General features: G+C 69.8%; 51 protein-coding genes and 4 pseudogenes. 22 read left to right on the forward strand and 33 right to left on the reverse strand.

Going from position 1 to position 53,046, the window contains the following annotated elements; genetic code table 11:
• The first annotated feature begins 242 nt into the window (after positions 1–242).
• The 4 genes from ACWCQ6_RS06135 to ACWCQ6_RS06150 all read left to right on the forward strand — a co-directional run bounded on the left by ACWCQ6_RS06135 (position 243) and on the right by ACWCQ6_RS06150 (position 3,855).
• Entirely contained in the window at positions 243–557 is a 315-nt protein-coding gene (locus ACWCQ6_RS06135) for a hypothetical protein (RefSeq protein WP_451085918.1), read from the forward strand.
• Positions 558–757: 200 nt separating this feature from the next.
• Positions 758–2,758, forward strand: coding sequence for a hypothetical protein (locus ACWCQ6_RS06140; RefSeq protein ID WP_451085920.1), 2,001 nt, complete (start codon positions 758–760; stop codon positions 2,756–2,758).
• A gap of 45 nt (positions 2,759–2,803) precedes the next feature.
• Positions 2,804–3,385, forward strand: coding sequence for a hypothetical protein (locus tag ACWCQ6_RS06145; protein ID WP_451085922.1), 582 nt, complete (start codon positions 2,804–2,806; stop codon positions 3,383–3,385).
• A 20-nt stretch (positions 3,386–3,405) separates the two neighbouring features.
• On the forward strand, positions 3,406–3,855 hold the full coding sequence (locus ACWCQ6_RS06150; protein WP_451085924.1) for a DUF3592 domain-containing protein: 450 nt from the start codon (positions 3,406–3,408) through the stop codon (positions 3,853–3,855).
• A gap of 61 nt (positions 3,856–3,916) precedes the next feature.
• Here ACWCQ6_RS06150 and ACWCQ6_RS06155 read toward each other — a convergent pair whose 3' ends face one another.
• From ACWCQ6_RS06155 to ACWCQ6_RS06165, 3 genes are all read right to left on the reverse strand, one after another.
• Entirely contained in the window at positions 3,917–4,660 is a 744-nt protein-coding gene (locus ACWCQ6_RS06155) for an Imm52 family immunity protein (RefSeq protein ID WP_451085926.1), read from the reverse strand.
• Positions 4,661–4,703: 43 nt separating this feature from the next.
• Positions 4,704–7,040 (reverse strand): Tox-REase-5 domain-containing protein, encoded by a 2,337-nt coding sequence (locus tag ACWCQ6_RS06160; RefSeq protein WP_451085928.1) that lies wholly within the window; start codon positions 7,038–7,040, stop codon positions 4,704–4,706.
• A 272-nt stretch (positions 7,041–7,312) separates the two neighbouring features.
• The gene (locus ACWCQ6_RS06165) at positions 7,313–7,906 is read right to left on the reverse strand and encodes a hypothetical protein (protein WP_451085930.1); all 594 of its coding nucleotides are present in this window, start codon (positions 7,904–7,906) and stop codon (positions 7,313–7,315) included.
• Positions 7,907–8,127: 221 nt separating this feature from the next.
• Here ACWCQ6_RS06165 and ACWCQ6_RS06170 point away from each other — a divergent pair, with 221 nt between their 5' ends.
• Positions 8,128–8,631, forward strand: coding sequence for a DinB family protein (locus ACWCQ6_RS06170; RefSeq protein ID WP_451085932.1), 504 nt, complete (start codon positions 8,128–8,130; stop codon positions 8,629–8,631).
• A gap of 189 nt (positions 8,632–8,820) precedes the next feature.
• Here ACWCQ6_RS06170 and ACWCQ6_RS06175 read toward each other — a convergent pair whose 3' ends face one another.
• Complete coding sequence (locus ACWCQ6_RS06175; protein WP_451085934.1) at positions 8,821–9,690, reverse strand: LLM class F420-dependent oxidoreductase; 870 nt, start codon at positions 9,688–9,690, stop codon at positions 8,821–8,823.
• A 276-nt stretch (positions 9,691–9,966) separates the two neighbouring features.
• Positions 9,967–11,298 carry a DUF3533 domain-containing protein gene (locus ACWCQ6_RS06180; RefSeq protein WP_451085936.1) on the reverse strand — a complete coding sequence of 444 codons (1,332 nt, stop codon included), beginning with the start codon at positions 11,296–11,298 and terminating at the stop codon, positions 9,967–9,969.
• Between the two features lie 196 nt (positions 11,299–11,494).
• Here ACWCQ6_RS06180 and ACWCQ6_RS06185 point away from each other — a divergent pair, with 196 nt between their 5' ends.
• On the forward strand, positions 11,495–12,196 hold the full coding sequence (locus ACWCQ6_RS06185; protein WP_451085938.1) for a MerR family transcriptional regulator: 702 nt from the start codon (positions 11,495–11,497) through the stop codon (positions 12,194–12,196).
• Between the two features lie 62 nt (positions 12,197–12,258).
• Here the strand turns inward: ACWCQ6_RS06185 and ACWCQ6_RS06190 are convergent, their stop codons facing one another.
• Positions 12,259–12,630 (reverse strand): hypothetical protein, encoded by a 372-nt coding sequence (locus ACWCQ6_RS06190; protein ID WP_451085940.1) that lies wholly within the window; start codon positions 12,628–12,630, stop codon positions 12,259–12,261.
• A gap of 108 nt (positions 12,631–12,738) precedes the next feature.
• Between ACWCQ6_RS06190 and ACWCQ6_RS06195 the strand changes: the two genes are divergently transcribed.
• From ACWCQ6_RS06195 to ACWCQ6_RS06210, 4 genes are all read left to right on the forward strand, one after another.
• The gene (locus ACWCQ6_RS06195; RefSeq protein ID WP_451085942.1) at positions 12,739–15,336 is read left to right on the forward strand and encodes an MDR family MFS transporter; all 2,598 of its coding nucleotides are present in this window, start codon (positions 12,739–12,741) and stop codon (positions 15,334–15,336) included.
• 105 nt (positions 15,337–15,441) lie between these two features.
• Positions 15,442–16,701 (forward strand): serine hydrolase domain-containing protein, encoded by a 1,260-nt coding sequence (locus tag ACWCQ6_RS06200; RefSeq protein ID WP_451085944.1) that lies wholly within the window; start codon positions 15,442–15,444, stop codon positions 16,699–16,701.
• Between the two features lie 61 nt (positions 16,702–16,762).
• Entirely contained in the window at positions 16,763–17,155 is a 393-nt protein-coding gene (locus ACWCQ6_RS06205; protein ID WP_451085946.1) for a helix-turn-helix domain-containing protein, read from the forward strand.
• Positions 17,156–17,203: 48 nt separating this feature from the next.
• Entirely contained in the window at positions 17,204–17,614 is a 411-nt protein-coding gene (locus ACWCQ6_RS06210) for a VOC family protein (protein WP_451085948.1), read from the forward strand.
• Between the two features lie 191 nt (positions 17,615–17,805).
• On the opposite strand, the gene ACWCQ6_RS06215 is transcribed toward ACWCQ6_RS06210, so the two are convergent.
• A complete protein-coding gene (locus ACWCQ6_RS06215; protein WP_451085950.1) occupies positions 17,806–18,264 on the reverse strand; it encodes an ATP-binding protein in 459 nt (152 codons plus the stop codon).
• 416 nt (positions 18,265–18,680) lie between these two features.
• Between ACWCQ6_RS06215 and ACWCQ6_RS06220 the strand changes: the two genes are divergently transcribed.
• A complete protein-coding gene (locus tag ACWCQ6_RS06220) occupies positions 18,681–19,532 on the forward strand; it encodes a helix-turn-helix domain-containing protein (protein WP_451085952.1) in 852 nt (283 codons plus the stop codon).
• 11 nt (positions 19,533–19,543) lie between these two features.
• Complete coding sequence (locus tag ACWCQ6_RS06225; protein ID WP_451085954.1) at positions 19,544–19,735, forward strand: hypothetical protein; 192 nt, start codon at positions 19,544–19,546, stop codon at positions 19,733–19,735.
• A gap of 60 nt (positions 19,736–19,795) precedes the next feature.
• Here the strand turns inward: ACWCQ6_RS06225 and ACWCQ6_RS06230 are convergent, their stop codons facing one another.
• From ACWCQ6_RS06230 to ACWCQ6_RS06295, 14 genes are all read right to left on the reverse strand, one after another.
• Positions 19,796–20,401, reverse strand: a complete 606-nt coding sequence (locus tag ACWCQ6_RS06230) for an OmpA family protein (RefSeq protein ID WP_451085956.1) — start codon at positions 20,399–20,401, stop codon at positions 19,796–19,798.
• Positions 20,402–20,454: 53 nt separating this feature from the next.
• Entirely contained in the window at positions 20,455–21,069 is a 615-nt protein-coding gene (locus ACWCQ6_RS06235; protein WP_451085958.1) for a hypothetical protein, read from the reverse strand.
• A gap of 31 nt (positions 21,070–21,100) precedes the next feature.
• A complete protein-coding gene (locus ACWCQ6_RS06240; RefSeq protein ID WP_451085960.1) occupies positions 21,101–21,718 on the reverse strand; it encodes a pilus assembly protein TadG-related protein in 618 nt (205 codons plus the stop codon).
• Positions 21,718–21,948, reverse strand: a complete 231-nt coding sequence (locus ACWCQ6_RS06245; protein WP_451085962.1) for a Flp family type IVb pilin — start codon at positions 21,946–21,948, stop codon at positions 21,718–21,720. Before ACWCQ6_RS06245 ends, ACWCQ6_RS06240 begins: the two co-directional genes overlap by 1 nt.
• A 245-nt stretch (positions 21,949–22,193) precedes the next feature.
• Positions 22,194–23,291, reverse strand: a complete 1,098-nt coding sequence (locus ACWCQ6_RS06250; RefSeq protein ID WP_451085964.1) for a response regulator — start codon at positions 23,289–23,291, stop codon at positions 22,194–22,196.
• 54 nt (positions 23,292–23,345) lie between these two features.
• Entirely contained in the window at positions 23,346–24,662 is a 1,317-nt protein-coding gene (locus ACWCQ6_RS06255; protein WP_451085966.1) for a sensor histidine kinase, read from the reverse strand.
• A gap of 51 nt (positions 24,663–24,713) precedes the next feature.
• Positions 24,714–25,601, reverse strand: coding sequence for a DUF5936 domain-containing protein (locus ACWCQ6_RS06260; RefSeq protein ID WP_451085968.1), 888 nt, complete (start codon positions 25,599–25,601; stop codon positions 24,714–24,716).
• A 14-nt stretch (positions 25,602–25,615) separates the two neighbouring features.
• On the reverse strand, positions 25,616–26,554 hold the full coding sequence (locus ACWCQ6_RS06265; protein WP_451085970.1) for a type II secretion system F family protein: 939 nt from the start codon (positions 26,552–26,554) through the stop codon (positions 25,616–25,618).
• Positions 26,555–26,564: 10 nt separating this feature from the next.
• Positions 26,565–27,902 (reverse strand): CpaF family protein, encoded by a 1,338-nt coding sequence (locus ACWCQ6_RS06270; protein WP_451085972.1) that lies wholly within the window; start codon positions 27,900–27,902, stop codon positions 26,565–26,567.
• A gap of 59 nt (positions 27,903–27,961) precedes the next feature.
• A complete protein-coding gene (locus tag ACWCQ6_RS06275; protein ID WP_451085974.1) occupies positions 27,962–28,360 on the reverse strand; it encodes a TadE/TadG family type IV pilus assembly protein in 399 nt (132 codons plus the stop codon).
• Positions 28,357–28,824, reverse strand: a complete 468-nt coding sequence (locus tag ACWCQ6_RS06280; RefSeq protein WP_451085976.1) for a TadE/TadG family type IV pilus assembly protein — start codon at positions 28,822–28,824, stop codon at positions 28,357–28,359. Before ACWCQ6_RS06280 ends, ACWCQ6_RS06275 begins: the two co-directional genes overlap by 4 nt.
• A gap of 15 nt (positions 28,825–28,839) precedes the next feature.
• The gene (locus ACWCQ6_RS06285; RefSeq protein WP_451085978.1) at positions 28,840–30,123 is read right to left on the reverse strand and encodes an AAA family ATPase; all 1,284 of its coding nucleotides are present in this window, start codon (positions 30,121–30,123) and stop codon (positions 28,840–28,842) included.
• A 7-nt stretch (positions 30,124–30,130) separates the two neighbouring features.
• On the reverse strand, positions 30,131–30,838 hold the full coding sequence (cpaB, locus tag ACWCQ6_RS06290; protein WP_451085980.1) for a Flp pilus assembly protein CpaB: 708 nt from the start codon (positions 30,836–30,838) through the stop codon (positions 30,131–30,133).
• Positions 30,839–30,913: 75 nt separating this feature from the next.
• Entirely contained in the window at positions 30,914–31,780 is an 867-nt protein-coding gene (locus ACWCQ6_RS06295; RefSeq protein WP_451085982.1) for a hypothetical protein, read from the reverse strand.
• A gap of 779 nt (positions 31,781–32,559) precedes the next feature.
• On the opposite strand from ACWCQ6_RS06295, the gene ACWCQ6_RS06300 reads away from it, so the two are divergent.
• The 3 genes and pseudogenes from ACWCQ6_RS06300 (at position 32,560) to ACWCQ6_RS06310 (ending at position 35,644) form a co-directional block, all read left to right on the forward strand.
• Positions 32,560–32,919, forward strand: a complete 360-nt coding sequence (locus tag ACWCQ6_RS06300; RefSeq protein ID WP_451086224.1) for a carbohydrate binding domain-containing protein — start codon at positions 32,560–32,562, stop codon at positions 32,917–32,919.
• Positions 32,817–33,086: pseudogene (locus ACWCQ6_RS06305) on the forward strand (chitinase); the annotation flags it as partial. The gene ACWCQ6_RS06300 and the pseudogene ACWCQ6_RS06305, both read left to right, overlap by 103 nt.
• A gap of 275 nt (positions 33,087–33,361) precedes the next feature.
• Positions 33,362–35,644 carry a serine/threonine-protein kinase gene (locus tag ACWCQ6_RS06310; RefSeq protein ID WP_451085984.1) on the forward strand — a complete coding sequence of 761 codons (2,283 nt, stop codon included), beginning with the start codon at positions 33,362–33,364 and terminating at the stop codon, positions 35,642–35,644.
• A gap of 29 nt (positions 35,645–35,673) precedes the next feature.
• On the opposite strand, the pseudogene ACWCQ6_RS06315 reads toward ACWCQ6_RS06310, so the two are convergent.
• The 3 genes and pseudogenes from ACWCQ6_RS06315 to ACWCQ6_RS06325 all read right to left on the reverse strand — a co-directional run.
• Positions 35,674–35,736 (reverse strand): annotated as a pseudogene (locus tag ACWCQ6_RS06315) (RidA family protein); the annotation flags it as partial.
• Positions 35,737–35,742: 6 nt separating this feature from the next.
• Complete coding sequence (locus tag ACWCQ6_RS06320) at positions 35,743–36,501, reverse strand: IclR family transcriptional regulator (RefSeq protein ID WP_451085986.1); 759 nt, start codon at positions 36,499–36,501, stop codon at positions 35,743–35,745.
• Entirely contained in the window at positions 36,498–37,541 is a 1,044-nt protein-coding gene (locus ACWCQ6_RS06325; protein ID WP_451085988.1) for a sugar kinase, read from the reverse strand. The genes ACWCQ6_RS06320 and ACWCQ6_RS06325 overlap by 4 nt, the downstream gene beginning before the upstream one ends.
• A 153-nt stretch (positions 37,542–37,694) precedes the next feature.
• Between ACWCQ6_RS06325 and ACWCQ6_RS06330 the strand changes: the two genes are divergently transcribed.
• Entirely contained in the window at positions 37,695–38,975 is a 1,281-nt protein-coding gene (locus tag ACWCQ6_RS06330) for an alanine racemase (RefSeq protein WP_451085990.1), read from the forward strand.
• Positions 38,976–39,220: 245 nt separating this feature from the next.
• A pseudogene (locus ACWCQ6_RS06335) lies at positions 39,221–39,610 on the forward strand (amidohydrolase family protein); the annotation flags it as partial.
• A 14-nt stretch (positions 39,611–39,624) separates the two neighbouring features.
• Here the strand turns inward: ACWCQ6_RS06335 and ACWCQ6_RS06340 are convergent.
• Positions 39,625–40,461 carry a siderophore-interacting protein gene (locus ACWCQ6_RS06340; RefSeq protein ID WP_451085992.1) on the reverse strand — a complete coding sequence of 279 codons (837 nt, stop codon included), beginning with the start codon at positions 40,459–40,461 and terminating at the stop codon, positions 39,625–39,627.
• A gap of 84 nt (positions 40,462–40,545) precedes the next feature.
• Between ACWCQ6_RS06340 and ACWCQ6_RS06345 the strand changes: the two genes are divergently transcribed.
• Positions 40,546–41,379, forward strand: a complete 834-nt coding sequence (locus ACWCQ6_RS06345) for a TetR/AcrR family transcriptional regulator (RefSeq protein WP_451085994.1) — start codon at positions 40,546–40,548, stop codon at positions 41,377–41,379.
• Positions 41,380–41,554: 175 nt separating this feature from the next.
• Here the strand turns inward: ACWCQ6_RS06345 and ACWCQ6_RS06350 are convergent, their stop codons facing one another.
• The 6 genes and pseudogenes from ACWCQ6_RS06350 to ACWCQ6_RS06375 all read right to left on the reverse strand — a co-directional run bounded on the left by ACWCQ6_RS06350 (position 41,555) and on the right by ACWCQ6_RS06375 (position 45,302).
• Complete coding sequence (locus ACWCQ6_RS06350) at positions 41,555–42,418, reverse strand: S1 family peptidase (protein ID WP_451085996.1); 864 nt, start codon at positions 42,416–42,418, stop codon at positions 41,555–41,557.
• Between the two features lie 144 nt (positions 42,419–42,562).
• Positions 42,563–42,826, reverse strand: a pseudogene (locus ACWCQ6_RS06355) (GyrI-like domain-containing protein); the annotation flags it as partial.
• Between the two features lie 7 nt (positions 42,827–42,833).
• On the reverse strand, positions 42,834–43,745 hold the full coding sequence (locus tag ACWCQ6_RS06360; protein ID WP_451085998.1) for a DUF3626 domain-containing protein: 912 nt from the start codon (positions 43,743–43,745) through the stop codon (positions 42,834–42,836).
• Positions 43,745–44,416 (reverse strand): class I SAM-dependent methyltransferase family protein, encoded by a 672-nt coding sequence (locus ACWCQ6_RS06365; RefSeq protein WP_451086000.1) that lies wholly within the window; start codon positions 44,414–44,416, stop codon positions 43,745–43,747. Before ACWCQ6_RS06365 ends, ACWCQ6_RS06360 begins: the two co-directional genes overlap by 1 nt.
• Before the next feature lie 212 nt (positions 44,417–44,628).
• Complete coding sequence (locus tag ACWCQ6_RS06370) at positions 44,629–44,937, reverse strand: helix-turn-helix domain-containing protein (RefSeq protein WP_451086002.1); 309 nt, start codon at positions 44,935–44,937, stop codon at positions 44,629–44,631.
• On the reverse strand, positions 44,937–45,302 hold the full coding sequence (locus ACWCQ6_RS06375) for a type II toxin-antitoxin system RelE/ParE family toxin (protein ID WP_451086004.1): 366 nt from the start codon (positions 45,300–45,302) through the stop codon (positions 44,937–44,939). The genes ACWCQ6_RS06370 and ACWCQ6_RS06375 overlap by 1 nt, the downstream gene beginning before the upstream one ends.
• Before the next feature lie 260 nt (positions 45,303–45,562).
• On the opposite strand from ACWCQ6_RS06375, the gene ACWCQ6_RS06380 reads away from it, so the two are divergent.
• Entirely contained in the window at positions 45,563–46,774 is a 1,212-nt protein-coding gene (locus tag ACWCQ6_RS06380; RefSeq protein ID WP_451086006.1) for a pyridoxal phosphate-dependent aminotransferase, read from the forward strand.
• Positions 46,775–46,876: 102 nt separating this feature from the next.
• Entirely contained in the window at positions 46,877–47,275 is a 399-nt protein-coding gene (locus ACWCQ6_RS06385; RefSeq protein ID WP_451086008.1) for an SCO4983 family protein, read from the forward strand.
• 233 nt (positions 47,276–47,508) lie between these two features.
• On the opposite strand, the gene ACWCQ6_RS06390 is transcribed toward ACWCQ6_RS06385, so the two are convergent.
• Positions 47,509–49,248 carry an Ig-like domain repeat protein gene (locus tag ACWCQ6_RS06390; RefSeq protein WP_451086010.1) on the reverse strand — a complete coding sequence of 580 codons (1,740 nt, stop codon included), beginning with the start codon at positions 49,246–49,248 and terminating at the stop codon, positions 47,509–47,511.
• 306 nt (positions 49,249–49,554) lie between these two features.
• The gene (locus ACWCQ6_RS06395; RefSeq protein WP_451086012.1) at positions 49,555–51,378 is read right to left on the reverse strand and encodes a phosphoenolpyruvate carboxykinase (GTP); all 1,824 of its coding nucleotides are present in this window, start codon (positions 51,376–51,378) and stop codon (positions 49,555–49,557) included.
• 289 nt (positions 51,379–51,667) lie between these two features.
• On the opposite strand from ACWCQ6_RS06395, the gene trhA reads away from it, so the two are divergent.
• Both trhA and ACWCQ6_RS06405 read left to right on the forward strand, forming a co-directional pair.
• The gene (gene trhA, locus ACWCQ6_RS06400) at positions 51,668–52,366 is read left to right on the forward strand and encodes a PAQR family membrane homeostasis protein TrhA (protein WP_451086014.1); all 699 of its coding nucleotides are present in this window, start codon (positions 51,668–51,670) and stop codon (positions 52,364–52,366) included.
• Between the two features lie 52 nt (positions 52,367–52,418).
• Positions 52,419–53,046 (forward strand): TetR/AcrR family transcriptional regulator (locus tag ACWCQ6_RS06405; RefSeq protein ID WP_451086017.1); only part of this gene is annotated, 628 nt, incomplete at its 3' end.

Below are 53,046 nucleotides of genomic sequence, written 5' to 3' on the forward strand. Positions count from 1 at the left end.
CGGAAGTGGCGTCGTCCGCCCGGAGGGCGGGGTCGGGGGCGTCCGGTGCGTGCGCTCGCAAGGCGGAGGGCGGAGAGCGCGGCGGGCTGCGCCGACGGCCGACGACGCGGCGAGCGACAGGGTCTCCCTGCTCGAGCGAAGCCGAGAGCTCGGGGAAGTGCCGGACGCCCCCGGCCAGGCGGGACTTTCGAAACCCGCCCTACGGCCTGAGCTTCGTGCGGGACAGCGGCAGGGCCGGGGCGATGGACCGGAGCACCTCGGCCTCGTCCTCGCCGGGGTTGTCCCAGGCCCTGGTGTGTCTGGCCGCGCCGCTGTTCGTCCGCCGGATCGGGGCCCGCGGTCTGCTCGTCACCTGGGGCCTGGGGCTGATCGGTGCCGCCGCGATGATCTACGTCTTCTACCGCAACCTGTGGCCGGTCCCGGTCTGGCCGCTGAACGTGCTGCCGTACGTGTTCGTCGGCGCTCTGGTCGTCGGTGTCGTCGGCTTCGCCGTGCTGCGGGTCCGCAGACCGGAGGTGGCCGAACGCGCGGGAACGTTCGCGGACGACCTGGACTGACCCGGCCGTATCCCTCTCCCCTCTCCCCTCCCCGACGCCCCGTCCCTCCGCTTCTCGCGGCGGGGCGGGGCATCGCCGTTGGGCCCGACTTTGGGGCCAAGGGCCCAGGTCACACGGCTCGTACACCCGTACGCTCACGACGACCCGAATGCAGAACTACGGGCACAGGCATGGCAAGTGAGCGTCGGAGAGGAAGAACCGTGACGGGTGGCGGGGGCTGGGGAAGCGGAGGCGCGGGCCACATACCACCGCGGAACGGGGGTGGTGGCTCCGGCGCGAGCAGTGGCGTGTTCTTCGCACTGACCCGCAGCTGGGCCGCCGGCGCCCTGGTGTACATCGCCGCCGGGTACCTGGTGTCGCGCGGACTGCTCGAACTGCTGGCCTCCGACGAGCGGCTGACGAGTTTCGGCTGGCGTCTGGCCCTGATCCACGTGCCCAACGTCATCACGACCGTCCTCACGGTCCTGGCCTCCGCCCGGCTCCTGCCCGACGAGTACCGCGAGTCGCGTCTGCTGACCCTCGCCGCCGCCCTCACCGTCCCGCTGGCCGCGTTCGTCTACGGACTGGCCGTGTCCTGGCATCTCGTGGACACCGAGGGCACGTTGATGCCGGTCGTCTCGCTGGCGACCGGTGCGGCGGCGGGGCTGGCCGTCGACCGGCTCCTGGACGACCGCGCGGACGAGCCGGAGCCCGCTCCGTACCAGCCGTACTCCTGGCGGGACGGCGGCGCCACCGCCATGGAGTACCTCGGGGTGGTCGTCCTCGTCGTCACACTGATCGGCGCGATGTCCATGGCGGGTGTCGGCGGCCAGATCGGCGAGCGCATCCGCTGCGCCATCAGCTCGCTGGGCGGCGGCGGTGGCAGCTGCTCCACGGGTGGCGGCGACACCACCGCGAAGCCGAAGACGGACGCCGACTACGAGCCCAAGATGTGCCAGGTCTCCAGCATCTCCGACACGGTCGGTGGCAAGGTCAAGATCGGCTGGTTCGAGTGGGGCAACGAGTACGGCTTCCAGCAGAAGGTCAGCCAGGCCAAGACGGATGTGAACGAGGACGGCAAGGTCGACGAGAACGACAAGCTGGTCTACATGACGTTCACGGACGCCGCCTCGGCCAATGCCACCGCCAGCACCCCCGGCGTCAAGCTCGGCAAGCTGGGCAAGGCGGATGTGGACGTCGGCGGCGGCATCAAGATCACCAACGGTGACACCTGGGTCTTCAAGAGCGAGGAAGAAGCCCAGAAGATGCGGGACGACATCGAAGAGATGAAGATGTGGGAGACCTCGACCAAGTACAGCGGCGGCTACGGCGGTGGCTGGTACTCCGGGATGAAGTGGGCCGACAAGAAGAAGGACGTCGAGAAGAAGATCGGGGACAAGAAGATCTCCTACTCGACCATCGGTCTCAACGTCTTCGCGGACGGCGGACTCTCCATCAGCTCGGGCGACGAGGACAAGCTCGGCGCGAAGCTCGGCGGCAAGGCGAAGTTCTCCCCCGAGGTCACCATCACCAAGGACGACGTCAACGGCAACGAGTCGTACACGTACACCGCCAAGCTCGACCTGGAGGGCAAGGTCGGCGCTTCGGACGGTCCGCTGGGCGGCACGGTTTCCGCGAAGAGCAACCGGACCGGGGCGATCACCGTCACCCGTGACCAGAAGACCGGAAAGATCGTCCGCATCGACATGACCCAGACCGTCGAGAACGGCTCGACGAGCGGCAAGGGCGACATCAGCGGCGACAACGGCGAGAAGGGCAAGGACAAGCGCGGCGGCAAGGTCAGCGGCTCCGACTCCTCCGGCGACACCGGTATCGAGGTCGTGACGAACTCGATCGTCTTCGGCAAGGACACCGACCAGGCCACCGAGGACAAGCGGGCCGTCGCCGAGCAGTGGCTGGACGGCTCCGGCAACAACACCGCCCCGTTCGAGTACCTGTTCGGCGATCGCTCCCTGGAGCAGAAGCCCACCGGTACCGACCCCTTCGAGCAGCTGATGTACGAGGACGGCCTGTCGAGCAGGATGAAGTACAACGGTCAGACGGACGCCCAGGAGTTCGGCTTCGAGGTCTCGCTCGGCATGAGTCTGGGATTCTCCATCTCCGACGAGCACAAGAAGGAGACACTGGCGGACGCGGAGTTCCTCGGGGCTCCGCAGGGCGACAAGCGCTCGTACCTTCCGTACAGCTACTGCGCGAAGTAGCGGTACGGGAAGCACCGACCGGGCACGACGAAGAGGCGATAGGCGATGACGACGAAGAAGACGTACCGGACGATCGGCGCGACCGCTGCCGCCGCCATCGGCTTCGCCCTGCTCACCGGCTGCGGCGGGGAGACCGCCGCACTCCCGGAGGGCTGGAGCAAGCTCGACACCAAGAGCCTCTCCGTCGGCTACCCCGGGGACAAGGGCTACAAGGAGCAGCCCGCGGCCGACCGGGCCAAGGCCAACGCGGCCGTCGCGGTCAAGGAGGAGGGCGGGCTGCGCACCGGAATGGTCTCCGTGCAGCTCGACTTCGCCACGGGCGTGGACAGCGCCGCCGAGGCGGCGTCCGCGGCGGGCGCCGGCATCGGTGTCGGCGCGACCCGCAAGGAGACCGAGGAGGTGCGGCTCGCGGGTGCGGAGGGCGCCCGTGACGCGCGCCGGATCGACTACGAGTTCACATCGAGCGGCGAGGAGCGGACCCCGGCGCCTGGCACCCGGATGACGGGGGTCGTGGTGGCGGGGGTCGATTCGAAGGACGTGCCGTTCGCGGTCCGGCTCAACGCGGTGAAGGGCTCGCTGAGCGCGCAGGACCTCGACGCGTTCGTCGACTCGATCACGGTCAAGTAGCGGACCGGGAGCGCTCGTCCATGCAGATCCTGCCCGGCGGCACGGCCACGTTCCTGCTGCTGTTCGGCCTGTTCCTCGGCGCGTTCGCGATCCGTTCCGCGCTGCGCCTGAACCGGGTGCTGCGGCTGGTGCGGCACGGCGAGCGCGCCGAGGGGCGGTGCGCGGACCGCCGGACGGTCGACCGGGGACCGGGCATGGAGCGGAGCTACGCCACCGAGTACGTCTTCGCGTTCCGCACCCGCGACGGCCGCGACATCGAGTTCACCGACCACGCCCCGGGCCCGTTCGGCTTCCGGGTCGGGGCGCCGGTCCGGGTCAGTTACGACCCGGCCGACCCGGCGAAGCACGCCACGGTGGCCGGACCCGGGGCATGGGGTCCGGTGGTGATGCCCGCGGTGTTCGCGCTCGGGCTCGGGGTGTTCGCGGTGGGACTGCTGCTGGGGTTCGCGGCGATGCGGGGCTGGCTCTGAGAGAGATGTATGCCCGCTCGGGGAGTGAGCGGGCGCTCGGAGGTGTGCGGGCCCGCAGCCGTCAGAACTTGTCGCGGTCGATCGGCAACGGGAGCGGCGTCAGCGAACCGGCCGCCCGCAGTTCCCTGTTGGTCTCGATGATCTTCTCGTTGTCCGGTACGGTCGTGCCGCCCCGGGTGAGATCGATGATCAGGCCGTCGGCCGCGGTACGGATGTACGTACCGTCGAGCCCCTCGGGCGCCGACGCCGCCCGCCCGGCGGAGAGGTACACCGCCCGACCGCACCGGGGGTCGGAATTCTTCAGGTCGAATTCATCGGCCACCGCGTCGTACTGGGAATCGTTGTACACCTGACCGGCGTCGATGTCCCATGCCTCGGCGATGATCCGCAGGATTTCTGGCGCCCGCCGGATCACCTCGGTCGATTCGTCCAGCTCGCGCGAGCGGAAGACGAGCGCGATCGAATTCGTGATGTACTGCGATGATCCACCCGCGCGAATGGCCGAGGTGACGCGCAGCTTCCCGGAATTGTGCGCCCAGAGGGAAGTCGTGTAGCCGACCACGTCGAGATCGGGGCCCTGGTTCCTGTCCTCGATGTAATCGACCAGTACGTCGTGCGACACCGGGTCCTGCGACGGCAGCACCACGCGGTCGGAGGCATCGTCGTGCCCGGCCTCGTGCCAGTCGCCGAATGTGGCGCCGTCCAGCTCCCCGAGCGCGGTGAGAGTCTTTGCCCATCGTCTGCCGATCTCGCGGACGTCCTCACTCCGGATGCCCCAAGAACCGTTGACGACGAAATGAAGCACGGGACTCTCCCTCGACCTTCGGAATTGCGCCTGGCGTCCGCGTTCAGCCGACGATGTCTCCCGGCGTGTTGATCACCTTAACGTCGATATTCCGAGACCGGAACATCTTCCGGGCCGCGGTGGCCACGTCGGGATCGGACAGGTGCCACTCGACCGGCTTGCCCCGTGCAGCGTCCAGCTGGCGGGTTGCCTGTTCGGCCCAGCGGTCGGCGAGATCCTGCGCGAGTTCCCCGGTCTCGGCGTTGTAGTACTTCTTGCCCGTGTACCCGTACTTCGCCTCCAGGTAGGTACCCCGCGAGGCGTCCCAGCCGTCGAAGTCGACCGGCTTCCCGGTGAGCTTGTCCAGCGGCACCCGGTACTCCTTGCCGCGGCCCACCTTGGAGATCTGCTCCTGGTAGCGGGCACCCATCTCGGTCGGGTAGTTCCAGACGCCGGGCTTGATCTCCTGCCAGTTGCCCTCGCCGCCGTCCTTGGCCCCGGCCGGCGGGTCCTTGAGGTCCTTGTACCAGGCCGGCTTCGGTTCGTTCTGGGCGGCTTCCAGGGCCTTGCGGCGCTTGGCCGCGTCCGCGGCCTTCTTCGCCTCGTCGGCCAGCCGCTGGGCCTCGTCGGCGGCGGCCTTCTTCTCCGGGTCGACCTCGTCGCACTTCCCCATGAGGAAACCGACGGGCACGGAGGCGGGCGGCGCGGCCAGGAGGCCGGTGCCGGAGCCGGGCAGTCCGACGCCCGCACCGCTGCCGTACGGGACCCGTACGCGACCGCCCATCCCGACGGTGCAGCCCTTGAGCCCGGCCTGCTCGGCGGCGTCGTCGGCGTGCTGCTGCGCTTCCTGCGCGGCCTTCTCCGCGGCCGTGACATCGCCCGCCTTGGCGGCCTTCTTCGCCTTGGACGCGGCCTCTGAGGCCTTCTGGGCGACTTCGCCCAGCTTGCCGAGTTTCCCGAGCTTGCCCAGCTTTCCGAGTTTGCCGACGAGCTTGGCCTCGCCGTAGCCCGGGATGAACAGCGAGCCGATGTTCCACAGGCCGGTACCGATCGCCTGGCCCTCGTTGCCGTTCTTCCACATGTCCCGGACGTCGTCGCCGATGAACACGTCGTCGAGGACCTTCAGGCCGGTGCCGCCGGACGCCTTGGTCCAGTCCCAGACCGCGCCGAGGTAGTCACCATCGGACCACTTGTCTCCGGCGTCCTTGGAGTCCTGGCTCCACTTGTCGCCGAGGCTGCTGCCGTATTCCTTCAGGCCTTCCCAGGCCTCGACGGGGTGGATGATCGTGTCGATCGTGCCGGTGATGTCGCCCCACAGACCGTCGCCGATCAGGCCCTCGAAGAAGCCGCCGGTCTGGTGCGCGGCGCAGGAGAAGAACGCGCCGACGCCGGAGGTGCAGCTCTCGCCGGGCTGGTCGTCGCCGCCGTCGCCACCGCCGTCGTCCAGGTCGTCGCCGCCGTCCGGCTCGCCGGAGCTGTCGATGTCGTCGCCGCCGTCGTCGACCTGGGTGACGGTGTCGTCGCCGCCGGAGCCGCCGGAGCCTCCGGAGCCGCCCGAGCCGTTGCCCGCGCTGCCCGCCGATCCTGATCCGCCGGAGGCGTCGGTGCCGCCGGCCGCGTTGGAGCCCCCGGCCGCGTCGGAGCCCCCGGCCGCGTCGGAGCCCCCGGCCGTGTCCGAACCCCCGGAGTCCGTGCCGCCCGTGGCGACCGATCCGCCCGCGTCCGTATCACCGGCATCGGTGCCGCCGGAGGCGGACGAACCGCCGGAGCCCTTGCCGCCTCCCGCCTCCACATTGCTGCCGGGCGCCGGGCAGGCGCTGCCGGTGAGCCGGCAGATCGCGTCCTGCAACCCGCCGGTCAGCTGGGCGCCGATCCCCGTGACGACGAGCCCGCCGATGAGGGCCACGACCACCAGGACCATGCCGAGGTATTCCATCGCGGTCTGACCGGCGTCGTCCCGGCGCCACCTGATCATGCGCGCGATGCTGAACCGCCGGTGCGGCGCACGCTGTTCGAGGGGCAGCTCGAACCATTCGCGCGAGCTCGCCCGGAACAGCAGGACGACGACGGCGACCGGTATCACCAGCTGCGTGACACCGCGTCCGCCCTCGCCGAGGTTCGCCAGCGCGCCGAAGGTGAGCCAGATGTGCATGGCGAGCAGCCCGCGCCGGACCCAGACGCCGCCCGTGCGCACGTACAGCGAGAGCACGAAAGCGAACACGCTCGGCAGCGCCGCGTACAGCAGCAGCCCGAGCAGCCGGCCGTCGATCTCGTCGACCGCCGATGCCACCGTCAGCACACCGATGCCGCCCAGAACGGCGGCCGCGAAGAGGAGCCGTACGAGGATCAGCACCGCCTGCAGCGGACGCGGCAGGGACTGCCTGCCCCCCGCCCGGCCCACGGCGACTCCCCCACCGGCGACTCCCCCGCCGGCACCGCCCGAAACCGCAAATCCACCTATGCCAGACACGACGAGTCCCCCAGCTTGCCGGTGTACGGCTACAGTTCAGCCATTCCACTCATCCGACCACACCGGCACCCTTCGGGGCATGGGCCTCAGGACCCAATGCAAGGCTCAAAGTTGCCGAATACGACGGAAGTCGGGGAGCGGAGCACCGGGGCGGCGGACCCGTCGCCACCGGACGGCCACCTCGCCACCGGACGGCCACCTCGCTACCGGACGGGCACCTCGCTCCCGAACAGCATCCAGGGCGACTGGTCGTACGAGGCCACCCCCGCCAACTGCGGCTGCATCGCGGCGATCTCGTGCCGCACGGCGAGCGTGTCCGGCCAACTGTCGAAGTACGTCGTTCCGTTGATGACGACGCCGCTCCAGTCGGTCGCCACGGAGGCGCCCTCACGGTCGACGACGAAGCCGATGCAGAGGACGGAGGCCCGCCCTATCGCCTCCCTGATCGCCCTGGCGGCCACCTCCTGTTCGTCCGGGGTCAGCCGCCCGAAGCCGAACTCCAGCGCGACGACCCCGTCCGGCATCCGGCGTATGCGTGCGGGCACATCGGCACCGCTGTCCACCCACAACACGAACTCGACGCGGTCGAGCCGTTGCAGCCCGGCCAGGAGCACGAGCTGCTCCCTGGTCACCCACGACGGGGTGCCCCGCGGACCGGGCCCCGGACCGAGGAGCGTGACCCGCCTCGTGACCGGGTGACTGAGCCGCAGCCCCGCCGCGTCGAGATCGTTGAAGAGCGACTCGGAGTCCGGGCGGCTCCAGCCGAGGTGGTACGAGTAGAAGAATCCGTCACTCATCGACACATCACCCCATGCGAGACAGGTGGAGCGTGAAGTCCAGATGCGTGCGGGCATGCCGGACAGGCGCTCGTTCCCGGCGCCGGCCAGGTGGCTCGCAGTTGGTCGTGCACGAGCGTAGTGAGGCCCGATCCCCGGGGCGTGGGCCCAGGGGCCCAGGGGCGGGCCCCATTGGACAATCCGATGGACAGGAGGCGTCCCGTCGCAGATCGTGTACGTCGATGACACGCACCGATTCGCCTCCCGCACGGGACGAGCGCACCCAGCTGGCCACCTTCCTCGACTACGTCCGCGACACCGCACGCGCGAAATGCGAGGGCATCTCGCCGGACGACGCCCGCCGGGCCCCGCTGCCCGGCTCTCCCCTGATGACGATCGCCGGGCTGATCAACCACCTCAGCTGGGTCGAGTACTACTGGTTCGAGGTGGCCTTCCTCGGTGGTGAGGACGAAGGGCCGTGGACGGACGAGGACCCCGACCGCGAGATGCGCATCGCGGTGGACATGCCGCTCGCCGATGTGCTGGCGCTGTACGAGGAACGGACCAACCGCTACCGCGAGTTGGTCGCCTCCCACGACCTGGACACACCGGCCGCGCGCCCGCGCGGCGACGGCGACCACCCCGATCTGCGCTGGATCGTCCTGCATCTGATCGAGGAGACCGCCCGGCACAACGGCCACCTCGACCTGATCCGGGAGATCGTCGACGGCACCACCGGCGTGTAGGGCCCGTTCGGCGCGCGGCGCACCCCCTCGGAGGAGGGCTGTCCCGTGATCCCCTGATCCCCTGATCCCCTGATCCCCTGTGGATCAGCGCGCGGCGTCGGATGCGGTGCATCGCAAGGCGGAGAGACGTACGCATTGCGAGGTGCCGTAGCCGTCGTCGCGCACCCGCCGGGAATTACGGGACGGCCCTCAGCCGATCGCGGCGACGGCGGGTGCGATGCGTTCGGCGATCTGGTGGGTGTAGCTGACCGGATGCCGGTCGGGCAGCACCTGGATCTCGCTGATGCCCAGGGCGGCGTACGCCTCGGCGTCGGCGAGGAACGCGGCCGGTTTGTCCAGCACCGAGCCGCTGTACATCACGGTCTTGGTGATGGCGTCGTAGTCGCGGTCCTCCGCGTCGCAGTGGGCGCGCAGCACGTCGAGCTTGTGGGCCACTTCATCCTGGTCGGTGGCGAAGAGATTGCAGGCATCCCCGTAGCGGGCCACCAGGAGCAGGGTCTTCTGCTCGCCCCCGCCGCCGATCATGATGGGCGGGTGCCCGCCGATCGGTTCGGGTACGCAGAGCGTCTCGGCCAGCTGGTAGTGCTTGCCCCGGAACGGGCCGTTGTCGTCGCTCCACATCTGGAGGCAGATCCGGATGGTCTCCTCCAGCCGCTCGAACCGTTCGGCGACCGGGACCACCGGCACCCCGAGCCCGTACTGCTCCCGCTCGTACCAGGAGGCGCCGATGCCCAGTCTCGCCCGGCCGCCCGACAGCACGTCGAGGCTGGTGACGATCTTCGCCAGCAGGCCGGGGTGCCGGTACATCACGCCCGTGACCATCAGGCCGAGCGTCATCCGCTGGCTCACCGCCGCCACGTAGCCGAGCGTGGTGTATCCCTCCAGCATCGGTTCGTCGACGACGCTCTGGCCGGTCTCCATCTGGAAGTAGTGGTCCATCACGGTGAAGGACGCGATCTCCGCCTGCTCGGCGATCCGCACCGACTCCGCGAGCGTGGGCGCGATGAGCGCGGGATCGGCCGGTGTCGAGTAGTTCCAGTAGTGCAGACCGAGCTTCATGTCCCGCCTCCCGTCCGACGCCACCGGACACCTTGCGTAGTCGGCGCTCACGCTACGCGGGGTGCCGGTCGTCGGCATGTCGGGTGATGCGCCGGGACGACGGGGTCCCCGACCGGCCCGGCGTACGCTCGCACCGTCGGCCGGCCGCGCCGCGCACCCGCTTCCGTCGCCGGGCCGCGGACGGCACGTTCGACCGGATGCCGCCCAGGTCACCCGGCCCGCGGCCGGTCAGCCGACCGGAGCCGACCGGGTGCCCGGTCGCGGATCGGGCTGCGGCTACGACTGCGGCTGGGGCCGGGCCGGCTGGAGGGCCGAGCGGTGCAGCCCCCTGCGGTCGTAGAGGCGGGTGAGGACGAGACCGAGGCCGAGCGACCCGACGAAGCCGATGGCGGTCATGGTCCAGGCGCGTCCGAGCCCCGCGTCGGCCTGCGCACCGAAGTAGAGGATGGACCTGACGCCGTCGACCACCTGGCGGAACGGCTCGAATTCCGCCAGGAAGCGGTAGAAGTCCGGGAGTGCCTGGAGCGGAATGGTGGCGCCGGCCGACGGGATGGCCAGGCCGATCAGGACCAGCATGGAGACGATGGGGCCCGGGGTGCCGAAGACGGCGAGCAGGGCGAGCGCGGTGATGCCCATCGCTGCCGTGGCGCATGCTCCGAAGATCCACAGCAGGCCCAGGTGCGAGGCGTCGATGCCGACGACGCCGACCGCGCCGACCATCGCGAGCGCGGAGGTCAGCATCGACAGGACGACCATGAGCACCGAGCAGACCACGAAGTGGTGCAGCCGCGTCATGTGCTGGGCGGGCTTGACGAAGCGGAACGGGCCCTTGTCGTTCGCCATGTAGCCGAGCGCCGTGTCCACCTGGGTGTGGATCACGTTGGCGCCCAGCATGCCGCCGAGGACCAGGACGAGGGCGTAGAAGAAGGCGCTCAGTCCGAGGCCGCTGTGGGTGCCGAGCGGGTGCCCCTCCTCGACGGTCACCTTCACGGGGTCGGCGATCATCAGCTGGGCGGCGGTGCCCGGGGCGGCGGCTCCGTCGGCCTGGGCGGACCCGGAGTGCCGTCCGAGCTCCTGGGTGAGCCCGCGGCCCACCTGCGCGGAGGTGGTGGCGGCGACCTTCTGGTTGATCTCGGCGGCCATGCCGGAACCGAAGCTTCCGGCCGCGGGGTTGGTCAGCACCGTCATGGTCGGCGGGTGCGGTTCCTGCTGGGGCGGCCCGGCGAGTGCGGCCACGGAGGCGGAGAAGTCCTCCGGGATGACGAGCGCGCCGAACACCTTGCCCTGACCGAGCAGGTCGTCGGCGGTGCGGCGATCGACCTTCTGCCAGGAGACCTTGTCCTTCAGCTCGGCGGACCCGGTGATCTGCGGCGCGATCTGCGCACCGAGGTCGATCCGCTGTCCGGCCACCTCCGCCCCCCGGTCGCTGTTGACCAGGGCGATCGGCAGGTCTTTCGTCGAACCGACCGGGTCGTTGTTGGCACCCAGGTAAAGCATGGACAGGACGAGCGACAGCAGGCCGAGGATCACCGCCGACGGCAGCCACACCCCGCGGCGGCGCAGCAGACCGCGGGCGCTCACCCGGGGCAGGGAGGTCGGTTCGGGCATGACGAGGGGCTCCAGCTTCGGTGGCGCGCCGACAGGGCGCTCGGATCGACAAATGGGATGGATGTGCCGTCTTCGCATGGGGACGACGCATTGGAAAGTATCACTTTCCAGCTGGGGAGTGACACTACCCAATCGCGGGTCCATGGGAGCGCCTGGGAGACTGGTCACACACAGAACAGACCGAGCGAGAGCGCACATGAGAATCTCCGACCTGAGCCGTCTGTCCGGAACACCGGTCGGGACGATCAAGTACTACCTGCGTGAAGGCCTGCTGCCGCCCGGCCGTCAGCTGGGAGCCACGCTGAGCCTGTACGGGGACGAGCATCTCCAGCGCCTGCGCCTGATCCGCGCCCTGACCGCCCGCGGCGGCCTGTCGATCGCCGCCACCCGCGACGTCCTCACGGCCATGGACGAGCCCCTCGATCCGCTCGCCACGCTCGGCGTCGTGCACTACGCGCTCCCCACGCCGGTCGACGCCGCCGAGACGGACGCGGTGGACGAGCAGGCGCCACGGGTCGACGAGCTGGTACGGGCCATGGGCTGGGACGTCTCCGAGAACTCGCCGCACCGCCGCGCCCTCGCTGCGAGCCTCATGGACCTCGGCCGCATCGGCGCCGACTACCGCACCGAGGACTTGGTGCCCTACGCCGAACTGGCCGCTGCCGCCGCGAAGCTCGACCTGGACCGGATCAAGGAACTCGACGACACCGAGGACCGCTTCAAGCTGGCCGAGCACGCCGCCGTCGTCGTGCTCCTCCTGGAGCCGGTACTGGCCGTCCTGCGCCGCCTGGCCCAGGAGAACGAGACCCGGCGCCGCGGCGTCTGGGCCCGTAAGTCCGAGGCAGCCGGCCCGCATCCCGGCCCGGTCCCCACGGCCGACCCCGAGGGCACTCCTTAGGGGGCGTCGCTGAACTCGCCGGCGGGAATCAGGCGCGGGCGAGTCGGCGGGACATCACCACTTCAGCGGCTGTCGCCGGCCGGCCGGCCCCTGTCCGGGGCGTCATCGGCCTCGGTGTCCACCACCTCCCAGCCGAGCGTGTCGGCAATCCTCGTCGCCAATGCTTGTGCGGCGCGCAGGCCGTCGGCTGAGCAGCAGACCAGCTCCACCAGGTTGGCGCGCTGCGGCGCCCTGCCCCTGTGCGCGGCATAGTTGCCGGCGCTGTCGCACGCGGCGATGGTCACGTGGACCCGGCCGAGGCCGCCTTCCGCCTCGTAGAAGACCAGGTCGGTCTTCCGTAGCCCCGGCATCGAGTCCAGGCAGTCCACCACAACATCTGTCGGGACGCTCCCGCTGTGGCTGAGGTCCGAGCGAACGGCCAGGTACCTGTACATCCCCCGATTCTCGCACCCGACCCCAGGACGCGACCCCTGCAGACACATACACCGATCATTCACCGCGACTCGGCACCACGGCATTGATACCTCAACTACCTTGTTTCAGTGGACCAGTTGATCGCCGAAGATCCCCTGCACATCGGCCCGTACCGCCTGATAGCCCGACTGGGTGCGGGCGGCATGGGCCTGGTGTACCTCGGCCGTTCGGAGGCCGGACGGACCGTGGCCGTGAAGGTGGTGCAGGCCGAGCACGCCCAGCACCCCGAATTCCGCAAGCGGTTCGCACGCGAGGTGGCGGCCGCCCGCCGGGTGGGCGGGACGTGGACGGCGGCCGTCCTCGACGCCGACACCGAGGCAGAGGTGCCCTGGGTGGCGACCCAGTACATCCCCGGGCCCGACCTCACCACCGTGGTCTCCAAGGACTTCGGACCGCTCCCCGAGCACTCGGTCCGCACCCTCGCCAACCGCTTGGCCGTGGCCCTGGAGTCGGTGCACGGCGCGGGCCTGATCCACCGGGACCTGAAACCGTCCAACGTACTGGTGACGGTCGACGGGCCGCGCGTGATCGACTTCGGTATCGCGCGGGCTATGGACAGCCTCGCCGGGGACAGCCTGCACACCCGCACCGGGATGCTGATCGGCTCGCCCGGCTTCATGTCCCCCGAGCAGGTGCGCGGGCTCGAACTCACCCCGGCCAGCGATGTGTTCTGCCTGGGCGCGGTCCTCGTCTACGCCGCCACCGGCCGCGTGCTCTTCGGCGCCACGGAGACCGGCCTGAACGCCCACCTCTTCCGGATCGCGGAGGAGGAAGCGGACCTGACGGGCGTGCCGGATTCGCTCGTCGACCTCGTACGCGCGTGCCTGCACAAGGATCCGGCACAGCGGCCCACGCCCGCCGACGTGGCCGCGCGCACGGCTTCCGACCAGGGCGGCGAGTGGCTGCCGGGCTCGGTGCTCGCCCAACTGGGTCGCCACGCCGCCCAGTTGCTGGACTTCGCGCCGGAGACGAGGACCACACAGCCGGACCCGCGCATCCCGGCCCAGCCGCAGTACGCCGACCGGCCCCAGTCACTCCCCCCGCAGCCCGCGTACACCCCGACGACACCGGGGGACCGCCACCCGTCCGCGGGGTTCGGGCCGCCTGCGGCCGCACCGGCCGGCCCGCACCCGGCCGGCACCCAGGCCCCGCATCCCATGCGGTGGTGGGGGCTGGGGATGGCCGCGCTGGCGCAGCTGCTGGTGCTGATCGGCACGGCGATCACGAACACCGCGCTGCCTGCCATCTACCGCGACCTGGGCGCCTCCTTCGACGATCTGCGCCTGTTCTCCACCGCCTACTTGCTGGCCTTCGGCGCACTGCTGCTGCTCGGCGGGCACCTCTGCGATCTCCTGGGCCGCAAACGGGTGTTCATCATCGGCGCGGCCGGCTTCGCGCTGGCCTTCATGGCCGCCGGCCTGGCCCCCTCCGCCGGCCTGCTCGTCCTCGCCGGCGTGTTGCAGGGTGTGTCCGCCGCGCTGCTCTCGTCGTCCGCGCTGGCCCTGGTGTCGGCGGGCTTCAGCGACCCGAAGGAGCGCGGCCGGGCCTTCGGGATCTACGCCGCGGTCGCCGGCGGCGGACTGGCGTTCGGCATGTTCACGAACGCATGGCTGGTCGAGAACCTCAGCTGGCGCGTATGCATGTACGCCACCACCACGCTCGCCCTGCTCCTCGCGATCTGCGCGGCCCCCCTGGTGCACGACCGCCACCCGGTCCGCAGCCCTGCCCGCTTCGACGTACCGGGCCTGCTGCTCGGCACCGGCGGGATCACCGCGCTCGCCTTCGCCTTCGACCGGGCCGGAGCGGACCGCGACGGCGGCACCCCCGGTCCGGCGGGCTGGACCGACTTCTCGACCCTGGTCCTCCTCGTGGGCGGTGCGCTCCTGCTGGCGGGCTTCGTGTGGTGGCAGAGCAGTTCACCCAGCCCCCTCGTCCCTGCGCACGTCCTCAGGGACCGCAACCGGGCGGGCTCGCTGCTCATCCTGATCATTCTCGGCCTGGGCCTGTTCATCACGTTCCTGATCCTGACCAGGTATCTCCAGGGCGTCCTCGACTACTCCCTGGACGGGAGCGCCATGGCCCTGCTGCCCATGGCCGGGGCGGCCGCCGTCGCCTCCACCCAGGTCGCCGCCCGTCTGTGCCACCGGCTGGCGCCCCGCAGTCTGATCGTGCCGGGCCTCCTGCTGACGGCGGTCGGCCTGGCGATCCTGACCGGGATCGACACCCACGGCACGTACACCGCCCAGGTGCTGCCGGGCACGCTGCTCATCGGCTTCGGGGCCGGCCTGGCCTTCACACCGCTCTTCACCACCGCGACCGGCACCATCGCCCCGCAGGACACCGGCGGGACATCGGCGGTGGTCCTCGCGGCCCAGAATCTGGGCGGCTGGGCCGCCTGGCCTCTGTTCAGCACGGTCCTCACCTCGGCGATCTCCGCACAACTGGCCGACACGTCGGGCATTCCCGCTTCTCTGGTCGATGCGGCCAAGGCCGGCTTCCCGCTCGACAGGCAGAACCTGCCGGAATCGTTCCTCGACGCACTGGAGCAGCTCAACCAAGCGATCATGCACGGGTACTCCGTCGTTCTCTGGTGGACGGCCGGCCTGACCCTGCTCGCGAGTCTGCTCGCCGGCCTGATGATCACGGCCAGGGCCCCCAAGCACTGACGACTCGGCGAAACGCCCCAACGATCAACCCTGGTAGCCGAGTTGTGCGTCCCATGTCACCGAGGAGGCAACCCCTGCCCCCTCGGTGACATGGAGGCAGGACGCATGAGGCAACGGGCTGTACGTATCTCCGCACTCGCACTGGCCGTGACCGCGGCCGTGGGAGCATCCGCATTCGCCCCGCCCGCACAAGCGGTGCAGTCACCGCACGCGGTGCAGTCATCACGCGGCCACGAGGCGACCCGAGCGGCGCTGCACGATCTGGTCGAGAAGGGCGGACTGCCCGGAGTCGCCGCCAGGACCATGGACAGCAGGGGCAGTTGGTACGGCTCAGCCGGTTACGCCGACACCGCCACCGGCCGCGAGCGTTCCCCCGGCGACCACTTCCGCGGGGCCAGCATCACCAAGACGTTCATCGCGACCGTGCTGCTCCAGCTGGAGGCGGAGGGGCGGCTGAGCCTGGACGACACGGTCGAGACCTGGCTGCCCGGCCTGGTGCGCGGCAACGGGTACGACGGCAGCCGGATCACCCTGCGCCGGCTGCTCAACCACACCAGCGGCATCGCGAACTACACCGAGGACCCCGAGTTCGTGCACAACGCCGCGGGCCCCGGCTTCCCCGAGCACCGTTACGACACCCACACGCCCGAGGAACTGGTGGGGATCGCGCTGAAGTACCCGCCGCAGCCCGATCCGGAGAAGGCGCCGTCGTACTCGAACACCAACTTCGTGATAGCCGGGATGGTCATCGAGAAGGCCACGGGCCATTCGTACGCGCAGGAGGTGACCCGCCGCATCATCCGGCCGCTGAACCTGCGCGGTACGTCGTTCCCCGGCACGTCGCCGCGCATGCCGGACCCGCACCCCGTCGGGTACTCCCGCTTCCACCAGGACGCCCCGGACGCCGAGATCCATGACGCCACCGAGCAGAACATGACCTGGCTGGGCGCGGCCGGCGACATCATCTCGACTGCCGGAGACCTCAACCGCTTCCAACGATCGTTGATTCGAGGGGAACTGCTGCCTCCCGCGCAGATGGAGGAGATGCTCGACGAGGTGCCCTTGGGCGACGGGATCGGCTACGGCCTCGGGGTCGAGTTCGCCCAGCTGTCCTGCGGCGTGAAGGTGGTGGGTAAGGGCGGCCGTACGAACGGTTCGCTGTCCGCGATGGTCGGCACGCCGGACGGGAAGCACCAGCTGACGTTCAACGTCAACGGCGACTGGCTGCAGGACGGATCGCTCTACGTCAACGCGATCGAGGCGGAGTTCTGCGGCAAGACGCCGCTCTCGACGCAACGCCCCTCCGCCCCTCTCCCCGACTCCCTTCCCGATGCGTTCGCCGCGCTCTCCCGGTCCGAGGACTGACCGAGCGCGCCGAACGTCCTCCGGATCGGTGGGCGCGAATGCCGTGTGGTGTCATGGCTCCATGAACCGCGCCGTGGAGGAGACCAACCGCCGCATGCTGCGGGCGCGGGACGCCATGGACCGCGCCTATGCGCAGCCGTTGGACGTCCCGGCCCTGGCCCGGATCGCGCATGTGTCCCCGGCCCACTTCACGCGTACGTTCCGGGCCACGTTCGGCGAGACGCCCCACCGCTACCTGCAACGCCGCCGTGTCGAGCGCGCGATGTTCCTGCTGCGGGAGACCGACCGCAGTGTGACGGACATCTGCTACGAGGTCGGCTTCGGCAGCCCGGGGACGTTCAGCCGTACGTTCCACGACATCGTCGGCCGGTCGCCGAGAACGTACCGCAAGGAAGCGACGGCCACGGGCGTCCCGACGTGTTTCACCATGGCATGGGCACGGCCGAGCACCTGAGCAGTTCTGGATAAGTTTTTCCCGGCCGTGCCCCGTAGCGTGATGCACATGTTCAATGCCATCACGCACTCGCAGATTTACGTCCTCGACCAGGACGAGGCCCTCGACTTCTACGTCGGCAAGCTCGGCCTGGAGGTCAGCGCCGATGTGGACATGGGCTTCATGCGCTGGCTGACCGTCAGCGTCCCCGGCCACCCCGAGCGTCAGATCATGCTGGAGAAGCCGGGCGCCCCGGCCGTGTCCGAGGAAACAGCCCAGCAGGTGAGGGAGTTGGTGACCAAGGGAGCGATGGGCGGCTGGCTCATCCTCACCACGGACGACTGCCGCAAGACGTACGAGACGCTGCTTGCCCAGGGCGTCGAGTTCACCGAGGAGCCCACCGACCGCCCGTACGGAACCGACTGCGGCCTCCGCGACCCCTTCGGCAACCGCATCCGCTTCACCCAGCCGAAGAGCTGAGCACTTTCCCGATCGCGCAGCGGGGGCGGAGCGAGGACGCACCGGCCCCCGCGTGCGTGTGTCCGGAGCAGCGGGCCTCTTCGGACGGTGGGGACACCGGTGCACCGGCCCGTGTGCGCGACCGGGCGGGCGCGGGCGGCCACCGCTGCGGCCTCGCTCGGGACGCTGGTCGATCTGTTCGGCGGGCAGCCTCAGCGGGGCAACTGAACCCACGACTTGATACCGCGCTGCGGTGCTCTGGCCTCGCCGGAGCCCCACTCCCCGCCCCAGTCGTCCACCACGGCCGCCAGCAGCCAGAGCGCCCGTCGCCGCCGCGTTTCGCAGAGCGCGGCCAGGTCGGGTTCGGCGTGATGCGGGTGCTGGTCCCAGACGAGGAGCCGGACCGCGTCGTCCCGCTGGCGCAGGGACACGTAGAGCTCCTTCCCCGGGCTCATCCTGGCGGTGACGGAGACCAGCTCGTCCACGACATGCGCGGCCGGCCAGACATACGGGGCGAGCCCGTGCGCCTCCAGCGCTGCGGCGACCACGGTCCGCCCGATGAACGCGCTGCGGACGTCGCCCGGCAGCGTGAAGCTCAGCCCGAGCCCACGCCCGGCGCGGACCTTGGAGCGGAGGTAGGGCCGCAGGTGCGGCTGCGGGTTCGTTCGCAAGGTGGGATGCGGATACGAATACGGGTGCGTGGACGGGACCGGCATACGTGTCTCGGCGGCGGCCGGACAGAGTGCGGCGATCGGAGATGAATGCATGGCTGACTCCCCTGGTGCGGGTGGTGAGTTGGCGGTGTCTCTCTTTTCGCGTGGGCGCGCACGGGTGGCTCACGTTGTTGCGTTGCGGACGAGCGGTGGCCTGTCTCCCTGACGCGGGACCGCCCCTCCCAGGGCAGGAGGTTGCGGGCAGGACCGCGTGATGCACTTCCGACTCGCCTTCAATGAGTGAGCGGTGCGTCACTAACTGTAGAGCATTTGGGAGTACGTGTACTACGTTTCTGATGCATCGTCGGCCGGTGGACCTTCAACCGACCGGAGGGGCAGACTGTGAGCAATTCCGGGCAGCAGGGGAGACAAGGATGCCGCCGAGAAACGCACCGACCGAACGTCAGCGCCGCCTGGGGGCTGAACTGCGGAAGATGCGCACAGCCGCCGACATGACCACGGAGGCTGCGGCTCGCGCTCTCGCCGTGCCACGCACGAACATCCCGAACATGGAATCCGGCCGCTCCGGAATCAGCGCCGCGCGCGTCCGCGCCATGGCCGCGACCTACGGTTGCCGTAACGAGGCGTTGATCGACGCTCTGGCCGCCATGACGTCTCGACACCGCTCGCCCTGGTGGGCCGCGTACCGAAACTCACTCCCCGCAGGCTTCCTCGATGTGGCTGAGATGGAGTGGCACGCCCGCCGCCTGAGGATTGCCCTGACGGTTCACATGCCGGGCCTCTTCCATACCGAGGAACACGCCCGCGCCGTCTTCGGGCACGTCATTCCTCCGCTCGCCCCAGACGACGTCGAAGTACGCGTGGCCCTGCGCCTGGAGCGCCGCCAAGTCCTGGACAAGGCGAATCCTCCGTCGATCGAACTGATCATGTATGAAGCGGCACTGCGCACCCAGTTCGGCGGGCCGAAAGTGGCGAAGGCGCAGCTCCACCACATCCTGGAGATGTCGGAGCGCCACGACGTGACTGTGCACGCCATTCCCTTCAGCGCCGGAGGATTCCCCGGCGCAGGGCAGTCGGTGCTCTACGCCGAGGGCCCGGTGCCGGAACTCGACACCGTAGAGCTCGACAGCACCCACGGCCCAGAGTTCTACGACTCCGACCATCAGTTGCGAAAGTACCGAGCCCAGCTTGGCGCCATGCGTGAAGTGGCCCTGAATCCAAGCCGGTCCCGCGATTTCATCCTCACCATCGCCAACGACCTTTAGGGAAGCTCACCATGCCTGAGATCACTTGGGAGAGCCCGTACTGCGGAGAGGCAGCGAACTGCTACCGCATAGGAACTGACGAACAGGGCAACAGCTACATCGCCGTCAGCGGCTCGGAGGAACGCTTCCTCACCGACAGCCGCGAAGCGCTTCAGCAGATGATCCGCGACATCAAGGCCGGCAAAGCCGACCACCTGCTGTAAGCGCGAGGGCCCGGCACCGCGATGTGCTCGCGGTGCCGAGCCCTGCTGTGGCGCGGTTCCTCAGGAAGACGTGCTGCGCGGGAAGGAAACCTCCACCCGGCGGTTCTTCTTGCGGCCTTCTTCCGTGCTGTTGTTGGCGATCGGGTACTGCTCGCCGTAGCCACGGATCTCGAAACTGATGCCCGATCCCAGGTCCTTCACCAGCACCGCATGCACGGCATCGGCACGCTGCTTGGACAGCACATCGCCGTGGGCCGAGGAACCGAGGTTGTCGGTGAAGCCGAAGACGCGCACCTTGGTGGCGTTCTGCTTCTTGATCTCGGCGGCGATGGCGGCGATGCGGGAGTTGGCCGCGGGGCTCAGCTTGGCGCTGTCCTTGCCGAAGAGCACCTCGGCCTGGAGCGCGAACTTGACGTTCGCGTTGCTGTCCTCGCGGCGCTCCTCGCCGCCCATGTCCTCGACGACCTGGATGATGTCGAGAACCCGGGCGGGGGCGAGCGTACCGCCATCGACCATCTTCAGGTCGGGGTCCTTGCCGTCCACAGCGACAGGTGGAGTCTCGGATGCCTCGGTGCCGGGCGGCACGCTCGGTCCGTCATCGGCCAGAGCCGCCGAGGCGCCCATGACGGACGTCCCGGCCATCAGCATGGCTGTCGCAATGGCCATGCCTGCCAGTTGAATCGGACGGCGCCGCATGCGGTTGTTCGTCATCTCGCCGGTCACCCGGAGATCTTCAGCGACGTCGTGGCGAACGTCGGCAGGTTGAAGTCAACCTCGGTCGTCGCGGCGGGCGGCGCCGGGAACTGCATGAACACCGGGACCGAGGCGCCGGGTTGGACGGCGGTCATGCCGGTCGTGCAAAGGCAGCGACCGTCGGTGTCCCGGAGGATGTAGTAGCGCTTCTTTCCTGCCTTGTCCACAAGCGTCGCGCCGCCGACGGAGTTCAGGTTCTTGCTGACGATGATGGGTTCGTTGCCGGCCCAGGCGGACGGATTGACCGGGGCCTGGCCCTGGTTCTTCAACTCCGCCTGGACCGTGACGAAGCCACCGGAGTCGCGCTTCACCTGATTGATGACCAGAAGCATGCCCTTGTCGCCCCTGGCCTCTGCGAGCTTCACATTCGGGTCCACGTTCTCCCCGGCCGCTGTGTCCTCCTGCTTCTCCCCCTTGCCCTCGTCGGAGGACTTGGGGGAAGCCGGAGAAGAGGGCGAGCCGGTGTCCTTTGTCCCTCCGCCGTCCTCGGCACCGCAGCCGGTGACGGCCAGGGCCAGGGCTGCCGCCATCGAAGCGGCTGCCACCACCCTTCTGGACTTGATGGAGCGCCGAATGCTCATCGCTTCTGATTCCTTTACTCGTCGTTCACTGTCAGCTGTCGACCAGGTGCACGTCAAAGAGGATCTTGCTCACCCGAGGCCAGTACGGTTTCTCGCTCGTGCTGATCGTGAGCATCTCTCCGCCCCTGCACGTGAAGAAGTACACGTCCTGGATGCCGTCGTCGTTGAAATCGACGGGGCGCCAAACGGGGCAGCGCCACTCAATGACGGCAGTGGCGTGCCCCTCGGCAAACGTGCGCTTCATGCCGGGAACCACAGACGCACCGACAGGCTTGAGAGTCTCGACATCAACTCTGATCTTGTCCCGCTCTCCGCCGGGCGTAGCGACGCATCCGGGCGGCGGGGCGAGCTTCGCGTCGTTGTCTGCGGCAAGCGCATCAGCCGCATGGCACCCAGTGACCGGGTGTGCCTGCAGGAACGTGTCCAGCATGTTCCCGGGAAGTGAAGCGAGGAACGGGCCCTCGAACTCCGCACGCGACTGCTGGGCGGCAGCCAGCGCGGCGGCATCCGCTGCTCCCTGGGCCCCGTTGCGCAAGGCAGCGGCCTTGCCGACGGTAAAGAAGGCAAACGCGAGGAAGAGCAGGCCCGCCACCATCACAACGTAGATGGGGAAAGCCTGCCCTGCCTCGCCGCGAAGCTTCGCGGTCATTAGCTGGCCTTGATCTGCGACACCATGTCGGTGATCTTGTTCGAGATCGCGCCGCCGATGCCGGAGGCCGCGATCGCGCCGATGATCGCCACGACCACCAGGATGATGCCCAGGTACTCGAACGCCGTCTGGCCGCGGTCCTTGGCCTCGTAGCGCTTCTGGATGGCGCTGACGGTGGTGTTGGCCCAGCCGTTGATGCGCACGGCCGTCTTCAGAGTGATGTTCGACATGGGATTCCCCTCCGGATTCGGCCGACCGGTAGTCGGCCGACTCGCAAGTTTCTTGGGCGCCGCCTGCGGAACCGACTTCCTCCTGGCCGGTGCCGCTGGCGACATGAGAAACATACGGCGGCGCGACCTGCCCGCCGGAGGGCCCCAGGGCCCATTCCCGGGCCCAAAGCGTCAGTTGGGTCTGTGGCACCCGTACACGTCGCCAGGACCCACGCCCCGTCACGGCTACGCTCACGCTCTTCTGCTCAGCCACGGTGACCACCGGCCTCGCGAACCCCACTGCCCGTGGAGGGGGCCGTGCCGAGCCAGCGGGCGATGGCCTCGCTGCGGCTCGCACTGTGCAGCTTGGTGAAGATGCGGTTGATGTGGTTCTTGACCGTCTTCTCGCTGATGAAGCAGGTGGCGGCGATCTGCTGATTGCTCATGCCGGATGCGATCAGCTCCATGACCTCCACCTCCCGTGAACTCAGCCCGTACTGCTGCCTGTTGAGCTTCGTGCCCGGTTCCCCGGTCATGGAAGACTGTGCCACAACTGGTTGCAGATGCGAAAGACCCTGCGATGACCGGACGGGGCGCGGCGCAGGTGGAGACGGTACGGGCTTGGGCGCGTGTGCAGGCGCTCCGTGCTGCTGAACGGGGCTCGGGGTATGTCCGTCGTACCCGGGGCCCTGGTAGGGAACGCCTGTGGTCAGCGCCGTTCCGAGCCCCTCCGGAAGCGTTCGCGACTGCGGTCCCGGGCCCTGGCGCATGTGGGCCAAAAGGGCGTTCGCCGCGGTGGCGGTGAAGTGGGCCCGGCCGTCCTTCGTGTCGCGTACGGCCTGCACCAGCTGATCGGCCGTGAACTCGCCATGGACCAGATAGCCGCTCGCGCCCAGGCGCAGCGCCTCGTGCACGATCTCGTTCTCACGGCTGTAGGTCAGCATCATCACAGGGGCGATCTGCACGAGGTGCGGCAGCGCGGAGATGCCGTCCACGCCAGGCATCCGGACATCGAGCAGGACGACATCGGGACGGTGCTGGACGGCCATGTCGTAGGCCTGGCGGCCGTCTGCTGCCTCCGCGACGACTTCGATGTCGTCGCGGCCGGAGAGCAGGACTCCGAGGCCGGCCCGGACCACGGGGTTGTCGTCGGCGACGACGACCCTCAGGGCGCCGGGAACGGCCATGGGCACCGCCGCGGGAAACGGAGGCATGGGTTCGGATGCCGCGGGCTGCTGGGAGACAGGGAACGCGTTGGAGCTGGGCTCCGAGGTGAGCGGTGTGACGTGCGGGGACGTGTGCTGGGACGCGTGGTGCTGTGCGGCCCGGTTCTGGCCCGACGCGCGGGAGACGTCGTCCGGCATCTGCGACCTCCTCTCAAGGGTCTATTGGGGGGTGAGGGTGGAAAACGGAGCGGTTCAGTCGGGCTGCTGCGCGCCGGCAGTGGCGAGCAGAGCTGCGATCGGGAGTTCCAGGCGGACCTCGGTTCCCTTGGTCGCCTTCCCTTTGCCGATACGGATACGGGCGCCGATGGACGCGGCGCGCTCGACCATTCCGACCAGACCGAAGTGCCCGGCGTGCCGGAGGTCGTCGAGCGTCGTGCCCGGGGGCAGGCCGCACCCGTCGTCGTACACGCTGACGCGCAGGACGTCGCCCTCCACACCTGCGAGTACGACGAGGTAGGTGGGTTCTGCGTGACGGTGGGCGTTCTCCATCGCTTCGGAGGCGATGGTGAGCAGTTGGCGGGCGACCACCTGGGGGACCTGTGGGATCGGGACGTCGTTGAGGAGTCGGAAGGTGGCAGTGAGCTCGTGGCGTCGGGTGAAGTCGTCGGCACGGGCCCGGAGCTCTCGGGTCACGTCCACGCCTCCGTCCAGTCCGGACTCGCGGCGCAGGTCGGAGAGCAGTTCACGGGATTCGGCGGCGGCCCGGCGGGCGGCGCGGGCGACCAGTTCGGCCTGGTGCTTGACGGTGAGCGGGTCCATCCGGTCGGAGGAGACCGCCAGGCCGTCGGCTGCCAGCGCCAGGCCGTGCAGGGTCTTGGCCACCGAGTCGTGCATTTCCCTGGCCAGGCGGGCGCGTTCGCCCTCCACCGCCTCACTGACGGCGAGCCGCGCCTTGGCCTCGGTGAGGGCCTGACTGGCGGAGCCGAAGCGGAGAAGGAGGTTGCGCAGCGTGACTCCGACTGCTCCCGCTATCACGCAGAAGCCCGGAAGGAGGAACGCCGTCGCGCCGGTGGCTTCAAGCCTTGGATCGGTCCCGTACACGCCGAGGACGATCGCCGTCTGGAGCGCCGCGAAGACGGCGGCGCCCCGCCAGCCGTGGACCAGTCCGGCCAGCATCGGGGTGCACACGGTGACGTAGGCGAGAGTGGATTCCGGTGAGGCGGTGATCAGCAGCAGGGCACCGAAGAAGGCGTCGATGCCGAGCAGCCAGGGGTGCCGCAGCAGAACCGGTCCGAAGCGTTCCCAGTCACGGAACAGGACGTAGCTGCCCATGAAGGTGACCAGGATGGCCGAGCCGATCAGCCAGGTGGCCAGGCCCGAGGCCGTGTGATCGATGGCGAACGGTGTGGCGATGGCGATCATGGCGAGCCGGAAGCCGAAGACCTGGCGGCACATCGCCTGGAGCGCGTTGAGCTGGATCGCGAACGCCGGGCGTGCTCCGGGATCGGCGATCGCCTGACGTACCTGCGCATTCAGTCCGGACTGGATGCTGCCGAGCTGGAACGACATGAACGTCTCACCTCCCCTCGGCGGTTCTGCCCACCGTCCGCCCCGTTCACGTCATCCGCCCATGAGGGTGCTGAAGTCGACGTTGACCCCGTAGACGAAGCCGACCGTCAGCATCACGAGCGTTCCGGGGAGAAGGAACGTGGTGACCGCGAAGGTCGCCTTGGGAACGGCCCTGGCCGCCTTCCGGCGGGCGTTCTGGGCGTCCGTGCGACGCATGTCGTTGGCTATCTGGATCAGCGTCTCGACGATCGGCGCACCGAGCTCCTCGCCCTGCTGGAGTGTGGTCACGAACATCGCGACCTGCTCCGAGTCATTGCGCTTGCGCAGCTGATCGAACGCCTCACGGCGGCTGACACCCATGTCCATCTGGCGCAGCGTGATGCGCAGCTCGTCGGCCCAGGGCCCTTCGTACTTCTCGGCGACCCTGGCCAGGGCCTGACGGAAACCGAGGCCGGCGGAGACCACGACGGCGAGCACATCGAGGAAGTCCGGAAGCGTCCGGTCGATGTGCTCACGACGGATGCGAACCGCGGACCAGATGCCGACCTCGACCCAGAATATTCCGAAGGCGATCAATATCAGGGAGAGGAAGATCTGCCCACGAATAATCATCGAGAAGGCACCGAGCAGGCCGAGTGCGCCGTAGACGGCTCGGCGGGCAGCGTATCGGTCGATGGTCAGGCCGCCGGGGTTACCCGCCATGTCGATCTGGCGGCGCTTCTTGTTGACGGCCTTGGGGCCCATCATCCGCAAGACCGCAGGAGCCCAGCGCATGCCGAGGCGGTCGATGCCGGAGCCGACCGCACTGGTACGGGTCGAGCCGACTTCCAGCGCGATCGCGAGGTCATCGGGGAGCTTCGCGTCCGCCCGGTACATGCGGATGCCCGCGATGGCTCCGAAGACCGCGAGCCCTACGACGCCTGCCAGCAACAGGTCCATCAGTGCACCACCCTTCAGACGTCGATCTTGGAGAGGCGGCGGATCACGATGAATCCGATCGCGTACAGGGCAAGGGAGACGATCACCGCGACCTGGCCGATGAACGCGCCGGTCATACGGTCGAGAGCGCCGGGCATGACCGCGTTCATCAGGAGCATGGCGCCCAGACCGAAGGCGGGAACGGCGTAGGCCGTGACCGTCACCTGGGAGAGCTGGGTCTTGACCTCTCGTCGGGTCTCCTTGCGCTCCTCCAGCGTCTCGGTGAGGTTGCGCAGCGAGCTGACGACCGTACCGCCGGCCCGGTTGGACAGGACCAGGGTGGTCACGAGGACGACGAGTTCGCGGGAAGGCAGCCGGTCGGTGAGTTCGCTCATCGCGTCCTCAAGGGACTCGCCGACGGCAAGACGGCGGGCGACCCGGGCCAGTTCCTCGCCCGCCGGGTCCTCCAGTTCGTCGGCCGCCATGCCGATCGAGGTACGCAACGCGAGGCCGGCCTGGGTGGCGTTGGCGAGAATACGGGCGAGCTCGGGAAGCTGGTTGATGAAGTGCTCGGTGCGCTTGGTCCGTTGCCAGTTCAGGAAGGCGTTGGTCCCCCAGAGGCCGATGAGAGCGGCGACCGGGCCGAAGAAGCTGGCGAGCAGGGACGAAGCGATCATCCAGAGCCCCGCCATGGCGACGACGGCGTAGACGAAGAACTCGCCCGGGGTGATCTCGAGGCCGGTGGCGGCCAGCTTCAGTTCGAGCTTCCGGCCCAGACCGGTCTTCCGCAGTCGGCTGTCCAGCGCCCGGAACCGGCGACGGCGGCCCGTCTCCGGTATGTGCCCGGTGTGCGAGAGACGGTCCACCAGGGCGTCCCGGTCGGCGCTGCCACCGCTGTAGGCGTGCAGGCCCACGACGCCGGTGACGCCGGCGAGCAGCGTGACGCCGATGGTGAGAAGAGGGAGATTCGTCATGGCACGGTACCTAGTTGGCCTCTCGGGTGGCGAGCTGTTCGGCGGATTCGGCGACCCCGAAGGCCTGCGGGATGGGCTGGCTGGCCATGTAGAGGCGGTCGGCGATCTTGCGCGGGATCGGGAGGTACTTGAACTCGCCGTTGATCCGTCCTTCGGCGTCCATGGGCTGGGCGTCGAACCGGGCAACGGACACGATGCGGTAGGGGTCCCTGCCGTGCGAGTCGAGAACGGCGATCTCGGTGATCTTTCGGGAACCGTCGGCGTGCCTGGTCAGCTGGACGATCACGTCGACGGCGCTGTTGATCTGGTCGTGCAGCGCCTCGAACGGGATCTCGATCTCGGACATCGAGGCCAGGGTCTGCAGACGCATGAGTGCGTCCTCGGCGTTGTTGGCGTGGACGGTGGCGAGCGAGCCGTCGTGACCGGTCGACATCGCCTGGAGCATGTCGAGCGACTCGCCGCCACGGACCTCACCGACGACGATGCGGTCGGGGCGCATACGCAGGGAGTTGCGGACCAGGTCACGGATGGTGATCTGGCCCTTGCCCTCGACGTTCGCCGGCCGGGACTCCAGCCGGATGACGTGGCTCTGCTGGAGCTGGAGCTCCGCGGAGTCCTCGATGGTGACGATGCGCTCGCTGTCGGGGATCAGGCCGGAGAGCGCGTTCAGGAGCGTCGTCTTCCCGGTACCGGTGGCCCCGGAGACGATCACATTGAGTTTCGCCTGGACGAGTCCGGACAGCAGAATCAGCATCTGCTCGTCGAGCGAGCCGACGTTGATCATTTCCTGGAGGGTGAAGGCCCTCGGGAACCGTCGGATGGTGAGCGTCGCACCGGTCAGCGACAGCGGCGGGATGATGACGTTGACACGCTCACCACTGGGTAGACGCGCGTCAACCATGGGGTTTGACTCGTCGACGCGGCGGTTGACCGTCGACACGATGCGTTCGATCGTCTGCATCAGCTGCTCGTGCGAACTGAAACGCATCGGCAGCTGCTCGACCTTGCCGCTGCGCTCGACGAAGATCTGGTCCGGCCCGTTCACCATGATTTCGGTGATGGACGCGTCCTCCAGGAGCGGTTCCAGAATGCCGAGCCCGAGGGCCTCGTCGACGACCCGGCGGATCAGCTGGGTGCGTTCGACGGTCGAGAGGACCGGCCCTTCGCGGCTGATGATGTGGCTGAGCACGCGCTCCAGCCGCGCTCGCCGGTCTGCGGCGGCGAGCGACGACATCTCGGCCAGGTCGATCTCTTCGAGCAGCTTGGCGCGGTAGGTGGCCACCATGTGGCTGTCCTCCCGCGCCCCGCCGCTCTTCTCGGGGGCGGTCATGCGTGCCCGCAGACTCATTGCGTAACTCCTCGTTCAGACTTGCTCGTGGTGCTCCGGTGTTGCGATGCGGGCCCCGCTCAACCTCGCGGCATGGTGGAACTGCGACTGGCCCAACCCCAGTCGTCGATTCCGGGCACGACGGAGGGGATCCTCACGCGAGTGGTGTATGTCACTTCGCCGGTCCCGCCATGGCGCCTGAACTTCGCGTTCTTGTGGCTGCTGAGCCAGTCGCTCATCGCCTCGCGCCCGGCCCGCTCGGAGTCCCCGCGCGGCACGTCCTGGGCGGCGGTACGCGCAGCCGCGCGGGCACCGGTGCCCGCCTGGTTGGCGGCGTACGCGGCGACCCCCAGCTGAATCGCGAAGAGGCCCACCAGGAGCAGCAGCGGGATGAAGCCCATGTACTCGATGGCGACCTGGCCGCGGTCCCGGCGGGTCCCGGCGGCCTTCCGGCCCGGTGTGTGTACGCGCATGCTCATCGCTTGGCCTCCAGCGGTGACGCGGCGTTGCCCTCGATGGTCATCGGCCAGTTGAGCACTCCGGGCACCAGTACCGGTACCCGCAGCTGCACGGTGGCCTTGTACAGCGAGCCCGAGTTCTCACACTTCGTGCGCTTCATGGACTTCCGCCAGACCGTCGGCAGGTCCTCCTTGGCCGCGTCCCGGCACGCCTGTCCGCGCATGCCCTGTGTGATGGCGCCCTTGTGTGCGGCCTGGTCCGCCGAGTTCCCCGCCAAGGAGAACGTGTACCCGATCAGCGCGCACTGCCAGAGCGCGATCAGCAGCAGGATGATCAGCGGTGTGACGCCCAGGAACTCGATCGCGGTCTGGCCGCGGTCGCGTCCGCGGCCGAGGAGACGGGCGCGCATGCCGCCCCCGGCCGGGGCGGCGTCACCGTAGCGCCTTCCCCGTATCTCCGTGTCTTTCGTCTCGGTAAGTGCCATTGGTCAACTTGCCCCCTAGGTCGTCGGCCGTTTCCGGGAGTCGCCGTCGCGGTCGCGCCGACGCCCGATCGAGCCTCGGTCGTTCTTGAACTTCGCGCCGGCCTTCGCGCCGTTCTTCTCCTTCTCAGGAACCTTGACGATGCCGAGCTCGCCCGCAAGGGCCCAGAGGGCCTGTTTGACCGTGCTCTTGGAGTCGAGTTCGTGCAGCCGGCCGGCGTCGACGACGGCCTGGAGTTCCTTGAAGTTCGCCGGAATCGCCGTGTTGGCCGTGCTGGTGCCGGTGATCTTCTCGATCAGCTGCGGCTGGATCTCGGTGTTGCGGATGAAGCGGTTGACGACGGTGACCGTCTCCTCCGCCTTGCGGATCTGGAGCCGGTCCCACATCCGTACGAGACGCTTGGCACCGCGCACCGCGATCACATCGGGGGTGGTGACCAGCAGGGCCGTGTCGGCCATCTCGATGGCCGCCGCGCTGGCGCCCTGGAGCTGGCTGCCGCAGTCGACGATCAGGACCTCGTAGCGCGAGCGCATGGCGCTGACGATCTGCCGGGCCGAGCGGTCGCTGACCTCCTCGGCACTCTCGCCCTCGCTGGGTGCCAGGAGCAGTGCCAGACCGGTGTTGTGGCTGAACACGGCGTCGGACAGGACGCGCGGCGAGATGTCGGTGATCGACGACAGGTCGACGATGGACCGCCGGAACTGCACATCGAGGTAAGAACCGATGTCACCGGCCTGGAGGTCCATGTCGACCAGGGCGACGCTGCGCCCGGACGCCTGGGCAGCCAGGGCCAGTTGTACGGCGGTGACGGTGGCTCCGACACCGCCCTTGGCGCCGCTGACGGTGATGACCGTACCGCCGGGGCCGGTGAAGACATCGTTCCCGGTGGTCAGGTGACGGCGGACGCCGACCGACCACTGGGCCGCGGATTGAACCCGGTTGGCCAGTTCCTCGTAGCTGAGGGGGAGGGTGACGACGCCTCGCGCACCCGATTCCATCGCGGACGAGAACAGGCCGGGGGTGACATCGGCGGTGATCAGCACGACCCCGATGGCGGGGAAGCGCAGGGAGACCTCCCGGATCAGTTCCAGGGCCGGCACCGGTCCGATCCGCTCGTGGACCAGCACGACCTCGGGCAGATCGTCGAGCGACTCGCCCGCGAGGCGGGCGAGGGTGTCGATGAGCTGGGTCGAGTCGCTGACCGGAGCGGCCGGCTCCGCTTCGGGGAGCTGGCTGAGCAGGGTGCTCACGGATCTGGCAGCGTCGACGTCACCGACGGCCGGGAGGATCCTCGTGGTCATTCGATCCTCACTTGTCCTTGTCGATCGTGTAGGTCCGGTCGCCCGGACGGATGGTGCTGTCGCTGCCGGAGGCGAGGAGCGCGAGGCGTACGTGCTCCGCGAAGGACTCGGCGTAGGCGATGCGCTGGGTGTCGAGCGTGTTGAGCGCGAAGGTGATCGGAACGGCCTCGGTGCCCATGCTGGACTTGCCGTCGCTGCTGGGCTCCAGGGCGGTCAGCTTGCCGACGTCCAGGACCTTGGCGTTGGAGACGATGACCTTCGACTGGGAGGGCTCGCCGTCGCGCTCACCGGCGAAGGTGGCGTAGATGTTGACGGTGGCGCCGGGGGTGATCTTGCCCGCGACACCGGTCGCGGCGTCGATCATGATGGCGATCTCCTGCTCCCCGGGCTGCAGTTCGGGGCGGCGCTGCATCATGTCGGACTGGAGCAGCGAGCCCTTGCGCAGTTGGGTGACGGCGATCTTGCCGTTCACCTCGGAGAGATCGGTGACCGCGTTCTTGGACAGCCAGCGCTTGGGCATCGAGATCTTCTCGAACTGCCCGGCGGACAGGGCGGTATAGGGCGCTACGTCGGACTTCAGCTGGTAGGCCGAGACCTCCGGCCCGACCTTGGAGTTGACATCGCTGATCACCGAGAGCACGCCGGCGAAGGCGCCGAAGGCGCACAGAACCGACAAAAGCAGGAGTATCACGCCGCGGCGCTGACGGGAGTTCATGGGCCGGACAACCTCGTTCGATTCGGATGCTGAGGGCAGCGGACGGAAGGGCGTCTACGGAGGAAAGCGGAAGCGCTAGGACTGTGGTGGTGCGAGCGCTCCATGGCTGAGGACACCGGCGGAGTGCATGCGGTTCTCGGCCGCGGGTAGCGGGGAGGAGCAGAACCCGCAGCGGTCACCGATGAGTTCCATTCCGCACCAGTGGCAGTTCTCACGGCGCACGGAGGCCACCAGCTGGTACAGGACGGAGATGTCTGGCAGGTAGGCAGCGAATTCCACCAGTTTTCCGGTTCCCCACCATGCCGGGGATTCGGACGGAAGTGCGGACTCGTGAATGGACTGGACCTTCCACGCGGGCGCGAGGGTCTCCTTCACCCACTCCGACTGGGACTGCCCTTTGGCGGTCATCAGGTGGGTGCCGAATTCCGGACCGGTCGGCGGGTCGACCTTCGGGCCGACCCTGACGAGCTGCGGTTCGGGCCCCGCGACCACGGCGAACTGTGAACCGGGCACCCAGGACTTCGCATGGGTCCTGAGGTCGACCGGGACCCGGTCGAACTTGGTGACGGAGTGGAGCAGGGCGCCCGCGTGGATGTAGTGCGTCAGCAGCCGGGCGGCGGAGGCGACCACTCCCGGGCTGAAGTCGCAGATGGACAACTGGCGCAGCTGCCTGACCAGCACGGCGACGCCCAGCGGCGGGAGGTCCACCTTGACCAGGGCGATGCGGTCGCTCTCCAGGACCGAGCGCACGGAGTAGAGCCGGCGCTCGTGGGCGGGCGAGATGGCGGACGGATAGACGGCGACTACGTAGCCGTGCTGTTCGAGCAGCACGTGCATGTCACCGATGGCCATCTCCAGTGCCTGGGCATCGGGTGCCTGCAGCAGGGCGGCTGTCGGTGTCTGCTGATCGGTCGGAGGTAGTACCAAGTCAGCACTGGTCACTGCTATTGCGGTCGGCACGCTGTTCCCCGTTTCGGTCCGGCCGGACGCCGGTCATGACGTCGACCGCAATCGCTCCTGCTCCGCGGTTCTGCCTCAGCACTTTATCCACGTCTTACCTGGCAGAGAACACTTTTCGGAGGCCATTCCGACAACATGTGCGAGGCGCCCGGGTAACGACCGGGTGCTAAATCGGATCAAATCGAAAATCGTCAACTTCTGTACAACTGCGGAGGGTCACGGATCCACCTCCCCGTCACCTAGGGCCAGGCATTCGTCTCCGCATGTCAGCACGGATGCGGAACCTCCCGCACCACCCCCCGCGCAGGGCCCGACCGTCACTGTCCGAGCACCCCCGCAGCTTCACCCGCACGTGACCCCGAGGCATCAACAAAACGTCAATTCGCTGGCGCGCCGCCTGGACTTCGAGCCCTGCGGAGGGCGTCGCGGGGCGGAAGCGGAGCACGTACGGACCGGCCCGGCGCGCGCGATCGCCGCAGATCTCATCGCCAGAGGCCTTGACAACCCGATTGGTCTGGACCAGCTTATCGGCCAGCGGTGGCCACCGTTCCTCAACTCCGCATCCCCTTCTTCTCCCCGTCACCTCTTCCTCTCCCCGTCACCTCCCGGACGGCCCGGAGTACCGCCGGTCCCCCGCCGGCTCGTTACCGGGCGCTCCCGGCAGGCATCCCCCAACTCCCCCACGGAGGCAGCAAGTGGAACGTTCCCCCCTCAGCGGCCACAGAATCCATGGGCGCCGCCGAATCCGGCTCGGCGGCGCCATGGCCGCCCTCGCTGCCGGCGCGCTGACCGCCACGGGTCTCGCCGGAAGCGCCCAGGCCGCCGACATCAACGTCGCCAAGAACGCGGGCTTCGAATCCGGGCTCGCCAACTGGTCCTGCACCGACAACAGCGGCACCACCGTCTCCTCCCCCGTGCACGGTGGCACCGCCGCACTCAAGGCCACGCCGTCCGGCCAGGACACCGCGCGGTGCACGCAGACCGTGGCCGTGAAGCCCGACTCGACGTACACGCTCCCTGCATCCAACTGGAGGGCGGCCTCGACCCGTCCCAGGTCGGCCTCGGTGTGCCCGCCTCCACCAGCGGTGCGGGCAGCGGCCATGTCCCGCCCTCGGTCGTGAACGCGGCCCTGGACTGCCTGGCCTCCGGCACCAACTGCGGCACGTTCAAGCCCTCGAAGACGTACCCCGGCATCCGGGGCGCGATGACCTGGTCGACCAACTGGGACGCCAAGTCGGGCAACGCCTGGTCGAACGCGGTGGCCCCGCACGTGCACGGTCTGCCGTAACCAACGGCCGGAACGTCCACGGCAGCCTGCCGTGTCCAGCGGCCGTTCCGTCCACGGCAGCCTGCCGTGACCGCCTGTCGGCATCCTGACCAGCAGCGCCGCCGCTTCCCCGGCGGCGCTGCTGCACGTTCCGGGTTCGGCGGCTGTCCTGGGCCTGTCCCGGACCGGCAACAGAGTGCCCGGGACTTCCCGCAATCCATGGCTGTTCGAGCGCGCCCGTGGCACCGTTGTTGGGCTCGTGTTGGGCTCGACGGTGATGCGACAGGGGGAGGGACATGGCCGGGGCGCGGGTGCAGGCACTGGGCGCGGACGATCCGGCGACGCTCGGACCGTACCGGCTGATCGGACGGCTGGCGTCCGGCGGCATGGGGCGGATCTATCTGGCCCACGGCGCGGAGCGCGGTGGCCGGGGGCTCGTCGCCGTGAAGACACTGCTGGCCGAGGGGAACGTCAGCGAGACCGACCGGCGGCGCTTCGCCCGCGAGGTGTCGCTCGCGCAGCGGGTCGACAGCGCGTACACGGCGCGGGTACGGGACTCCGACGCGAACGCCGAGCGACCGTGGATGGCCATCGACTACATCGCCGCGCCCCCGCTCTCCGAACTCGTCCGCACCTGTGGGTTATTGCCCGCCTCGGCCGTACGGTGGATCGCCGCCGGGACCGCGGAGGCGCTGGTCACCCTGCACGGCCTGGGCATCGTCCACCGCGACGTGAAACCGCAGAACGTGCTGCTGCCGCTCGACGGGCCGCGGCTGATCGACTTCGGCATCTCGCACGCAGCCGACCTCACCCGCACCAGCCTCACACTGGGCACGATCACCTTCACCTCCCCCGAGCAGGCACGCGGCGAGGCATCGACCGCCGCCTCCGACGTCTACTCACTGGGCGCGACACTCTTCCTCCTCGCCACCGGACGCCCCCCGTACGCAACGGACGGCGACACCCTACGACTGCTGGCCCGCGTCCAGCGCGGCGAACTCGACCTCGACGGACTGCCCAAAGAACTCGTCCCGACCATCCGCCCCTGCCTCGCCACCGATCCGGCGGGACGCCCCGAGCCCGCCGAGCTGCTCGCCCGCTTCCGCCGGGACCAGACCGGGATGCCCGCGTCGCACAGCGGTACCCGCTGGCTGCCTCCCCGCTGGACGGAACTGATCGGCGCGTACGCGACCCAGGGCCTGGAACTCGCGAACGCCCGCCCCTCGAACCCGGCGGCCCCGACCGTCGACGAACGCACGAACGTGGTGCCGCCGCCCCGCCCGACGATGGTCTACACGGAGGAGCGCAGGGCCCGCGCCGCCCGCGCCCGCGCCCTTCGCGAACGTACCCGGCAGGAGTTGGCGGCGCTCGCGGAGCTTGCCGAGCGGCAGCGGGCGGAGCAGGCCGAACGGGAACGCGAGGAACGCGAACGGGTCGAGCACGCCGAGCGGGAACGCGCCGAGCGCGAAAGGGCGCGGGCAGCCCGGCAGGAGGCACAGCGCGTCGAGCGGGAACGCGCGGAGGCCGCCCGCCAGGAGGCCGCCCGCGCCGAGCGGCAGCGTTCCGCGCAGAACCAGGCGCGGCAGGAAGCGGCCGCGCGGGAGCGGGCCAGGCGGGAGCGGGCCGAGAGGGAGCGGGCCGAAAGGGAGCGGGCCGAAAGGCGGCGCGCGGAGGAGGCCGCCCGCGCCGAGCAGGCGATCCGCTCCGCGCGTGCGCGGGCGGCCGCGTCCTCCAACGCCTCGCCCGCCGGGGGCACGACGCGCCCGACGGGCGCCTCCTCGGGCAGTTCCTCGAACTGGGGCTGGCTGATCGCCCTCGCCGTCGTCGCCGCCCTGGTGATCTGGCAGCCCTGGGACACCGCGGGGAAGGCGAGCGGCAGCGGCGGTTCCTCCGCCGGCACCACCACCTCCGGCACCACCACCTCCGGCACCGTCACGTCCGGCAGCGGTCTCGACACCCGCTCCGACGACGAGAACACCGGCACCGACGACAACGAGAGCAGCAACGACGCCGGAGGCACCTCGGACGAGTCGGACGACACCGCCGACGAGCCGTCGTCGACCCCGACACCCACGCCCACGCCCGACGCCACCGACCGAGCGTTCCGCGCCGTGCGCGCCGGTGACTGCCTCGATGTGTACAGCGACGGGCACGGCAAGATGAGTGCCGCGACCCCGGTCCGGGTCAACTGCCGTGCCCGAAACGCCTATATGCATGTCAACCGGGTCACCTCCCGGTCCGGGGAGTCCAGTTCCTGCGACACGGGGCAGGGCTTCACCTGGTGGCACAAGACCGGTGAGGACGGGATCGAGCGCACGCTCTGCCTGGACCGGGTGTACCAGGTGGGCCAGTGCTTCCCCGCACAGGTCCAGGGGGCTGTCAACGCCGATCTGACGGTGGTGCTCTCCTGCAACTCGTCGACCGTTCCCCGGGCCGGCCAGTCGATCCTCCGGATCACCGGGTACTACCGGGCGCCCTCGGCCGGCACCAACTGGACCTGCCCGGCCGGGCGCGGGGAGCGGTTCTGGTACTGGCAGGTGAACAACGGCCGGAGCATCATCTGCGCCTCGGCGGCCTGACCGGGCGCGGCACAACGTCCCCCGTACACCTGCGAGAACTTCGCGGGGGGCGTGGTGTGGGTGCTCGGGGTGAGGGCGGTCTTCTCGGTCATGGCTGTTCAGGCCTTCTTGGGTCGGGTGGTGCCGGAATACTCCCGGCTGATGGAGTCGGCGGTGCGGCGCACCAGCGGGAGCAGGCTGAGGAGTTCCTCGGCCGTGACGACGACATTGGGCGCGGAGACCGACATCGCGGCGACGACCCGTCCGTCCGCCCCTCGGATCGGGGCGCCGATGCAGTTGATGGACTCCTCGTGGCCGCCGAGGTCGGTGGCCCAGCCCTGTTCACGGACGACGGTGAGCTCCTTGAGGAAGGCACCGGCGTTCGGGGTCGAACGGGACGTGTACATGGGGTAGTCGAGCTTCTCGGCGACGGCGCGCCGCTCCGGTTCGGAGAGGTCGGCGAGGAGCAGCTTCGCGACGGCGGCGACGGTGATCGCGACGGGCTTGCCGATCCGCGAGTACATCCTGACCGGGTAGCGGCTCTCGACCTTGTCGATGTAGAGGACCTCCTGCTCCTCGTACACCGCGAGATGCACGGTGTGACCGCAGCTCTCGTTGAGTTCGACGAGGTGGGGGTGGGCGATCTCCCGTACGTCGAGGTTCTCCACGGCCTCCTGCGCGAGGGCGAAGAGGCGGGCGCCGAGGCGGTAGCGCTGATCCTGCTGGCGGTAGACGAGTCCGTGTTCGTGGAGCGTACGGAGCAGGCGCAGCGCCGTGGACTTGTGGACGCCGAGCCGCTCGGCGACCTGGCCGAGGTCGGCGGGCCCCTGGGCGAGCAGCGGCAGGATGCTCAGCGCCCGGTCGACGGTCTGACTCATGTCGTACGTACCTCCTGGTCGTCCCCCGTCCACCCGGGGCCGAGACGAAGTCTCCCCCAGGCCTCGTCGTCCAGTGCGGCAAGGGCGTCGGCGTGCGCGCGGGCGGGCGGGGCGGTGAGGTCGCCCGGGACGGTGAGGACGGCGGCGGCCATGAGGTGGCCGTGCCGGACGCGGTCGCGCACGGGGAGGTCGCGGAGGGTGGCGGAGAGGAAACCGGCGGCGAAGGCGTCGCCGGCGCCGACGGGTGCGACGACGTCCACGCGCAGGGCGGGGACGGTGGTGACGTCGCCGGCCGCCGAGAAGACCGTCGCGCCCTCCGCGCCCCGCTTCACGACCAGGACGGACGGTTCCGGCAGCGCCGCGCGGATCGCCTCCGTGCCCGTCACCCCCCATGCCTCCTCCGCCTCGTCCTCGCCGACGAAGACCAGGTCGCTGCGGCGGGCCAGTTCGAGGAGCACCTCTGGGGACGCGTCGGCGTATCGCCACAGGCCGGGCCGGTGGTTGACGTCGAAGGAGATCAGCGGGCGGCCGGGCCGGGGCGCGGTCAGGTCGTGGAGCAGGTCCAGGCAGCCGGCGGAGAGCGCAGCGGTGATGCCGGACAGGTGCAGGATCCGGGCCTCGGGGAGCGTCTCGTACGGGATGTTCCGCGGTGACATGGCGGAGGCGGCGGAGCCGGCCCGGTAGTAGGCGACCTCGTGCGTGTCGGTGGCCCGGTCGGTGGCGGTGCGGAAGTAGATCCCGGTGGGCCGCGAGGGGTCGCGCCGCACTCGGGAGGTGTCGACGCCGTATCCGGTGATCGCCTGGACGAGGTGGTCGCCGAATCCGTCGGCGCCGACCCGGCTGACCCAGGCCGTCCGGTGTCCGGCGGCGGCCAGCGCGCAGGCGACATTGGACTCGGCACCGCCGATGCCGCGGCCGAAGGAGGGTACGTCGGCGAGGCGTCCGGGCTGCGACGGCAGGAACGTCACCATGGACTCGCCGAGGCACACGACTTCGGCTGCCGTGGTGACGTCGGCGGTCCTGGCCGGGGTTCCGGACACTCGGGGCTCCTCGCGGGTTCGGTGGTGCGGTTCGGGGCTCGGCGGGGTACACGCCATTGACCCGGCGTCGGCTCGGATGTTAGACAGCGTCGAGCGATATACGCAACGGATGTTGCGCATGGCGCAACGACGACTTCGATCGAGGAGGCTTCCTTGGCCGCCGACCGTCCTGTGTCCGAACTCGCCGACGAGCCGGTCGACCACCGCTTCAAGGCACTCCCGCCCGACGCGGAGGGCCTGACCGTCGGTGCCCTCGCCGCCGAGCGGCGCAACCTCTTCACGGGCGGCTTCACCACCCCGGTGCTCGCCCTGTCCGCCGAGTCGGTCGAGCACAACCTCGCCCTCCTGGAGACGTACGCGCAGCGCCACGGGCTCGCGTTCGCCCCGCACGGCAAGACCTCCATGTCCCCGCAGCTCTTCGCCCGCCAGCTGGAGCACGGTGCCTGGGGCATCACCGCGGCCGTGCCGCACCAGGCACGGGTCTACCGGGCGTACGGGATCCGGCGGATCTTCCTCGCCAACGAGCTCGTCGACGCCGCGGCCCTGCGCTGGCTCGCCGCCGAGCTGGACTCCGACCCGGAGTTCCGCTTCGTCTGCTACGTCGACTCGGTGCGCGGTGTGGAGCTGATGGACGAGGCCCTGCGCGCGGCGGGCGCCTCCCGCCCCGTCGACGTCGTGGTGGAACTGGGCGCGGGCGAGGGTGCGCGCACCGGCGTCCGCACCGAGGCCGAATGCGCGGCGGTGGCCGACGCGGTGGCGGAGGCCGGGACCCTGCGCCTGGTGGGCGTGGCCGGTTACGAGGGCGAGGTGCCCAAGGCGTCGGGCGAGCGGGTACAGGACTGGCTGCGCCGGCTCGTCGCGCTCGCCGTCGGCTTCGACCGCGCGGGGCGCTTCGCGGCAGGCGAGGAGATCGTGATCAGTGCGGGCGGCAGCGCGTGGTTCGACGCGGTGGCGGACGTGTTCGCGCAGATCCCGGAGCTGTCCGCGCCGGTGCTGAAGCTGCTGCGCTCGGGCGCCTATGTCTCGCACGACGACGGCCACTACCGTCATCTGACCCCGTTCAACCGGGTGCCGGAGGAGGGGGAGCTGCAGCCCGCCTTCCGGTTGTGGGCGCAGGTCGTGTCGCGCCCGACGGCCGAGCAGGCCTTCCTCAACGCGGGCAAGCGGGACGCGGCGTACGACCTCGACCTCCCCGAGGCGCAGGTCGTACGGTCCGGCCGGGACGGCACGGTCCGGCCCGCGGCGGGTGTCTCGGTGACCGGTCTGTCGGACCAGCACACCTGGGTGCGTACGGAGCCGGGTGCGGAGCTGGAGGTCGGCGACTGGGTGGGGATGGGCCTGTCGCATCCGTGCACCAGCTTCGACAAGTGGCAGCTGATTCCGCTGGTCGCGGCGGACGGCACGGTCACGGACTACATCCGCACCTTCTTCTGACGCCTGCGGAACCTTGTGGGGGAGCAGCCCTGCGGAGGAACTGCCCCACGGGGGAACTGCCCCACGGGGGAACTGCCTTGCGGGGGAACTGCCTTGCGGGGGAACCGCCCTGCGGGGCCTCCCCCGACCGCAGGAGGGGACCGAATCGCTCCTCGCCCGCCGGAGGGGCCTGTACCGGGAGCCCTCATGGACCTGGCCATCCGTAACGCCCACGTCGTCGACGGCACCGGCACCCCCGGCCGCCTCGCCGACGTGGGCATCCGGGACGTCCGGATCGCCGAGATCCGCCCCGCGAACGCCTCCGGGCCGAGCCCCCGGAGTATCTGGGCCGGTACGTATGGAAGTTGGGAGCCCTGTCGCTGGAGGAGTGCGTCGCCCACCTCACCTCGCGCCCGGCCCGGCGGCTGCGTCTGGCCGACCGGGGGTACGTCCGCGAGGGCTACCGCGCCGACCTGGTCCTCTTCGATCCGGCGACGGTTACGGCGGGCTCCACGTTCGAGGAGCCGCGCACCCTGCCGGCCGGCATCCCGCACGTACTGATCGACGGCCGGTTCGTCATGGAGGACGGCCGCCGCACCCAGACACTGGCGGGCCGGTCCGTCCGGGGAACGGGGCGCGCCCGGGGCGGCCTATGAGGCCCCTCCCCCGTCTACTCCCCTGCCTGCTCCTTCGCCCAGGCCAGGTCCTCCTCGGTCGGGGCGTCGTCCTGGGTGAGGCTGCGCCGCCAGTACCCGCTGAACTGCACGGCCGCCCTGGGCAGCCCACGCTCCTCGACCAGATGGCGGCGCAGGGCCCGTACCGCCCCCGCCTCCCCGGCCAGCCAGGCGGCCCCGGACCCGGCGGGCAGCCGGGCCGCCCGCACCGCGTCCACCAACGACCCGCCCCGGTCGCGGTGCACCCAGTGGATGCTCACGTCAGCGGGCGAGCCGAGCGACTGCTCCTCCGCCGCGTCGGCGACCTCGGCCCAAACGAGCGCCCGCGCCCCGGCCGGCAGGGACTCCAGCAGGGTCGCGATCGCGGGGAGCGCCGTCTCGTCGCCGACCAGCAGCAGCCAGTCGGCGGCGGGCAGCGGCCGGGCGTACAGCGACGACGGGCCGACCATGCCGAGCACATCGCCGGGTCGCGCGTTCCGCCCCCAGCGGGTGGCGGGCCCGTCGTCGCCATGAAGCACGAAGTCGACCGCCATGACATCCCGTCGGTGGTCGTACCCGCGAACGGTGAAGCTCCGCATCAGCGGCCGCTCGGGCTCGGGGATCGCGAGATACGCCTCGTACCACCGCATGCCGTAGGTGTCGTCGGCGTCCGGCTCCGGCAGCCGGGGCGTCCCCTGCCCCTGCCTCGGAAAGCAGAGCTTCATCTGCTGGTCGGGCCGGTCCTCCATGAGCCCCGCCAGCGCGTCACCGGCGAAGGTGACGCGCGCCGTCCGCGGAGTGATCCGCTCCACTCCGACGACCCGCACATACGAAACGGCCAATGCCTGACCCATAGCGACCCCCACCCTTTCCGACTGATAGTTTATGCCGTAAGGAATTACCTGGACGAAGTTAGTTTACGGCGTAAGGAGTCGCAAGTGGTGGTCTTTGCCGGACAGGGCGACGCCCGCCGTTCGATGTCCCTGCTCTGGCGCTCCGACCGGCCGGAGCAGCGGGACCGGCGCCCCGGTCCCGGCCCCAGGCCGGGGCTGAGCGTCGACGCGATCGTGACCGCCGCGATCACCGTCGCGGACGAGGACGGCATAGCCGCGCTGTCGATGCGCGCGGTGGGCGAGCGGCTCGGCCGCACCGCGATGGCGCTCTACACCTACGTCCCCGGCAAGAGCGAACTGCTGGACCTGATGTATGACACGGTCCACGCCGAGCTGCCCACGGAGTACGCCGACACCGGCAACTGGCGGGCGGGGCTGACCGATTGGGCGCGCGACACGCTGGAGTTCCACCTCCGCCACCCCTGGGTGCTCCAGGTCTCGCAGGCTCGCCCGGTCCTCGGCCCGCACGAGTACGCGGGACTGGACACCCTCGTGCGCCTGCTGAACGCGACCGGGCTCGAAGCGCGGCTGCTGCGGCGACTGGTCGGCACGCTGTCCCACTTCGTCCGCGGCTGCGCCGGTACGGTCACCGAGGCCCGGCAGGCCGCCGCGGCGACGGGCGAGTCGGACGAGGAGTGGTGGACCGCCCGCTCGGCGCTGCTGAGCGAGGTGGCCCCGGACTTCGCGGAGCGCTGTCCGAACCTGATGGCGATGGAGACCGCTTCCGCTCCGCAGCCACCGGCCCCGGCCCCCGCGCCCGGCGAGGAGGCGGTGCCGTATCTGGAGCGGGAGGCGAGGGAGACGTTCGACGTCGGACTCGGCGTGCTGCTCGACGGGATCGAGGCGGCGATCAGGCGCACGACGACCCCGAAACGGTGAACGGCGAACAGTAAACGGCACACGACGGCCCCGCGAACGGCGAACGGCGAACGGCGAACGGCGAACGGCGAACGGCGAACGGCGAACCGTAAACCACGAACGGTGAACCGCGAAACGCGAATCGCCGCCGCGACACCCGGTGGCGGGCATCGCGGCGGCGACGGGAGTCACACGGTCACGGCTTGGGCAGGGCACACCCCGCACGGTTGAGGTCGAACTTGTTGCCGGGGCCGATGCACGGCACGATGCCGTACGTCTGCTGGGCGTAGTTGATTCCCTCGCGCACCGTCACATTGCCGTTCTCGTCGACCTCGCACGGGTTGTTGTCCGTGCACTGCTGACCGTCCTCGTTGCCGGTGTTGTTGACGGCGACGACCTTGCCGGTCGCGTTGTCGATCACCGGGGAGCCGGACGTACCGCCGATGGTCTGACAGGCGGAGGTGTAGCGGACCGAGTCCTTCCAGGTCCACTCCCCTTCCTTGAGGCGGTAGACGAAGCCGTCGACGTTGCAGGCGTACGTGCGCTTCCAGTAGCCGGACACGACGGTGATCGCAGTGCCCTGGACCGGGTGCGCGGTGTTGAGCTCCAGCGCCTTGATCCCGTATCTGCTCTCGATCTGGGCGTAGGTGCTGGTGAGTTGGTACACCGATACGTCGGTGTCGGTCATGGTGCCGTACGCGATCTTGCTGGCCCGCAGGGTGCCGACACCGCTGCCCGAGGCGTTCAGCAGGGTGAAGCCGCGGGTGGACGGCCGGTTGAACACGACCTCACCGGGGCCCGGAAATCCCGTCTCCATGCAGTGCCCGTTGGAGAGCACCAGCGCGGGATCGCCGGGCTGGGAGTCCGGGGTGCGGACGACGGAGCCGGAACAGTTGCTGAGCGCCACGGTCCCGGCGAAGTTGACCGCCTTGGGCAGCCTGACCTTCTCCTTGACCGCGGTGGGCGACGCCGCTTCGTGGCCGGTCGCCGCGGTTGCGGGCGCGACTCCTGCCCCGAGGAGCAGGACGGCGAACAGCGCACCGACGAGAGGCTTCTTCATGTGGGGGTCCCCTCCAGTGACCTGAGCAGGGTCCTGATGGCCCCCGCCCACCGAAGTTTCCTTCGGATTTGACATGCGCATGTTGGCGCACTGAAGAGGGCCCCACAAGGGGCGGATTCAAGCCGTCCCGGGCCCGAGGGTCCGTCAGGCGGCGTCCGGCTCCACCGGGATCCACAGCTGAGCAGCGGCATCCCCCGCGACCGGCGACGGCCCGACGCGCAGGATCTCGGGACCGGGCCTGCTCCGGTACGGATTGGACGGGAACCACTGGGTGAACACGTCCCGCCACAGGTACTGGAGCGCCTCCGGGAAGGGCCCGGAGTTCTCGAAGACCGCCCAGGTACCGGCCGCGACCACCAGCACGTCCAGGTCGTCCGGCGCATCGGCACCGGTCACCACAGCGTGGTAACCCACGCTAGGAACCGCGCACCCCCGCGGGCCCGACATCCTGTGCCCGGTGCGGTCGGGTCGGGTGCGGCGGTGCGCCGAAGCGGGCCAGGCAGTGCCACACCTTCTTCAGCGACTGGAGCTCGTGGCGACCGGAGCGGGCGGCGTCGCCGATGATCCGCGGATCGATCAGGCCGTCCTCGGCGATCTCGGCACCGAGTTCGACGAACTCCGCTCCCCGGTAGCCGGGGTGGCGCCGCAACTGCTCCACGGTCAGCCGGAACCCCGCGTGCCACTCCGTGCGGCAGGGAAGCCGGCGGGCCGCCTCCTCGACCGGGGTGGACCGGTAGCAGGGGTCGAGCACCAGGGCCTCCACATGGCGGTCGAGAACGACCGGGCCGTGGATCTGCGCCTCGATGTAGTCGTCGAGCGCGTCCCGGTCGTCCGCTTCGGCCAGCTCGATGAGATGCATCCCGGACGCGACACCGAAGTCCACCGGCTCGGCCGCGCTGTCCGGGTAACAGAAGGTGGCACGCGGGAGGGTGTCCGCAGTCAGCCGGAAAAACGCGGAGCCGAACCTGGGGGCGGCCCCGACGGCGGAGTCACGGAAGTTCAACGCCCCGTAGACCGGTCGCTGTTCGCCGGGCACCCTGTCGTAGGATCCGTCGAAGATCCGACTCTCCCAACGCCATCTGTCCCCGCCCGGGTACGCCGTGAGACCGCCGTTGCTGGTGCCGGTCACGAACTGCGAGTGATAGACACCGTCCTGCGCCAGAGCGGCCAGAACCGGTCGGCCCGCCGCCTCGCGGTCGGGATGGAAGTTCAGCGTGAGCCGCAGCGAGGCGTCGACCGGTCGCCCCGACGAGAGGGACGCGACATGACCGAGGGCCCTGCCCTGAGGAGACGAATCGGCGTGCGGTGGTGCGGTGGTGTCGTGCATCAGGGCCTCACGGCCCGGGATCCGGCCCTTGCCGCCTTCAGGACGTCGTAGCCGACGAAGTCGAACATCCTTTGTCCCGGGACGAGTTCGCGCGGCTCACCGGTGAAGCGGTGCGCGCCGACGCCGTACCCCGCGTCCGGTTCCGACAGCCACAGGCGCTCGAAGTCGCGTTCCTCGAACCAGTCGCAGACCAGCGGCACCCGGTCGGGTACGGCGCGGTTGCGGGTCCACACGACGGTGCCGCCGGGAGCGCACAGCCGGGTGCAGGTGTCGATGGTGCGCTCGATGTCGACGTCGACGACGTTGCCGAACACCCCGCAGACCAGCAGGAGATCGGCCGGTGCGAGATCGCCGTAGTGATCGGTGAGCGAGGCGTCGCCCGTCACCACTTCCACCTGCGTCAGCCCGGCCCTGCGGGCCGACTCCCGGGCCGGTGCGGTGTTTCCGGGGTCCAGCTCCACCAACCGGGCCCGGACGTCGTCGCGTCGGGGGTGGTCCGCCAGTACGTCGATGAGGTCGCGGCCCTGGCCGGCGCACACGCTGATCGCGCGCAGCGGGCCGGGAGGTGCGGTGTCCAGGGCGTCCCGGATCCGGTCCTGGACGGCCCGCAGGCGCCGCGCCAGCCACGAATCGGGGACGTCGTATGCGTCGTGCCATGCCTGCCAGTCCATGGCCGGGACCCTACGACGGGGCGCGCGGCACGTCATGCGAGTTCTGCCGGGGACGCACATCCGAGGTGTACGGACCGGCGACCGGGGTCCCGAGGACCAGGCCGCCTCCGCCGCGGGCCGGAGGCGGCCGCCCGCCCCCGCTGCGTACCGCCGGAGCATGACTTCCGACCACGAGCGCCTGCGTCTCGCCTTCCGTGCCCGCTATCCCTCGATCAGGCCGCGTGCGCTTCGAACCAGAGGGAGCCGAGGTCATGGCCGGGCGTGAGGCGCACATCGGCGTCCAGGGCGGCCGCGAGGCTCCTGAGGAGTTCGATCGTCGGCGCTGTACCGCCCTCTTCGATGCACTCGATCTCGTCCTCCTCCATGCCGGTACGTCCGGCCAGATCGGCCACGCTGAGCCCAAGCGCGGTTCGGCGGTCGTAGAGAGCTTTTCCGAAGGCCAGAGCCTCTCGAATGGCAATCCGCTCCGGATCGTCCGTCCGGACACCCGAGGGAATCCAGCGGCTGTGCTGTCCGGCCATCACGCCTTCCTCTCATACGTCGCAGTCACCGGTTCATGATGCGCGCTTTCGCAGACTTTCTGGGCGCGCACGGCGCGGTCGATCTGTCCCTGCTCGTGCTGCCTCGTCTTACGGAACACGGTCAGTAGCACGATGGTGCGCGCCGGGGTGATCCAGTAGGTCACACGAGGCGCGACATCGCGGAGCCGGAGCCGGAGCTCCCAGACCGGCCCTTCGAGGTGGTCGGCCCAGGGACCTCCCAGCTCCGGCCCGAGGACGGCAAGTATGCCCGCCACTTCATCGACCCTCTTGAAGTCCTGGTCGCTCAGGCTCTCCAGCCACGCGCGCACCTCCGGCTCGATCTCGAAGTCGTACGGATTGCTCATACGACGGTCAACCCGACAACGAGCCCGTACGTCACGCCCTCACGCCCCGAACACCTCCCGCGTCGTGGCGCATCTCACCCGTCCGTGTCCGTCACGCCCCTGTTCCACCGCATTCGAAGCCCCGCCGCCGCCCCCGCCCGGCGTTCCCACGGTGCCGGACGGTGGGGGCATGGCTATGGAAGACGGGGAGGGTACCCAAGTGGGGCAATCGGAGGGGAAGGGACGGGCAGTGCGCGGGAGGCGGTCGTAAGCTCCCGGACATGCAGGTCATCCAGTCCACGAAGCTCGCCAACGTCTGTTACGAAATCCGGGGCCCCGTGCTTGAGGAGGCGATGCGGCTGGAAGCGGCCGGTCACCGCATCCTCAAGCTGAACACCGGCAACCCTGCCGCGTTCGGGTTCGAGTGCCCGCCCGAGATTCTCGAGGACATACTGCGCAACCTCTCCGGGGCGCACGGCTACGGCGACGCGAAGGGGCTGCTGTCCGCGCGGCGGGCGGTGATGCAGCACTACCAGACCAAGGGGATCGACCTCGATGTCGAGGACATCTACCTGGGCAACGGCGTCTCCGAGCTGATCCAGATGTCGATGCAGGCGCTGCTCGACGACGGCGACGAGGTCCTCGTACCGGCTCCGGACTATCCGCTGTGGACCGCTTCGGTGTCGCTGGCCGGCGGCACGGCCGTGCACTACCGGTGCGACGAGCAGTCCGACTGGATGCCGGACCTCGCCGACATCGAGCGGAGGATCACCGACCGCACCAAGGCACTCGTGATCATCAACCCGAACAACCCGACGGGTGCGGTGTACGACGACGAGATGCTGCGCGGGCTGACGGATATCGCCCGGCGCCACAATCTGGTGGTCTGCTCCGACGAGATCTACGACCGGATCCTGTACGACGGGGCGACCCACACCCCGACCGCGACGATCGCGCCCGACCTGATGGTGCTCACCTTCAACGGGCTCTCCAAGAACTACCGGGTGGCCGGATACCGGTCGGGGTGGCTGGCGGTCTGCGGTCCGAAGGCGCACGCCTCCTCGTACATCGAGGGGCTGACGATCCTCGCCAATATGCGGCTGTGCGCCAATATGCCCTCGCAGTACGCCGTGGCCACCGCACTGGGCGGGCGGCAGTCGATCGACGACCTGGTGCTGCCGGGCGGACGGATCCTGGAGCAGCGCGACGCGGCGTACGATCTGCTGACGCAGATCCCGGGCGTGACCTGTGTGAAGCCGAAGGGGGCGCTGTATCTCTTCCCGCGCCTCGACCCCAAGGTCTACAAGATCAAGGACGACCGGCAGATGGTGCTCGATCTGCTGCGGGCCGAGAAGATCATGGTCGTGCACGGTACGGGGTTCAACTGGCCGGAGCCCGATCACTTCCGGGTCGTGACGCTGCCGTCCACCGAGGATCTGACGGACGCGGTGGACCGGATCGGGCATTTCCTGGACGGGTACGGCCAGCCCTGAGTCCCGTCCGCCGACGATTCCGCGGACACCAGAATCGATTGCAGATAACTTTAGACTGAATCCAATGTAGGATGGTTCCACTGCAACACCAGGAGGCCATCCATGTACGAACCGATCCGCACCAAATCGGTCCACACACCGGCCGACCACGCCGACGACTTCCCGCACCGCTCCCGCGAGGAAGAGCTGGACATCCAGCTCGCCGGACACCTGGCCGCGCTCCTCACGGTCAGCGACGAGCTTGGCCTCGGCGAGGCGGGCGACCTCATCGCCGAGCAGGTCGCCAGGCTGCGCGGCGCACCGCCCGCCCGGCACACCGGCCGGACCGACGCGCCCGCTCCGGCACTGCACCGCCGCGCCCACGCCCTCGCGGGCCGCGCTCTGGTGGTGGCCGCGTCCCGTGCCGACACGGCGGCCGCTATTCTCGCGGCAGAGCGCATGGACGCCCACACCGCGGCGCTCGCCGCCGCCCCTGCCGCCCCGCTGGTCGGCGCCCACTGACGGCCCCGGTCCGCGAGCCGCCGAGGCCCGTGGGCCGGGTGTCACTCATTCCCGTGGCGTACGGGCGGCCGTCCCCGTCCCCGCACGGACCACACCTGGCAGCGGTTCGAGAGGCGCGGCGCAGGCAGCCCCCGTACGCGCCATCCGGAGGACCGGGGCCGGAACGGGTGGTGCCCGCTCCGGCCCCGGTCCGGCCCCGGTCCTCGGCTCCAGGGGCTCGCGAACGGCTCCCGTCAGCTGCGCACCCGTACCGTCGCCGACGCCGTCGATCCGCTGTGCAGGGCGTCACCGGCGTAGCCGACCTGATACGTCACCTGGCCGGTGGTCCGGGGCAGGTCGTCGATGGTGAACGTGCCGTCGGCGGCGACGGCGGCCGAGGTCAGGGTGCCGGTGCCCTTCCGGTCGGTGCGCACCACGGACACGGTGATCCCGGTGGGCAGCGCCCGGCCCTGACCGGTGAGGGTGCCGGTGATCGTCAGCCCGGCGCTCTTCGTCGCCTCCGCCGGGGCGGTGAGGGCGATGGTGGTCGGGGCCTTGTCGACCGCGACGGTGAGCGAGGTGTCCTCGGCCGGGCGATGGGTGATGTCACCGGTGAACGAGACGGTGTAGGTGGCGTCGCCGACCAGCGACGGGACGTCGAGGACGGTGAACGACCCGTCGGCGTCGACCTCGACGGGGGCGAGTTCGCGGTCGCCGTTCGCGTCGTGCCGTACCGCCGTCACCCTGACCGGTTCGGTGGGCGCGGGCCCGTCCAGCTCCAGCCGGCCCCTGATCCCGACCGGTTCGCCGACGACGGGCCGGCCCGGGGTGGTGGAGAGCCCGCCGGTGAAGCGGGAGTCGTACTGGGCGGCCGGGGGCTGGATGACATGCAGCCAGAACTCGTGGCCGGAGGTGTTGGTGGTGACGGCGAACAGCCGTGAGCCGTCCTTCGACCAGCCGAGCCCGCGCGGCGCGATCCGGTCCCCGTCGAGCGCGCCCTCGAAGGCGAACTCCAGCGGCGCCGTGCCGGACGCCGGGTCGGTCGGCTGCACGAGCAGATCGGCCGTGCTCCCGGTCGCGGCGGCGCCCCGCGCCATGTAGGTGCCGTCGCCGCTGAAGGCGACGGCGGACGCCTTCGCACCCTCGGGCAGCGGCTGGTACGCGACCGGTGCGTCGGACAGGTCGGCGGCCTCCAGGAGCCGGGTGCCGTACGCGGCGTCGGCGACGGCGATCCGCCGGCCGTCGGGGGACTGCGCCACGTCCCTCAAGTCGAGGGCGCCTTGGCCCTCGGCGTCCGCGAAGCGGCGCTCCGGGCCGCGTACGAGCGTGTCGCCGCTCGCGTCGAACGTGGTGAGGAACGGGTTGGTCTCGCCGGGGCTGCGGGTCTGTGCCATCACGATGCGGTCGGGGTTCTCGGGGCCGCTGGTCAGCCGCAGCCGCCCGGCGCCGTTCCAACCGGTGTTGGTGGACTGGTTCCCGTTCGCGCCGTACAGCCAGGTCACGGCGGCGTCGCAGCCGTAGTAGTACGGCGTCTCGGTGTGCCACTCCCTGCCGCCCGCGAAGGCAATGTCGCGCGGGCAGCCCACGTCGGTCGCGGCGACGGTGAAGCCGGTGCGCTCCTGCGTCACGGTGTCGAACGCGAGGATGCCCGAGGACTGCGAGACGTAGAGCGTGCCGCTGTCGGTGCTCAGGGCCATCCCGGACGGCGCGGTGCTGGTGGGCAGCGAACCGACCTTCTGGCCCTGGAAGTTGTAGACATGGACCTGGTTCGCGACCCGTTCCCGGCGGTCGTCCGTGACGTAGACCCGCTCGTGCACCGAGTCGACGACCATGGCCGAGTACGAGGAGATCGGCAGCTTGGCCACGGTGTCACCGGGAACCGGGCCGTCGGCCGCGAGGGCGGCGGACGGAGCGAGGGCGGTGAGCCCGGCGGTGCCGAGCGTCATCGCGGCGAGCGTCGCCGCGATACGTATGCGGTGCTGATTCCTTCTCAACTGAGTCCCCCACAAGCTCGGTTGGTCCCCGGCCGACCGAGCCGGAGACATGTGAAGGAACATCGAATCTTGTGAAGGTGCCGTGCGCAAGTGCAGGGCAATGCCGGGCTGTTCTTCATGAAACGGCAGGAACGGGACGGAACGCGGGGCGGAGCACGGTACAAAAAAGGGCGGCCCCCGGAACCGTGAGGGGATTCCGGGGGCCGTACCGCGGCGGGCTGTTGACCCCACAGGTCAGGGCGGATGTCCGAGAGCCCGGCCGCGGGGCGTGCGGGGCGCACCCGCGCGGGGTGCGCCCGGGGTGCGTCAGCCCAGGCGCTCGACCAGCGCGCGGTACTCGTCCCACAGCTCCTTCGGCGTGTGGTCGCCGAAGGTGTTGAGGTGCTCGGGGACCAGCGCCGCCTCCTCGCGCCAGACCTCCTTGTCGACGTTGAGCAGGAAGTCCAGGTCGGACTCGGAGATGTCCAGGCCGTCCGTGTCGAGGGAGCCCTTGGCCGGCAGGATGCCGATCGGGGACTCGACGCCCTCGGCCTTGCCGTCGAGGCGCTCGACGATCCACTTCAGGACGCGGCTGTTCTCACCGAAGCCGGGCCACACGAACTTGCCCGCGTCGTTCTTGCGGAACCAGTTCACGTAGTAGATCTTCGGGAGCTTGGCCTGGTCCTTGTCGGCGCCGACCTTGACCCAGTGGTTCATGTAGTCGCCCATGTTGTAGCCGCAGAACGGCAGCATGGCGAACGGGTCGCGGCGCAGCTCGCCGACCTTGCCCTCGGCGGCGGCGGTCTTCTCGGAGGCGACGTTGGCCCCGAGGAAGACGCCGTGCTGCCAGGTGAAGGACTCGGTGACCAGCGGGACGGCCGAGGCGCGGCGGCCGCCGAAGAGGATGGCCGAGATCGGCACGCCCTTCGGGTCCTCCCACTCGGGCGCGATGATCGGGCACTGGCCGGCCGGGACGGTGAAGCGGGCGTTGGGGTGGGCGGCCGGGGTGTCGGACGCGGGCGTCCAGTCGTTGCCCTTCCAGTCGGTGAGGTGGGCCGGAGCGGTCTCCGTCATGCCCTCCCACCACACGTCGCCGTCGTCGGTGAGCGCGACGTTGGTGAAGACGGAGTTGCCCCACATGGTCTTCATGGCGTTGGCGTTGGTGTGCTCGCCGGTGCCGGGCGCGACACCGAAGAAGCCCGCCTCCGGGTTGATCGCGTACAGCCGGCCGTCCTCGCCGAAGCGCATCCAGGCGATGTCGTCGCCGATGGTCTCCACGGTCCAGCCGGGGATCGTCGGCTCCAGCATGGCGAGGTTGGTCTTGCCGCAGGCGCTCGGGAACGCGGCGGCGACGTACTTCGCCTCGCCCTGCGGCGGGGTGAGCTTGAGGATCAGCATGTGCTCGGCGAGCCAGCCCTCGTCACGCGCCATGACGGAGGCGATGCGCAGCGCGTAGCACTTCTTGCCGAGCAGGGCGTTGCCGCCGTAGCCGGAGCCGTAGGACCAGATCTCGCGGTCCTCGGGGAAGTGCGAGATGTACTTGGTGGAGTTGCACGGCCACGGAACGTCCTCCTGGCCCTCCTCCAGGGGGGCGCCCAGCGTGTGGACGGCCTTGACGAAGAAGCCGTCGGTGCCGAGCTCGTCCAGGACGGCCTGTCCCATGCGGGTCATGGTGCGCATCGAGACGGCGACGTAGGCGGAGTCGGTGATCTCGACGCCGATGGCGGAGAGCGGGGAGCCGACGGGGCCCATGCAGAACGGGACGACATACATCGTGCGACCGCGCATCGAGCCGCGGAAGATGCCCTGCTCACCAGTAAAGATCTCCCGCATCTCGGCGGGGGCCTTCCAGTGGTTCGTCGGGCCGGCGTCCTCTTCCTTCTCGGAGCAGATGAACGTGCGGTCCTCGACGCGGGCGACATCGCTCGGGTCGGACGCGGCGTAGTACGAATTCGGGCGCTTGGTCTCGTCCAGCTTCGTGAACGTGCCCTTGGCCACGAGCTCTCCGCACAGGCGCTCGTACTCGGCCTCGGAGCCGTCGCACCAGACCACCTGGTCCGGCTCTGTTATCGCTGCGATCTCGTTCACCCAGGAAACGAGCTCCTGGTGATCGGTGGGGACAGTGAGGGGAGCCGCGATGTCGCGCGCCACGATCGCTCCTTGTTGAGGGGTATCTGTTTGGTAGTTGCCCCGTGGGGGCTGCGACCCGGACGCTTCGACCCCTTCGAATCTCGTTGGCGCTCATCCGGTGCCGACCGCACTCATTTGATCATCCGACCGTTTCGCCCATATGTCCAGGGGGGCGCACACGTGAGCATTGCCACTCGTATCGGGTGCGGCCTCCCCGCGGCAGGGAGTGGACCAGCGAACCGCGGGGCGCCGGGAGCCCACTCCCGCACCGGGGCGGCCGTACCTACGGTCCCGTAGGTACGATGCCGGAATGACTGCTGCCACCGCCGCGCCCGAGTCCGCCGGGCTGGAACCAGCCGAGTCCGACCCCGTCCCGGCGAAGCCGCGGATGCGCGGCTGGCTGCACGCCGGAATGTTCCCCGCCGTGATCGTCGCGGGGGTGGTGCTGATCGCCTTCACCGACAGCGCCCTCGGCCGGATCGCCTGCGGGATCTACACCCTGACCGCCTGCCTGCTGTTCGGCGTGAGCGCGCTCTACCACCGGGGCAACTGGAGTCCGCGCGGCGAGGCGGTGCTCCGCCGGCTCGACCACGCCAACATCTTCCTGATCATCGCGGGCACCTACACCCCGCTGACCCTGCTGCTGCTCCCCGAGTCCACCGGGACGCCGCTGCTGTGGGCGGTCTGGGGGGCCGCCGCCGCGGGGATCGCCTTCCGGGTGTTCTGGGTCGGCGCCCCGCGCTGGCTCTACACACCGTGCTACATAGCCATGGGCTGGGCCGCGGTCTTCTTCCTGCCGGACTTCATGCGCACCGGCGGGATCGCCGTGCTGGTGCTGGTCGTCGTCGGCGGGCTGCTCTACAGCGCCGGTGGTGTCATCTACGGCATCAAGCGCCCCAACCCCTCGCCCCGGTGGTTCGGCTTCCACGAGGTGTTCCACTCGCTGACCCTGGCGGCCTTCGTGGTGCACTACGTCGGCATCTCCCTGGTCGCCTACAACCACCACTGAGCACCCTTCACGACCGGTGCCGGCGGCCCGCCGATGCCCGACAATGACGACCATGGCCGCCACCTCCCGTAACCCTTCCGTTTCCGTTCCGGGAACGCCCCCGCAGCTGGGACTGCGCGAGCGGAAGAAGCTCAGGACCCGGATCGCGATCCGCCGGGCCACCTACCGGCTGATCGCCGAGCAGGGGTACGACGCGACGACGGTCGAGCAGATAGCGGAGGCGGCCGAGGTGTCGCCCAGCACCGTCTTCCGGTACTTCCCGGCCAAGGAGGACATCGTCCTCACCGACGAGTACGACCAGGTCCTGGCCGCCGCCCTGCGCACCCGCCCGGCCGGTGAGCCGCCGCTGGAGTCGCTCCGGCAGGTGCTGACCGGCACCCTCGCCGCCTTCCTGGCCACCGAGGAACAGGAGCTGCGGCAACGCACCCGGCTGATGGTGGAGGTCCCCGCAATCCGGGTCCGGATGGCGGAGAGCATGGCATGCACGGCGAAGGAGCTGGCCGGTGTGCTCGCCGCCCGCAGCGGGCGCGCCCCCGACGACCTGGCGGTCCGGGTGTTCGTCGCGGCAGTGCTGGGAGCGCTGCGCGAGGCGATGCTGTACTGGGGCGAGCACGGCCAGAAGGGCGACCTCGTCGCGCTGGTCGGCCGGGCGCTGGACACGCTGGAGGGCGGCCCGGCGC

It is taken from the genome of Streptomyces sp. NPDC001880, from assembly GCF_053594575.1.

Excerpts from the sequence above, each read along its gene's own strand:
- ACWCQ6_RS06210 (WP_451085948.1), top strand. The coding sequence starts at position 17,204 with ATGTTCAATGCCATCACGCACTCGCAGATTTACGTCCTCGACCAGGAC.
- ACWCQ6_RS06170 (WP_451085932.1), top strand. The coding sequence starts at position 8,128 with ATGACACGCACCGATTCGCCTCCCGCACGGGACGAGCGCACCCAGCTG.
- ACWCQ6_RS06360 (WP_451085998.1), bottom strand. The coding sequence starts at position 43,745 with ATGCACGACACCACCGCACCACCGCACGCCGATTCGTCTCCTCAGGGC.
- ACWCQ6_RS06320 (WP_451085986.1), bottom strand. The coding sequence starts at position 36,501 with ATGAGTCAGACCGTCGACCGGGCGCTGAGCATCCTGCCGCTGCTCGCC.
- ACWCQ6_RS06230 (WP_451085956.1), bottom strand. The coding sequence starts at position 20,401 with ATGGCCATTGCGACAGCCATGCTGATGGCCGGGACGTCCGTCATGGGC.
- ACWCQ6_RS06275 (WP_451085974.1), bottom strand. The coding sequence starts at position 28,360 with ATGAGCATGCGCGTACACACACCGGGCCGGAAGGCCGCCGGGACCCGC.
- ACWCQ6_RS06350 (WP_451085996.1), bottom strand. The coding sequence starts at position 42,418 with ATGAAGAAGCCTCTCGTCGGTGCGCTGTTCGCCGTCCTGCTCCTCGGG.
- trhA (WP_451086014.1), top strand. The coding sequence starts at position 51,668 with ATGACTGCTGCCACCGCCGCGCCCGAGTCCGCCGGGCTGGAACCAGCC.
- ACWCQ6_RS06365 (WP_451086000.1), bottom strand. The coding sequence starts at position 44,416 with ATGGACTGGCAGGCATGGCACGACGCATACGACGTCCCCGATTCGTGG.
- ACWCQ6_RS06150 (WP_451085924.1), top strand. The coding sequence starts at position 3,406 with ATGCAGATCCTGCCCGGCGGCACGGCCACGTTCCTGCTGCTGTTCGGC.
- ACWCQ6_RS06300 (WP_451086224.1), top strand. The coding sequence starts at position 32,560 with ATGGCCGCCCTCGCTGCCGGCGCGCTGACCGCCACGGGTCTCGCCGGA.
- ACWCQ6_RS06145 (WP_451085922.1), top strand. The coding sequence starts at position 2,804 with ATGACGACGAAGAAGACGTACCGGACGATCGGCGCGACCGCTGCCGCC.
- ACWCQ6_RS06255 (WP_451085966.1), bottom strand. The coding sequence starts at position 24,662 with ATGTCGTTCCAGCTCGGCAGCATCCAGTCCGGACTGAATGCGCAGGTA.
- ACWCQ6_RS06180 (WP_451085936.1), bottom strand. The coding sequence starts at position 11,298 with ATGCCCGAACCGACCTCCCTGCCCCGGGTGAGCGCCCGCGGTCTGCTG.
- ACWCQ6_RS06135 (WP_451085918.1), top strand. The coding sequence starts at position 243 with ATGGACCGGAGCACCTCGGCCTCGTCCTCGCCGGGGTTGTCCCAGGCC.
- ACWCQ6_RS06220 (WP_451085952.1), top strand. The coding sequence starts at position 18,681 with ATGCCGCCGAGAAACGCACCGACCGAACGTCAGCGCCGCCTGGGGGCT.
- ACWCQ6_RS06310 (WP_451085984.1), top strand. The coding sequence starts at position 33,362 with ATGGCCGGGGCGCGGGTGCAGGCACTGGGCGCGGACGATCCGGCGACG.
- cpaB (WP_451085980.1), bottom strand. The coding sequence starts at position 30,838 with ATGAACTCCCGTCAGCGCCGCGGCGTGATACTCCTGCTTTTGTCGGTT.
- ACWCQ6_RS06165 (WP_451085930.1), bottom strand. The coding sequence starts at position 7,906 with ATGAGTGACGGATTCTTCTACTCGTACCACCTCGGCTGGAGCCGCCCG.
- ACWCQ6_RS06285 (WP_451085978.1), bottom strand. The coding sequence starts at position 30,123 with ATGACCACGAGGATCCTCCCGGCCGTCGGTGACGTCGACGCTGCCAGA.
- ACWCQ6_RS06205 (WP_451085946.1), top strand. The coding sequence starts at position 16,763 with ATGAACCGCGCCGTGGAGGAGACCAACCGCCGCATGCTGCGGGCGCGG.
- ACWCQ6_RS06265 (WP_451085970.1), bottom strand. The coding sequence starts at position 26,554 with ATGACGAATCTCCCTCTTCTCACCATCGGCGTCACGCTGCTCGCCGGC.
- ACWCQ6_RS06225 (WP_451085954.1), top strand. The coding sequence starts at position 19,544 with ATGCCTGAGATCACTTGGGAGAGCCCGTACTGCGGAGAGGCAGCGAAC.
- ACWCQ6_RS06370 (WP_451086002.1), bottom strand. The coding sequence starts at position 44,937 with ATGGCCGGACAGCACAGCCGCTGGATTCCCTCGGGTGTCCGGACGGAC.
- ACWCQ6_RS06200 (WP_451085944.1), top strand. The coding sequence starts at position 15,442 with ATGAGGCAACGGGCTGTACGTATCTCCGCACTCGCACTGGCCGTGACC.
- ACWCQ6_RS06340 (WP_451085992.1), bottom strand. The coding sequence starts at position 40,461 with ATGGGTCAGGCATTGGCCGTTTCGTATGTGCGGGTCGTCGGAGTGGAG.
- ACWCQ6_RS06185 (WP_451085938.1), top strand. The coding sequence starts at position 11,495 with ATGAGAATCTCCGACCTGAGCCGTCTGTCCGGAACACCGGTCGGGACG.
- ACWCQ6_RS06175 (WP_451085934.1), bottom strand. The coding sequence starts at position 9,690 with ATGAAGCTCGGTCTGCACTACTGGAACTACTCGACACCGGCCGATCCC.
- ACWCQ6_RS06235 (WP_451085958.1), bottom strand. The coding sequence starts at position 21,069 with ATGAGCATTCGGCGCTCCATCAAGTCCAGAAGGGTGGTGGCAGCCGCT.
- ACWCQ6_RS06245 (WP_451085962.1), bottom strand. The coding sequence starts at position 21,948 with ATGTCGAACATCACTCTGAAGACGGCCGTGCGCATCAACGGCTGGGCC.
- ACWCQ6_RS06270 (WP_451085972.1), bottom strand. The coding sequence starts at position 27,902 with ATGAGTCTGCGGGCACGCATGACCGCCCCCGAGAAGAGCGGCGGGGCG.
- ACWCQ6_RS06240 (WP_451085960.1), bottom strand. The coding sequence starts at position 21,718 with ATGACCGCGAAGCTTCGCGGCGAGGCAGGGCAGGCTTTCCCCATCTAC.
- ACWCQ6_RS06375 (WP_451086004.1), bottom strand. The coding sequence starts at position 45,302 with ATGAGCAATCCGTACGACTTCGAGATCGAGCCGGAGGTGCGCGCGTGG.
- ACWCQ6_RS06250 (WP_451085964.1), bottom strand. The coding sequence starts at position 23,291 with ATGCCGGACGACGTCTCCCGCGCGTCGGGCCAGAACCGGGCCGCACAG.
- ACWCQ6_RS06385 (WP_451086008.1), top strand. The coding sequence starts at position 46,877 with ATGTACGAACCGATCCGCACCAAATCGGTCCACACACCGGCCGACCAC.
- ACWCQ6_RS06280 (WP_451085976.1), bottom strand. The coding sequence starts at position 28,824 with ATGGCACTTACCGAGACGAAAGACACGGAGATACGGGGAAGGCGCTAC.
- ACWCQ6_RS06190 (WP_451085940.1), bottom strand. The coding sequence starts at position 12,630 with ATGTACAGGTACCTGGCCGTTCGCTCGGACCTCAGCCACAGCGGGAGC.
- ACWCQ6_RS06260 (WP_451085968.1), bottom strand. The coding sequence starts at position 25,601 with ATGGACCTGTTGCTGGCAGGCGTCGTAGGGCTCGCGGTCTTCGGAGCC.
- ACWCQ6_RS06380 (WP_451086006.1), top strand. The coding sequence starts at position 45,563 with ATGCAGGTCATCCAGTCCACGAAGCTCGCCAACGTCTGTTACGAAATC.